This window comes from Sutcliffiella horikoshii (assembly GCF_021991925.1).
In the GTDB taxonomy this organism is placed as follows: Bacteria; Bacillota; Bacilli; order Bacillales; family Bacillaceae_I; genus Sutcliffiella_A; species Sutcliffiella_A horikoshii_F.
Genome location: NZ_RXZI01000001.1, coordinates 230,687 through 288,357, shown reverse-complemented (window position 1 = coordinate 288,357; position 57,671 = coordinate 230,687). Strand labels below are relative to the sequence as shown.

General features: G+C 41.1%; 61 protein-coding genes and 3 riboswitches (2 of these 64 running past the window's edge). Of the genes, 13 read left to right on the top strand and 48 right to left on the bottom strand.

The window, feature by feature from the left end; all coding sequences use genetic code 11:
* From EKQ44_RS01435 to EKQ44_RS01415, 5 genes are all read right to left on the bottom strand, one after another.
* On the bottom strand, window positions 1-9 hold the 5' end (the start) of the coding sequence (locus EKQ44_RS01435; protein WP_237661739.1) for an RNA polymerase sigma factor. The gene continues 561 nt to the left of window position 1, outside the view; 9 of the gene's 570 nt are visible here — the first part of the coding sequence; the start codon lies at window positions 7-9; its stop codon lies beyond the left edge, outside the window.
* Window positions 10-214: 205 nt separating this feature from the next.
* Window positions 215-1,354 (bottom strand): S8 family peptidase, encoded by a 1,140-nt coding sequence (locus EKQ44_RS01430; RefSeq protein ID WP_237661738.1) that lies wholly within the window; start codon window positions 1,352-1,354, stop codon window positions 215-217.
* 262 nt (window positions 1,355-1,616) lie between these two features.
* Window positions 1,617-2,750 (bottom strand): S8 family peptidase, encoded by a 1,134-nt coding sequence (locus EKQ44_RS01425; protein WP_237662535.1) that lies wholly within the window; start codon window positions 2,748-2,750, stop codon window positions 1,617-1,619.
* A 285-nt stretch (window positions 2,751-3,035) separates the two neighbouring features.
* A complete protein-coding gene (locus EKQ44_RS01420) occupies window positions 3,036-4,379 on the bottom strand; it encodes a sodium-dependent transporter (RefSeq protein ID WP_237661737.1) in 1,344 nt (447 codons plus the stop codon).
* A gap of 193 nt (window positions 4,380-4,572) precedes the next feature.
* Window positions 4,573-6,438: a PAS domain S-box protein gene (locus tag EKQ44_RS01415; RefSeq protein WP_237661736.1), complete on the bottom strand. Its 1,866-nt coding sequence runs from the start codon at window positions 6,436-6,438 to the stop codon at window positions 4,573-4,575.
* A 268-nt stretch (window positions 6,439-6,706) separates the two neighbouring features.
* Between EKQ44_RS01415 and EKQ44_RS01410 the strand changes: the two genes are divergently transcribed.
* Window positions 6,707-7,594, top strand: a complete 888-nt coding sequence (locus EKQ44_RS01410) for an NAD(P)-dependent oxidoreductase (protein ID WP_237661735.1) — start codon at window positions 6,707-6,709, stop codon at window positions 7,592-7,594.
* 46 nt (window positions 7,595-7,640) lie between these two features.
* Here EKQ44_RS01410 and hutG read toward each other — a convergent pair whose 3' ends face one another.
* The 12 genes from hutG to EKQ44_RS01350 form a co-directional block, all read right to left on the bottom strand.
* On the bottom strand, window positions 7,641-8,606 hold the full coding sequence (gene hutG / locus EKQ44_RS01405) for a formimidoylglutamase (RefSeq protein ID WP_237661734.1): 966 nt from the start codon (window positions 8,604-8,606) through the stop codon (window positions 7,641-7,643).
* A complete protein-coding gene (gene hutI / locus EKQ44_RS01400) occupies window positions 8,599-9,858 on the bottom strand; it encodes an imidazolonepropionase (protein WP_237662534.1) in 1,260 nt (419 codons plus the stop codon). The genes hutG and hutI overlap by 8 nt, the downstream gene beginning before the upstream one ends.
* Window positions 9,859-9,861: 3 nt before the next feature.
* Window positions 9,862-11,532, bottom strand: coding sequence for a urocanate hydratase (hutU, locus tag EKQ44_RS01395; RefSeq protein WP_237661733.1), 1,671 nt, complete (start codon window positions 11,530-11,532; stop codon window positions 9,862-9,864).
* Between the two features lie 130 nt (window positions 11,533-11,662).
* The gene (gene hutH, locus EKQ44_RS01390) at window positions 11,663-13,162 is read right to left on the bottom strand and encodes a histidine ammonia-lyase (protein ID WP_237662533.1); all 1,500 of its coding nucleotides are present in this window, start codon (window positions 13,160-13,162) and stop codon (window positions 11,663-11,665) included.
* Between the two features lie 135 nt (window positions 13,163-13,297).
* Window positions 13,298-13,738, bottom strand: a complete 441-nt coding sequence (gene hutP / locus EKQ44_RS01385; RefSeq protein WP_237661732.1) for a hut operon transcriptional regulator HutP — start codon at window positions 13,736-13,738, stop codon at window positions 13,298-13,300.
* Between the two features lie 89 nt (window positions 13,739-13,827).
* A complete protein-coding gene (locus EKQ44_RS01380) occupies window positions 13,828-14,445 on the bottom strand; it encodes a hypothetical protein (protein ID WP_237661731.1) in 618 nt (205 codons plus the stop codon).
* Window positions 14,446-14,495: 50 nt separating this feature from the next.
* Window positions 14,496-15,281: an SDR family oxidoreductase gene (locus EKQ44_RS01375; RefSeq protein WP_237661730.1), complete on the bottom strand. Its 786-nt coding sequence runs from the start codon at window positions 15,279-15,281 to the stop codon at window positions 14,496-14,498.
* 591 nt (window positions 15,282-15,872) lie between these two features.
* The gene (locus EKQ44_RS01370; RefSeq protein WP_237661729.1) at window positions 15,873-16,175 is read right to left on the bottom strand and encodes an ArsR/SmtB family transcription factor; all 303 of its coding nucleotides are present in this window, start codon (window positions 16,173-16,175) and stop codon (window positions 15,873-15,875) included.
* 93 nt (window positions 16,176-16,268) lie between these two features.
* Window positions 16,269-18,338, bottom strand: coding sequence for a hypothetical protein (locus EKQ44_RS01365; RefSeq protein WP_237661728.1), 2,070 nt, complete (start codon window positions 18,336-18,338; stop codon window positions 16,269-16,271).
* Window positions 18,335-20,458: a sigma factor gene (locus EKQ44_RS01360; RefSeq protein ID WP_237661727.1), complete on the bottom strand. Its 2,124-nt coding sequence runs from the start codon at window positions 20,456-20,458 to the stop codon at window positions 18,335-18,337. The genes EKQ44_RS01365 and EKQ44_RS01360 overlap by 4 nt, the downstream gene beginning before the upstream one ends.
* 705 nt (window positions 20,459-21,163) lie before the next feature.
* Complete coding sequence (locus EKQ44_RS01355) at window positions 21,164-22,204, bottom strand: C40 family peptidase (RefSeq protein WP_237661726.1); 1,041 nt, start codon at window positions 22,202-22,204, stop codon at window positions 21,164-21,166.
* 150 nt (window positions 22,205-22,354) lie between these two features.
* On the bottom strand, window positions 22,355-23,251 hold the full coding sequence (locus EKQ44_RS01350) for a manganese catalase family protein (protein ID WP_237661725.1): 897 nt from the start codon (window positions 23,249-23,251) through the stop codon (window positions 22,355-22,357).
* 170 nt (window positions 23,252-23,421) lie between these two features.
* Between EKQ44_RS01350 and EKQ44_RS01345 the strand changes: the two genes are divergently transcribed.
* The 3 genes from EKQ44_RS01345 (at window position 23,422) to EKQ44_RS01335 (ending at window position 24,958) form a co-directional block, all read left to right on the top strand.
* Complete coding sequence (locus EKQ44_RS01345; protein WP_237661724.1) at window positions 23,422-23,514, top strand: YjcZ family sporulation protein; 93 nt, start codon at window positions 23,422-23,424, stop codon at window positions 23,512-23,514.
* Window positions 23,515-23,704: 190 nt separating this feature from the next.
* Window positions 23,705-24,178 carry a hypothetical protein gene (locus EKQ44_RS01340; protein WP_237661723.1) on the top strand — a complete coding sequence of 158 codons (474 nt, stop codon included), beginning with the start codon at window positions 23,705-23,707 and terminating at the stop codon, window positions 24,176-24,178.
* Window positions 24,179-24,184: 6 nt separating this feature from the next.
* Complete coding sequence (locus EKQ44_RS01335) at window positions 24,185-24,958, top strand: alpha/beta fold hydrolase (protein WP_237661722.1); 774 nt, start codon at window positions 24,185-24,187, stop codon at window positions 24,956-24,958.
* Window positions 24,959-25,114: 156 nt separating this feature from the next.
* Here EKQ44_RS01335 and EKQ44_RS01330 read toward each other — a convergent pair whose 3' ends face one another.
* A complete protein-coding gene (locus tag EKQ44_RS01330) occupies window positions 25,115-25,378 on the bottom strand; it encodes a hypothetical protein (protein ID WP_237661721.1) in 264 nt (87 codons plus the stop codon).
* Between the two features lie 340 nt (window positions 25,379-25,718).
* Here EKQ44_RS01330 and EKQ44_RS01325 point away from each other — a divergent pair, with 340 nt between their 5' ends.
* The 3 genes from EKQ44_RS01325 to EKQ44_RS01315 all read left to right on the top strand — a co-directional run bounded on the left by EKQ44_RS01325 (window position 25,719) and on the right by EKQ44_RS01315 (window position 28,432).
* Complete coding sequence (locus EKQ44_RS01325) at window positions 25,719-25,913, top strand: aspartyl-phosphate phosphatase Spo0E family protein (protein WP_269151513.1); 195 nt, start codon at window positions 25,719-25,721, stop codon at window positions 25,911-25,913.
* Window positions 25,914-26,202: 289 nt separating this feature from the next.
* Window positions 26,203-27,900 (top strand): arginine--tRNA ligase, encoded by a 1,698-nt coding sequence (gene argS, locus EKQ44_RS01320; protein ID WP_414491238.1) that lies wholly within the window; start codon window positions 26,203-26,205, stop codon window positions 27,898-27,900.
* Between the two features lie 76 nt (window positions 27,901-27,976).
* Complete coding sequence (locus EKQ44_RS01315) at window positions 27,977-28,432, top strand: DUF2269 family protein (protein WP_237661719.1); 456 nt, start codon at window positions 27,977-27,979, stop codon at window positions 28,430-28,432.
* A gap of 72 nt (window positions 28,433-28,504) precedes the next feature.
* On the opposite strand, the gene EKQ44_RS01310 is transcribed toward EKQ44_RS01315, so the two are convergent.
* The 15 genes from EKQ44_RS01310 to EKQ44_RS01240 all read right to left on the bottom strand — a co-directional run bounded on the left by EKQ44_RS01310 (window position 28,505) and on the right by EKQ44_RS01240 (window position 40,749).
* Window positions 28,505-28,762 carry a hypothetical protein gene (locus EKQ44_RS01310; protein WP_237661718.1) on the bottom strand — a complete coding sequence of 86 codons (258 nt, stop codon included), beginning with the start codon at window positions 28,760-28,762 and terminating at the stop codon, window positions 28,505-28,507.
* Window positions 28,763-29,028: 266 nt separating this feature from the next.
* Entirely contained in the window at window positions 29,029-29,985 is a 957-nt protein-coding gene (locus tag EKQ44_RS01305) for an ABC transporter permease (protein ID WP_237661717.1), read from the bottom strand.
* A 2-nt stretch (window positions 29,986-29,987) separates the two neighbouring features.
* Complete coding sequence (locus tag EKQ44_RS01300) at window positions 29,988-30,905, bottom strand: ABC transporter ATP-binding protein (RefSeq protein ID WP_237661716.1); 918 nt, start codon at window positions 30,903-30,905, stop codon at window positions 29,988-29,990.
* Window positions 30,906-30,923: 18 nt separating this feature from the next.
* Window positions 30,924-31,697 (bottom strand): hypothetical protein, encoded by a 774-nt coding sequence (locus EKQ44_RS01295; protein WP_237661715.1) that lies wholly within the window; start codon window positions 31,695-31,697, stop codon window positions 30,924-30,926.
* Window positions 31,698-31,710: 13 nt separating this feature from the next.
* Entirely contained in the window at window positions 31,711-32,403 is a 693-nt protein-coding gene (locus EKQ44_RS01290; RefSeq protein WP_237661714.1) for an ABC transporter ATP-binding protein, read from the bottom strand.
* On the bottom strand, window positions 32,396-32,776 hold the full coding sequence (locus tag EKQ44_RS01285; RefSeq protein ID WP_237661713.1) for a GntR family transcriptional regulator: 381 nt from the start codon (window positions 32,774-32,776) through the stop codon (window positions 32,396-32,398). Before EKQ44_RS01285 ends, EKQ44_RS01290 begins: the two co-directional genes overlap by 8 nt.
* On the bottom strand, window positions 32,773-33,567 hold the full coding sequence (locus EKQ44_RS01280) for a hypothetical protein (RefSeq protein ID WP_237661712.1): 795 nt from the start codon (window positions 33,565-33,567) through the stop codon (window positions 32,773-32,775). The genes EKQ44_RS01285 and EKQ44_RS01280 overlap by 4 nt, the downstream gene beginning before the upstream one ends.
* A 515-nt stretch (window positions 33,568-34,082) precedes the next feature.
* Entirely contained in the window at window positions 34,083-34,241 is a 159-nt protein-coding gene (locus tag EKQ44_RS01275; RefSeq protein ID WP_237661711.1) for a hypothetical protein, read from the bottom strand.
* A 23-nt stretch (window positions 34,242-34,264) separates the two neighbouring features.
* A complete protein-coding gene (locus tag EKQ44_RS01270) occupies window positions 34,265-34,600 on the bottom strand; it encodes a TIGR04104 family putative zinc finger protein (RefSeq protein WP_237661710.1) in 336 nt (111 codons plus the stop codon).
* Window positions 34,601-34,914: 314 nt separating this feature from the next.
* Window positions 34,915-35,301, bottom strand: coding sequence for a cbb3-type cytochrome c oxidase subunit I (locus EKQ44_RS01265; RefSeq protein ID WP_237662531.1), 387 nt, complete (start codon window positions 35,299-35,301; stop codon window positions 34,915-34,917).
* Window positions 35,302-35,393: 92 nt separating this feature from the next.
* Window positions 35,394-36,350 (bottom strand): nucleoside hydrolase, encoded by a 957-nt coding sequence (locus EKQ44_RS01260; protein WP_237661709.1) that lies wholly within the window; start codon window positions 36,348-36,350, stop codon window positions 35,394-35,396.
* Between the two features lie 45 nt (window positions 36,351-36,395).
* On the bottom strand, window positions 36,396-37,478 hold the full coding sequence (locus tag EKQ44_RS01255) for a Ger(x)C family spore germination protein (protein WP_237661708.1): 1,083 nt from the start codon (window positions 37,476-37,478) through the stop codon (window positions 36,396-36,398).
* Complete coding sequence (locus EKQ44_RS01250; protein WP_237661707.1) at window positions 37,465-38,568, bottom strand: GerAB/ArcD/ProY family transporter; 1,104 nt, start codon at window positions 38,566-38,568, stop codon at window positions 37,465-37,467. The genes EKQ44_RS01255 and EKQ44_RS01250 overlap by 14 nt, the downstream gene beginning before the upstream one ends.
* 24 nt (window positions 38,569-38,592) lie before the next feature.
* Window positions 38,593-40,113 (bottom strand): spore germination protein, encoded by a 1,521-nt coding sequence (locus tag EKQ44_RS01245; protein ID WP_237661706.1) that lies wholly within the window; start codon window positions 40,111-40,113, stop codon window positions 38,593-38,595.
* A gap of 309 nt (window positions 40,114-40,422) precedes the next feature.
* Entirely contained in the window at window positions 40,423-40,749 is a 327-nt protein-coding gene (locus EKQ44_RS01240) for a hypothetical protein (protein ID WP_237661705.1), read from the bottom strand.
* Between the two features lie 203 nt (window positions 40,750-40,952).
* Between EKQ44_RS01240 and EKQ44_RS01235 the strand changes: the two genes are divergently transcribed.
* On the top strand, window positions 40,953-41,429 hold the full coding sequence (locus EKQ44_RS01235; RefSeq protein ID WP_237661704.1) for a sigma-70 family RNA polymerase sigma factor: 477 nt from the start codon (window positions 40,953-40,955) through the stop codon (window positions 41,427-41,429).
* A 39-nt stretch (window positions 41,430-41,468) separates the two neighbouring features.
* Here EKQ44_RS01235 and EKQ44_RS01230 read toward each other — a convergent pair whose 3' ends face one another.
* Window positions 41,469-41,699 (bottom strand): hypothetical protein, encoded by a 231-nt coding sequence (locus tag EKQ44_RS01230; protein ID WP_331254636.1) that lies wholly within the window; start codon window positions 41,697-41,699, stop codon window positions 41,469-41,471.
* Window positions 41,700-42,047: 348 nt separating this feature from the next.
* On the opposite strand from EKQ44_RS01230, the gene EKQ44_RS01225 reads away from it, so the two are divergent.
* Window positions 42,048-42,230, top strand: coding sequence for a YkvS family protein (locus EKQ44_RS01225; protein ID WP_063561450.1), 183 nt, complete (start codon window positions 42,048-42,050; stop codon window positions 42,228-42,230).
* 85 nt (window positions 42,231-42,315) lie between these two features.
* Here the strand turns inward: EKQ44_RS01225 and EKQ44_RS01220 are convergent, their stop codons facing one another.
* The 7 genes from EKQ44_RS01220 to queC all read right to left on the bottom strand — a co-directional run bounded on the left by EKQ44_RS01220 (window position 42,316) and on the right by queC (window position 46,985).
* A complete protein-coding gene (locus EKQ44_RS01220; RefSeq protein WP_237661703.1) occupies window positions 42,316-42,630 on the bottom strand; it encodes an AbrB/MazE/SpoVT family DNA-binding domain-containing protein in 315 nt (104 codons plus the stop codon).
* A gap of 98 nt (window positions 42,631-42,728) precedes the next feature.
* Window positions 42,729-43,397: an oxidoreductase gene (locus EKQ44_RS01215; protein ID WP_237661702.1), complete on the bottom strand. Its 669-nt coding sequence runs from the start codon at window positions 43,395-43,397 to the stop codon at window positions 42,729-42,731.
* A gap of 59 nt (window positions 43,398-43,456) precedes the next feature.
* Window positions 43,457-44,470: a DUF3231 family protein gene (locus EKQ44_RS01210; protein ID WP_237661701.1), complete on the bottom strand. Its 1,014-nt coding sequence runs from the start codon at window positions 44,468-44,470 to the stop codon at window positions 43,457-43,459.
* Between the two features lie 175 nt (window positions 44,471-44,645).
* Window positions 44,646-45,143, bottom strand: a complete 498-nt coding sequence (gene queF, locus EKQ44_RS01205; protein WP_237661700.1) for a preQ(1) synthase — start codon at window positions 45,141-45,143, stop codon at window positions 44,646-44,648.
* Between the two features lie 18 nt (window positions 45,144-45,161).
* A complete protein-coding gene (gene queE / locus EKQ44_RS01200) occupies window positions 45,162-45,881 on the bottom strand; it encodes a 7-carboxy-7-deazaguanine synthase QueE (RefSeq protein ID WP_237661699.1) in 720 nt (239 codons plus the stop codon).
* Window positions 45,874-46,317, bottom strand: a complete 444-nt coding sequence (queD, locus tag EKQ44_RS01195) for a 6-carboxytetrahydropterin synthase QueD (RefSeq protein ID WP_237661698.1) — start codon at window positions 46,315-46,317, stop codon at window positions 45,874-45,876. Before queD ends, queE begins: the two co-directional genes overlap by 8 nt.
* Window positions 46,314-46,985, bottom strand: a complete 672-nt coding sequence (gene queC, locus EKQ44_RS01190) for a 7-cyano-7-deazaguanine synthase QueC (RefSeq protein ID WP_237661697.1) — start codon at window positions 46,983-46,985, stop codon at window positions 46,314-46,316. The genes queD and queC overlap by 4 nt, the downstream gene beginning before the upstream one ends.
* A gap of 130 nt (window positions 46,986-47,115) precedes the next feature.
* Window positions 47,116-47,161, bottom strand: a riboswitch (PreQ1 riboswitch).
* 127 nt (window positions 47,162-47,288) lie between these two features.
* Between queC and EKQ44_RS01185 the strand changes: the two genes are divergently transcribed.
* The gene (locus tag EKQ44_RS01185; protein WP_237661696.1) at window positions 47,289-48,623 is read left to right on the top strand and encodes a DUF2254 domain-containing protein; all 1,335 of its coding nucleotides are present in this window, start codon (window positions 47,289-47,291) and stop codon (window positions 48,621-48,623) included.
* A 61-nt stretch (window positions 48,624-48,684) separates the two neighbouring features.
* Here the strand turns inward: EKQ44_RS01185 and EKQ44_RS01180 are convergent, their stop codons facing one another.
* The 3 genes from EKQ44_RS01180 to EKQ44_RS01170 all read right to left on the bottom strand — a co-directional run bounded on the left by EKQ44_RS01180 (window position 48,685) and on the right by EKQ44_RS01170 (window position 50,169).
* Window positions 48,685-49,143 (bottom strand): hypothetical protein, encoded by a 459-nt coding sequence (locus tag EKQ44_RS01180; RefSeq protein WP_237661695.1) that lies wholly within the window; start codon window positions 49,141-49,143, stop codon window positions 48,685-48,687.
* 17 nt (window positions 49,144-49,160) lie between these two features.
* On the bottom strand, window positions 49,161-49,925 hold the full coding sequence (locus EKQ44_RS01175) for a hypothetical protein (protein WP_237661694.1): 765 nt from the start codon (window positions 49,923-49,925) through the stop codon (window positions 49,161-49,163).
* 124 nt (window positions 49,926-50,049) lie between these two features.
* Window positions 50,050-50,169: a DUF6254 family protein gene (locus EKQ44_RS01170; protein WP_237661693.1), complete on the bottom strand. Its 120-nt coding sequence runs from the start codon at window positions 50,167-50,169 to the stop codon at window positions 50,050-50,052.
* A gap of 118 nt (window positions 50,170-50,287) precedes the next feature.
* Between EKQ44_RS01170 and EKQ44_RS01165 the strand changes: the two genes are divergently transcribed.
* Window positions 50,288-50,902 carry a CPBP family intramembrane glutamic endopeptidase gene (locus EKQ44_RS01165; protein WP_237661692.1) on the top strand — a complete coding sequence of 205 codons (615 nt, stop codon included), beginning with the start codon at window positions 50,288-50,290 and terminating at the stop codon, window positions 50,900-50,902.
* A 70-nt stretch (window positions 50,903-50,972) separates the two neighbouring features.
* Window positions 50,973-51,374 carry a hypothetical protein gene (locus tag EKQ44_RS01160; RefSeq protein ID WP_237661691.1) on the top strand — a complete coding sequence of 134 codons (402 nt, stop codon included), beginning with the start codon at window positions 50,973-50,975 and terminating at the stop codon, window positions 51,372-51,374.
* Between the two features lie 382 nt (window positions 51,375-51,756).
* Here the strand turns inward: EKQ44_RS01160 and EKQ44_RS01155 are convergent, their stop codons facing one another.
* The 4 genes from EKQ44_RS01155 to EKQ44_RS01140 form a co-directional block, all read right to left on the bottom strand.
* Window positions 51,757-52,779, bottom strand: a complete 1,023-nt coding sequence (locus EKQ44_RS01155; RefSeq protein ID WP_237661690.1) for a YkvI family membrane protein — start codon at window positions 52,777-52,779, stop codon at window positions 51,757-51,759.
* Window positions 52,780-52,857: 78 nt separating this feature from the next.
* Window positions 52,858-54,063, bottom strand: a complete 1,206-nt coding sequence (locus EKQ44_RS01150) for a homoserine dehydrogenase (RefSeq protein WP_237661689.1) — start codon at window positions 54,061-54,063, stop codon at window positions 52,858-52,860.
* Window positions 54,051-55,139, bottom strand: a complete 1,089-nt coding sequence (metX, locus tag EKQ44_RS01145) for a homoserine O-acetyltransferase MetX (protein WP_237661688.1) — start codon at window positions 55,137-55,139, stop codon at window positions 54,051-54,053. Before metX ends, EKQ44_RS01150 begins: the two co-directional genes overlap by 13 nt.
* A 15-nt stretch (window positions 55,140-55,154) precedes the next feature.
* A complete protein-coding gene (locus tag EKQ44_RS01140; RefSeq protein ID WP_237661687.1) occupies window positions 55,155-56,474 on the bottom strand; it encodes an O-acetylhomoserine aminocarboxypropyltransferase/cysteine synthase family protein in 1,320 nt (439 codons plus the stop codon).
* Between the two features lie 127 nt (window positions 56,475-56,601).
* Window positions 56,602-56,715, bottom strand: a riboswitch (SAM riboswitch).
* 143 nt (window positions 56,716-56,858) lie between these two features.
* Window positions 56,859-56,964: riboswitch (SAM riboswitch) on the bottom strand.
* A gap of 243 nt (window positions 56,965-57,207) precedes the next feature.
* Between EKQ44_RS01140 and EKQ44_RS01135 the strand changes: the two genes are divergently transcribed.
* Window positions 57,208-57,671 carry the 5' end (the start) of an ATP-dependent Clp protease ATP-binding subunit gene (locus EKQ44_RS01135; RefSeq protein ID WP_237662529.1) on the top strand. 1,669 nt of this gene lie beyond the right edge of the window, so 464 of the gene's 2,133 nt are visible here — the first part of the coding sequence; its start codon is at window positions 57,208-57,210; the stop codon falls past the right edge of the window.

The following is a 57,671-nucleotide window of genomic DNA, read 5'->3' as shown; positions in this document are numbered from 1 at the left end:
AAGATGCAAAGCTTGCTCACCCCCTCTTTCTTTTGGTCTATACTTAAGATGCAAGATAAGATGCAATAGTTTCAATTTCAGGAAAAAAATATATTATTCTATCTTAAGGTAGCATAAAAAGGTGGGAATTTGTGGGTGATTTTCTTTTGGAGGAATAATAAATGCCCGCCCCGTAAAAGGGACAGGCATGGATGGTAATTGTTATTTGGGGCTTCTATTGAAGAGCCGCTTCTAGATTGATGACGCCATGGCCATAATTGAAGGCCGACCCTAGATTAGTAGCCGTATCCCTTAATCTTTCTCGAACCTGCACGTTTGTCAGGTTCGGGTTTTGTGCTAATAACAATGCTGCCGCTCCTGCCACGTGAGGGGAAGCCATGGACGTACCATTCAGTTCCCCATATTGATTTCCTGGTAAAGTGCTGTTTATCGAAACACCTGGTGCCATTACTTCCAACTGGCTTCCCACACTAGAGAAGGAGGCGCGGTTATTGTTGGCATCAACTGCACCTACCGCGATAACGGAATCATATCTTGCCGGATAACCGATGGTATTAATCAAGCCCAGGAAAGAACCACTGTTCCCCGCAGCCGCTACGACCACAATCCCACTGTTATAAGCATTATCACTTGCCTGCTTCAATGTTGTGGATCCAGTGCTTCCACCCAAGCTCATATTGATGACATCCATGTCGTTGTCGATTGCCCATTCAATTCCTTGTGCAATCCCTGCAAGCGTTCCACTACCGCCTGCACTTAGTACTTTTACTGCATATAAATCGACATCATAAGAAACACCGAGTACTCCCACATTATTATTCAGTGCAGCAATTGTGCCAGCCACATGTGTTCCATGTCCGTTGCCATCTGTCAAGGCATCGGGTTCACCGGAGACGAAGCTGGCACCGCCCACCACGCGAAGATCTTCGTGGCCAGCATCAATACCTGTATCCAATACAGCCACTTTCACACCAGAGCCTGTCACATTTTGAGCATGTGCCACATCGGCTTTAATATGAGGAACACCATAAGGAACCGTTTGAGCGGTTGTATGCATTTCCACGTTTTCTTCCACATACTCCACTAAAGGATTTTTCTCAAGCGCTGCCGCAGCAACTTCCGGTAAGGTGATATGTAACACATTCATATGCTTGAATTGATGTTCCACCGATCCACCTAGTGTTGACACAAGTGTGTCTGCTTTAGCTATGGAAGGACCTGTTTTTAAACCGATCAAATACTCCTTCATCACGGGTTTTCCATTTGCACTTGCATCCGATGGCATAAAAGAAAAAGAAAGGACCATCGCCACTGCCAATAAGACGGTAAACAATTTTCTCAATGACTTCTTCATATGTAATCACTCTCCTTTAGTTTTTCTAAATAATCAAATTATTTAGTTAACTATGATGCTAGCATACTATTGGCTTGATTGTTATTGGGAAAATGGGCAGGTTAAACTAGCTTTATCTGCTCCTTTTACCAGTACATTTCCCAATGGTGCATCATGGGAATAAATACAAAATTAAGTAAATTTTCGAAAGTACAAAAAAGCACCAGAATAGCTCCTACTGAGGAGCCATTCTGGTGCTTATATAAGAGGGGGGAACATCTAATTATTGTAAAGCACTTTCCACATTGATGACACCTTTACCGTAGAAGAAAGGATCACCTAAGTTTGTAGCCGTATTATTCAGACGGTCACGGATTTGAACATTTGTCATGCTTGGATACTTCGCTTTGATTAATGCAGCAGCTCCAGCAACGTGTGGAGACGCCATGGACGTTCCATTGAAGGATGCATAGTTGTTACCAGGAGTTGTGCTTAAAATGTTAACACCCGGTGCCATTACTTCCAATTCGTTTCCTACACTGGAAAAAGAAGCACGGTTGTTACTGGAATCTACCGCTCCTACTGCGATGACGGAGCTGTATCTTGCAGGATAACCCATTGTGTTTTGCTTCCCTCTAGAACCAGAGTTTCCAGCTGCCGCAATGACAACAATACCTCTTGCATAAGCATTATCACAAGCTTGTTGCAATGCAGTTGATCCAGTGCTGCCTCCTAAACTCATATTGATGACGTTCATTCCATTTGCAATGGACCACTCAATCCCTTGTGCGATTCCACTTAATGTTCCACTACCTGAAGCACTAAGTACTTTCACCGCATAAAGGTCAGCATTGTAAGCTACACCAAGTACACCAGTAGAATTATTTAACGCAGCAACTGTTCCTGCTACGTGTGTTCCATGGCCGTTACCATCTTGAAGGGCATTTGGCTCACCTGAAACAAAGCTCGCTCCACCTTTTACATTAAGATCAGTATGGTTTGCGTCAATTCCTGTATCTAGGATCGCGACTTTGACACCGCTTCCTGTCACACCAGAGGCATGCGCTTTGTCAGCCTTGATATGAGGGATACCCCATGGCACAGTTTGTGCTGTTGCCATCATCTCTACGTTTTCCTCTACAAAAGCAATGTTAGGATTTTTCTTTAAAGCTTCTACAGCCTTTTCAGGTAAAGAGACTTCTACAACATCCATGTATTGGAACGTGTGCTGTACTTCTCCACCTGCTGCGTTTATCAAATTCTTAGAAGACTGGGCGCTTGCCTTATTACCTTTTGTAAATCCAACTAAGTATTCTTTCTTTGCACTAGCATTCGGACTGGACGATTCTGCCTGAGCAGTACCAAATGCTAACGAGAAAGCCAATATTGCAATAAGTATGACCGAAAAACCTTTCATCCACTTCTTCAATAGATTCACTCCTTGAATAAGATTTTTAATAATTCTTACTATTAAGAACTATTAACGAAAGTTTACCATCAGTCACGGGAAAATCATATTGGGAAAATAGAGCGAAAAAAAGGCATTAATATAAAGGTTGGACTTCAAAGTTTCCCAATAGGAAAATATGTAATAGATTCCTTGTTTATCCTATAAACTAGAGTTGGTTCACTTTTTTCAGTCACTTCTGTCCATATAAAAAACGTCGGGCAATTTTCGCCCGACGTTTTTACATTCTTTGTATCAAAAAAGACCTAAAGATTGCAGGAATACCAGTAGGATTGCAAATGGTATGACATACCTGATCAATGAATACCATACTTGGAATAACCCTTTTTTAACGGTTGACCCTTGGAAGAATTCATCCTCTAAAATGTTCTTGGGTACTCTGTGCCCGACAAAGTATGAGATCAGTAGTGCACCTACAGGAAGTCCAATGTTACTTACTAGGAAGTCTGCTGCATCAAAAATCATAAGGCCCCCAATGGTTATATCAGATAATAAGCCAAATGATAGTGCTGACGGAATTCCCAGTACAAAAATGATCAAACCAGCAATGACTGCGATTTTTCTTCTCTTCTCCTGATTATCTTTTACAATAACCGCTACAATGATTTCCAAGATGGAGAAAGCGGAAGTCAAGGTTGCGAATAAAAGAAGAATCAGGAACATGGTCAAGAACAGTCCGCCAAGCGGCAGTTGATCGAACACTGCTGGTAATACAACAAAGACCAATCCAGGCCCTTCATCCGGCTGCAACCCTAATGCGAATACCGCAGGGAAAATCACAAGACCCGATAATAGTGAAATGATGATATTGAGTCCGACAACCGATCCTGCTGAGCGTACCAAGTTCTCCCCTTTTTCTAGATAGGAACTGTAAGTGACCATGATAGAGATCCCTACACTTAGTGAGAATAGAGCCATTCCCAAGGCCATTAAGAATGTATTTGCCGTAATCAGGGAAGCGTCCGGTTGTAAAAAGAAGCGAACGCCTTCCATTGCACCTTCCAAAGTGAGAGATCTAACCAGTAATACAATAAAAATGATGAATAATAATGGCATTAAAATCTTACTGGCCTTTTCAATTCCACTTTGAACCCCGGCTTGAACGACCCAAATAGTAATACCCAAGAAAATGAACTGTGCAATTATAACTTGAAGGGGGTTAGCTATCGTCTGTTCGAATAGTGCTCCATATTGCTCCAACGAAAATTGAGATAACCCGCCCGAGATACTCTTTCCTAAATAGGTGACAATCCATCCACCTACGACACTATAAAAGGACAAGAGTATAAATGATGCGACAACTCCTAAAACACCGATGAAATACCATTTCTTTTTTGGAGCCAACACCTTATACGCTGTTATGGCATCCTTTTGCGTAGACCTTCCGATAATGAACTCCGCCAGTATCATTGGCGCTCCAATCAGGAGTGTGAAGAGGATAAACAATAGAAAGAATATTCCTCCTCCATTGGTACCAGCCATATACGGAAACTTCCATATGGCCCCAAGCCCGATCGCTGACCCAGCTGCAGCTAAAATAAAGCCAATTTTTGATGTCCATTGCTCATGTTGTTTCATATTTTATTACTCCTATTTCAAAGATTAGTCTACTATGATACTATCCTTTATGAAAAATGTATAGGGAATTTTCTGTAAAGTCCTACAAAAGGTTTTGCCAATATGACTGCAGAAAAATAGATATCCCACATGCTTATACATTGTAAGGGTTAGCTCTTTTACCTATGAATATTCCTAATTCACTACTTTTCTTTTATGCCTTCTGAAAGCGGACTTCGATTGTCGTCCCTTTATTCACTTCACTTGTGACATCCACTTTGCCCTCATGGTTTTTAATGATATTGAATGTGATCATCAAACCTAGACCCGTTCCTGTCGTTTTAGTCGTGAAGAACGGTTCTCCCAACCTTGTGATGATATCTTCCGGAATTCCCGTGCCTTCATCTCTTAGCCTGATGACTACTTCCTCTTCCTCTTCTTCTGTGTCAATGAAAATGGTTCCCCCGTTCGGCATTGCCTCAATACCGTTTTTGATCAGATTGATAAACACTTGTTTCATCTGATTTTCATCACATTTAAACATTGGGTCATCTGCATTCAATCGTAAATCAAACCATACATTGTTCATAATTGCCTGCGTTTCAAGCAACGTTGCAACATCTTTTAGTAGAGAATGGACTGAAACTTGATGGATATAGACCTGATGCGGTTTTGCAAGCAAAAGGAGTTCACTTAAGATGAGCTCTATCCTGCTAAGCTCCGATTCGATAATATGAAAATACTCCTTTTTTTCCTCCATCTCCCGTTCAAGCAGTTTAAAAAATCCCTTGATGGCGGTTAACGGATTCCGAATTTCATGGGCAATACCTGCAGCCAATTGACCCGCAACCGATAGTTTCTCCGATTGCAACATCAATGCTTCCGCCTGTTTCCTTTCTGTTATATCCCGGATGATGACCTGGAGTGCATCTTTTCCAAGGTAGGTAGTAGGTATACCGACAAACTCCGTAAAGATTCTATTGCCTTTCAATGTCGTCCACTCTTGTACAAATGTCGGAAGCTTTGTTCCATTCTGTTGCAGGTGTACCTCCTTCCATATTCTTTGAAAATCTTCCTTTGGGATATATTCATAGATACTCTGACCAAAAATCTCTCCATAATTATCCACTTCAAACATTTTTAAGCCTGACTCATTGATAAACGTCCACTTTTCATCACAAATTACTGCAATCGTGTCGATGGAGTTTTGTACCAATTTACGAAAACGCTCTCTACTATTTTGAAGGATTTTATGAAAATTCTTTCTATGTGAAATATCGACGAGCATGACAAAAGATGCGGGTTCCCCCTTAAACGTAGTATGGTTGGAGGTGATTTCAACATCGATCGCCCTCCCATCAAATCGCTTCCAACGTTGTTCCATCTGGCCAACCCGAAAGCCTTGTTGAACAGATTTAATCCGTTTTTCCACGATTTCATGGTAATTTTCTTCTATGTACTCATACACGGAGGTCTCCAGTATTTGCTCTTTCTTACAAGCTCCAAGCATGACCGTTCCAGCTTCATTGACATACTTGATTATTCCATCTACAAAGATGAAAACCCCGTTTGGCAGGTGTTCAATGAGGTCGTAGGCAGAATAATCTTCCATATCTATATCCGTTTCCATTTCTGTCTGCTGTTGTCCATGCTTCCTTCCCGAAATAGGCATCGCGATGGAGCTTCCCATCTCTCGTTCTGTAGGATTCTCATAGTCTGATGTACGGGAGAGCTGCAACACTATTTCCTTATCTTCTCCCAACGGGGAGTTCACTTCTGATAGGACAGCCTCCATCCATAAAAGCGAACCATCTTTCTTTTTCATCCGGAAATAACAATGGGTTTGATGGGAAGGTTGATAAATCAAGCTTTCTATTAAATATAGATCTTCCGAATTGATCCATTTCTCTAGTCCAGTATCTACCAACTCTTTCCTTGTATAGCCTAAAAGTGCTTCACATGTGGAGGATACATATTGAACGTTTCCGGTTTCCGATACCACAATGATCATTTGGACTTTTGTAATAGATTCAACAGATTGCTTCTTCTCTTTTTTCAATAAAGAGTCAGGGGTACTCAATATACTTTCCTCCCTTCCTAATCTATCGTCGATTCATTTCATTCATCCGCTCCAACTTCACTTCCAATATTCCCTATTATACTACAAATTTCTTTATTTTTCTAAATATTATAACTAATTGACAAAACTCTTACCACACCTAAACAAAATTTTCCCTCCTGCATCCTTTCAAGCAATCTACCGGACTACCAGCGAACGATGTATAATGGGAGAATATAAAAAAGAAAAAAAAGAAAAAAAGGGGTCAGACCCCAGGAGGTATTTGCATATGAATAACGAATTACATAAAGTTGCGTTTATTGGTACAGGTGTGATGGGAAATAGTATGGCGGGGCATTTGCTGGAGCAGGGGTATGAGGTGAGTGTGTTTACTCGTTCGAGGGAGAAGGCGCTTGGGTTGGTGGAGCGTGGGGCTGTTTGGAAGGCTAGCGCAGGGGAGGCTGCAATGGGAGCCGATGTGGTAATCACGATGGTCGGTTATCCAAAGGATGTGGAGGAAGTTTATTTGAGAGAGAACGGCATCTTGGCTCATGCACAAGAAGGTGCCTACCTGATTGACATGACTACATCCACACCTACATTAGCCAAGCAAATTTATTTGAAAGCTAAGGACCGAGGGCTGCATAGTCTGGATGCCCCGGTTTCCGGGGGAGATATCGGCGCGCGAGAAGGCCGTCTTACCGTAATGGTCGGAGGAGACGAGATGGCTTTTCATGCCTGCTTGCCGATCTTTGAAACTTTCGGAGCGAACATCATCCACCAAGGAGAAGCAGGAGCAGGGCAGCACACGAAAATGTGCAACCAGATTGCCATTGCCACTAATATGATCGGTGTTTGTGAGGCATTGGCATATGCTGATAGTGCAGGACTTGATCCCGAGAATGTACTAAAAAGCATTTCCAGCGGGGCTGCAGGAAGCTGGTCCTTATCCAACCTTGCGCCTCGTATTATAGCCGGAAACTATGAACCTGGCTTTTTTGTCAAACATTTTATCAAAGACATGGAAATCGCACTAGATGAAGCGGACCGAATGGGGCTTGATGTCCCCGGGCTTTCCCTTGCACGGGATATGTATGTAAAACTATCCTCCCAGGGCGAGGCGGATAGCGGCACACAGGCACTTTTCAAATTATTCAAAAATACGACGATACACTAAAAGGAAATGGGGACTGCTTGCATCCAGCAGTCCCCATTCTATATTTCTATCGCTTCCAAGCTTTTCCCCGTAAAAACTCCAACAGGCAATGAACGGCCACTCTGCTGGTCATGTCACGAAAATCAATAGTAGGATCGATTTCCACAATGTCAAGTCCACACACCGTTTCTTCCTTACCTAATAAATGGATTGCTTCAAGAAGCTGATCACTTGTCATCCCACCTGGACCGATGGCCGGGCAGCCTGGTGCATACGCCTGATCGAGCACATCAATATCAATGGACAAGTAAATATGCTCCACTTTCCCCTGAAGATGCTCCACAGATTCCCTTATCACATCGGAAATCCCTTTTCTTTTCACATCACCCATCGTAAAAACCTTAACCCCATTTTCTTTCGCATAGTGATGATAATAAGAACTGTTGGAATAATTCCTGATGCCAATCTGTACCAGATGATCGCCTTCCAACACCCCTGCTTCGAGCAGCCTACGGAATGGGGTACCGTTTGTAGGTCCACCATCTTCAGTGTTTCTGAGATCGTGATGGGCATCGAATTGAATGACCCCGATTTTCCCTGTTTTCACACCGCTCATACCTGATAAGGTTGAATAAGTGATGGAATGGTCGCCACCAATGAATATTGGGACACAATCTTTATTTTTACCTAATAAGGAAGCCACCGCTTCTTCAATCCTTCGATAGGATTCCTTTATGTCTGTGGCATGCATATGAATATCCCCGGCATCCGTCAGTTTAGATGATTCCCGAAGGTCCATCTCCCCCTCCTCTGCATAGGAGGAATAGGACTGAAGCAGGTTTCTCACCACACCTGGTGTGAAACTTGCACCCGAATGACTGATGGAAGGCTTGGAGAGAGGGACACCTATAAGCGTCGTCCCCCTTACCTCCCCTTCCCCGTCCCATGCTTGTAGTAGTTCCGCCGCTTTCGGATAATGTCGATCGACGAACGGCGGAGCTCCTGCGGATTGTAAAAAGGCCGGTCTACTCAAGGATCGCTCCCCCTTTGGCAACTTCCTTTCCTTTTAAAAACACGCTATGCACATGGTTCACACCATAATGGTATGGGACATACTGATAGTTTGGTGCATTCCAGATCACCACATCGGCACGGCGCCCAACTTGAAGTCGACCGGCAACCTCATCTTTATGGATTGCTTTTGCAGCATTGACCGTGACGGCATTCCATATTTCCTCACATGTCATCTTCAATTTCAGCATCGCAAGGTTCATGATGAACTGGATATTCTCTGTCGGTGAGCTTCCAGGATTAAAATCTGTCGCAAGTGCAACCGCTCCTCCCGCATCAATCATCCCACGTGCTTTCGCGTAATAATCTTTATTAAGGTAGAATGTCGTTCCAGGTAACAACACCGCCACCGTTTCTGAAGAACCGAACTTCTCCACCGCTTCGTCCGAGGCTGCAATCAAGTGATCTGCTGATGCTGCCTCCAATTCGATCGCAAGTTCCGTTCCGCCTAACGAAACAATTTCATCGGCATGGATCTTGACGGAAAACCCAGCCTCTTTCGCTTTTGTTAAGTATTGCTTTGATTGTTCGATCGTGAAAACGCCCTCTTCACAAAAGATGTCCACAAACTCTGCTAGTCGCTCTTCCTTTATGATAGAAAATAATTTTGCCATTTCACCAAGAAAACCTTCCGGGTCATCTTTAAAGTTCTTAGGAATCGCGTGTGCCCCTAGGAACGTTGATGCGATCGTCATAGGATGTTTCTGCTGAAGCTCTTTTACTACATGTAGTTGCTTCAGTTCTGTTTCTCTGTCTAGGCCATAACCGCTTTTTGCTTCAACTGCCGTGATCCCATAGCTAAGTAGACGTTTTAAGTGGAAGTCTGCCTTTTCCACCAATTCTTCAAAACTTGCCTCCCGAGTGGCTTGGACCGTAGAGTGGATACCCCCGCCCTGTTTTAAAATCTCTAGGTAAGGGACGCCCTGTTGTTTAAGCGCAATTTCATGCTCCCTTGATCCCCCGAACACCAAGTGGGTATGCGGATCCACAAGCCCTGGAGTTACTAGCTTTCCTTGGCAATCTATGACACTATCACTTTGCCATTCTCTTGCTTCTTCGGTTGTTCCGATAAACTGGATTTTGCCATCTTTCCAGCCGATTGCCCCGTTTTCAATATGGGGGAGGACATTCATCTTTTCACCTTTGACAATATCAACCTCATGATCCATCGTTAGTAGTTGACCACAGTTGATCAGTAGTGTATCTAATTGCATCAATTACTCACTCTCCTTCAATAAAGGGATGTGCACGCCTTTTTCTTTTGCCACTTTTTTAGCAAGGTCATAGCCTGCGTCAGCATGCCTGACAACTCCCATCCCAGGGTCGGATGTCAGTACACGTTCAAGTCTTTTTCCTGCAGCTTCCGTTCCATCGGCCACAATCACCATTCCGGCGTGAAGGGAATAACCCATACCGACACCCCCACCATGGTGTACAGAAACCCAGCTTGCACCATTGACACCATTGATGAGAGCATTCAATATCGGCCAATCCGCCACTGCATCACTGCCGTCAAGCATCGCTTCCGTTTCACGGTTCGGGGATGCCACTGAGCCACAGTCAAGGTGGTCTCGACCAATGACGATCGGAGCGGATAGCTCACCATTTGCTACCATTTCATTGATTATCTTCCCGAAGCGGGCACGTTCCCCATATCCAAGCCAGCAGATTCTAGACGGCAGACCTTGAAATGCCACTTTTTCACGAGCCATTTTGATCCAGTTGCATAGGTGCTCATTGTATGAGAATTCTCTTAAAATGACCTCATCTGTTTTGTAGATATCTTCCGGGTCACCAGAAAGCGCTACCCAACGGAACGGGCCTTTCCCTTCACAAAATTGTGGACGGATGAATGCCGGGACGAACCCAGGGAAGTCAAACGCGTTCTTTACGCCTTCATCAAACGCGACCTGGCGAATATTATTTCCATAGTCAAACGTGATGGCACCCTTTTGTTGCAGATCAAGCATCGCTTTTACATGCACTGCCATGCTTTCTTTTGCATGTTTCACATATTGTGCCGGTTCTGCCTTTCTTAATTTTGCCGCTTCCTCGAGTGTCATTCCAATCGGAATATAACCGTTTAACGGATCATGGGCAGATGTTTGGTCTGTCAGTAGTTCTGGTATAAAGCCTCTTTCTACTAATTGCGGAAGGATCTCAGCAGCATTTCCTAACAGTCCGATAGATAACGGTTTTCCTAGTTTCTTATATTCCTCGGCTTTTTGAATTGCTTCATCCACTGTTTTGACTTTCACATCGCAATACCTTGTTTCAATGCGACGGTCGATACGGTGCTCATCCACTTCGATGGCGATACACACCCCACCGTTCATCGTGACGGCAAGTGGCTGTGCTCCACCCATGCCCCCAAGTCCCGCTGTTACAGTAATAGTTCCATTTAACGTATTATTAAAAGATTGCTTGGCAGCTTCCGCAAACGTTTCATAGGTCCCTTGCAAAATTCCTTGAGTACCGATGTAAATCCAAGAGCCCGCTGTCATTTGGCCATACATCAAAAGGCCTTTTTGATCGAGTTCATGGAAATGGTCCCAATTTGCCCATTTTGGCACAAGGTTAGAATTGGCCAAGAGTACTCGCGGTGCATCCGCATGGCTGCGGAATACAGCAACCGGCTTCCCTGATTGGACTAAAAGCGTTTCGTCCTCCTCCAAGTTTTTAAGCGATTCCACAATGGCATCAAAGCTCTCCCAGTTACGCGCCGCTTTCCCGATTCCTCCATATACCACAAGTTCTTCCGGAATCTCCGCCACTTCTGGATCAAGATTATTCATCAACATACGCAGTGCAGCCTCCTGCACCCATCCCTTCGTATTTAACTCGCTACCCCTTGGCGCACGAATAACCTTCACCGTTTCCTTCTTCATACCTCACTCATCCCCTTTGATCGATTTTTTAATAAGATTTAAAAATTGAAATAACTACAGTTTCTGTATTGTTACAGAATTGTTGCGGTGATATTAAATTTCTGAGGGGGGTCAGACCCCCCTAGGAATTTCACGCTCTACACAGAACGCTCCCCTCATCCTTCATCCACGCTGCCAGTGCTTCGATGTCTTTGGAGAAGATGCGGTCTTCGTTGATGCTTGGGACGATGGCACGCCCTTCTTGGTACCATTTTTGCATGAGTGGAGCGGAGAGGAAGACTCCCCTGTATTCAAGGGCTTGCATGGCACACATCCACTCGATGGCAAGCACTCTCCTCACATTGGCAACTATCTGGTAGGCATGCCTCGCCCCGATCGTACCCATGCTTACATGATCCTCTTGGTTAGCCGATGATGGTATGGAATCCACACTTGCCGGATGCGCCAATGTCTTGTTCTCCGACACAAGGGAGGCTGCGCAATATTGCATGATCATGGCGCCTGATTGAAGTCCAGGTTTTGGGCTCAAGAAAGGTGGCAGGTCATTCAACTGCGGATTGACCAACCTTTCAATCCGACGCTCCGATATATTAGCAAGCTCTGCCATGCCAAGCTTTAAAAAATCCATGGCAAATGCAATAGGCTGACCATGAAAATTCCCCCCTGAAATCACCTTCCCGCCATCATCAAAGATAAGTGGATTATCTGTTGCCGCATTGATTTCGACCTCCAGCTTCTCCTTTACATAACCAAGCACCTGCCAAGATGCGCCATGTACTTGGGGGATGCACCGCAGGGAGTATGCATCCTGTACACGTTTTTCTCCTTGCCTTGTCACAAGCTTGCTTCCATCAAGTAGCGTGCGGAAGCGGGCTGCCACGTCCACTTGCTCTTGATACCCCCGGACCCGGTGGACATCATGGTCCAACGCCTCCACAATTCCTTCGAGTCCTTCAAAGGTCATCGCAGCAATGGATTCCGCCTGATACGCCATTTTCTCTGACTCTAAATATGCAACCACTCCTACCGCCGTCATCGCCTGTGTCCCGTTGATCAACGCCAGCCCTTCTTTAGCTTTCAACTCAATCGGTGAGATTCCCTTTTCAGCTAAAACGCTGGCTGTGGATCGGCGCTCCCCTTTATAAAAAACCTCCCCCTCCCCTAGTAAGGTCAGTACTAAGTGGGACAGTGGTGCAAGGTCTCCGCTTGCGCCTAGTGAGCCTTGCTGCGGTACCACAGGGTGAATTCCCTCATTCACATACTTCAAAAGCCTTTCGATAACGATTGGCCTGACACCTGAGAAGCCTTTTAGAAGTGCATTTGCCCTCAGTACCAACATGGCACGCCCGATTACCTCTGCAAACGGCTCACCCACCCCGCAAGCATGAGAGTGTATCAGATTTCGTTGCAGAGCTGCTGTTTCTTCAAACGGAATCAACACATCACTAAACTTGCCAAATCCTGTAGTAATTCCGTAGACGATCTTGCCCTCACGCACAATATTCTCTACCGCTGCTCGACTTGCAACCACTTTTACCATCGCTTCCTTGCAAGCTTCCACCCGATCCCCTTCAAAAAGAATCCTATTCAATTTCTCAAGGGTCAACGATTCCCCGTTCAACGTAATCATCGCAACTCTCCCTTTCTCCCGCTGTTTCTCCAACTTCATATCCCCCTTTTTACACACAAAAAGAGGCCATACTTCAACCATGTAACATGTGTCAAAGTACAGCCCCCTATTAATCAGCAACTATGGGCGTGCTATTTAAATGTGATTGATTCCCAGACCGATCGTTTCATGCTCCGATCCCCTGACAGGAGCACCGATGGTCCCATAAAGTGCAACTGCAATCCAGTCGCCTTCCTCTACATCTTCATATGGGTTTCCCCTCACCACTGCAAAGCGCAATCCTACCGTCCGCATGACAGAGCCAAGCTGGACCTGGCCACGCGTTACACCGCTAAGAGCATCCATGATGGCATGATATAGGGCATGTGTTTCCCTGTATCCATCCGCTTTGATGATACCTTCCCTTTTGGCGGCTGTCTCGATGGCAGCCACCACTTTTTGCGAATCCATGGAACCCACTTTCCCCATGCAACTTTTCCAATGTGTCGGAGTTGCAACTGGCAGTTCCTCTTGGTCCCCGTTCATCGCAAGAAGTATTGCATATTTTCCAATTCGTCGATCTATTGCTAGTACCATATGCATTTTCCTCAATACTGAAAATTTTCTAATAACTAATGTCTACATCTAGTGTAAATTTGTTCAAGCATTCCTGTCAAGGAGATTCTTCACTTCTTACCCTCAAACTCCTTATAGATCATGTAATACTGAAGGCCTTTTGTTGACTGAAGGGCCAGTTCCTTCTTTTCGTTCGCAAGCGAGTAATTCTTATGGTTTAATGCCACTTCTGTCTCGATGGCATATTTCATCCAATCTTTTTGCAATTGATTTTTCAAGTCTTCGGCTTTTTTATCATCCTTTTCTCCAGCAGCAATCCCAGCAAGCACATAGGTTTTGATGTCAGCCTGGGCAATCTTTGCCACTTTCTCTTTCGCTTGGGCGTAGTTGCCGACTCTGAGGTAGTATTGTGCCCAGAAAACCGCTGTCTTTTTGCCCTTCCATTTCCGTTCAAGCTCGTCCAGCTCTTTTTTAGCAGCAGGAAGATTGCCATTTGCAAGCTCCAAGATGAATCCATAATAGGGTTCATGGCGCTTTTTTTCCAGGTACTTTTCTATTTTTTCAATGTCTTTGGATAAAAACATATAACGTACATCCCGATAGGATAAAGCTATGAACGCTAAAATCAGGAGAACGACAAAGACCCAGAAATCAAATTGTACGTTCAAAACTCCCAGGATGATTCCTATAGCAAAGCCCCCAATTATTAACAAAAGCAAATTCTTCATGATTACTAGCTTCCCTTCTCTCTATCTAACAGATTGCCAGTGGATTTGTATCAGATGGATTTGACCATGCCGCCATCCACAAGGAATGAGCTTCCCGTCATATAACTGTTGGCATCCGATACCAAAAATGTCACCACTTTCGCAAACTCCTCCGGTTCGCCGTAGCGTCCAAGCGGAATTCCCGCCTTTACCTTTTCTTCCATTTCTGTCTTGGTGATGCCTTGCTTTTCCGCATTCACTTCATCCAGGAAAGCAACACGATCTGTCGCAATCCTTCCAGGTGCCACAGTGTTGATCAAAATATTATCCTGTGCAAGCTCGCTTGCAAGTGTCTTTGTCAGCCCAACTATTCCAGTCCGGAACGTATTAGATAATAAAAGACCCGGAATCGGTTCCTTTATGGAGGAGGAAGCGATATTGATAATCTTCCCACCGTTTTTCTTTAAGTGTGGCAATGCCTCGCGGATGGTTCTGACATAGCTTAAAAGATTCAATTCAAACGCCTGTTGCCACTGCTCGTCTGTAATGTGCTCAAATGAACCAGCAGGTGGGCCACCGGCGTTGTTCACCAAAATATCCAACTGTCCATATGTATCCATTGCGTGCTGAACGGCCTGCTTGATCTGGTTTGGATCTGTTATATCCGTTGGAATATAGGAAACCTGGCCGCCTTCCAAGTTCTTCAGTTCACTTTCCACTTCCAGCAGCTTTTCTTCATTCCTGCTTGCAAGAACAACATTGATGCCCTCTTGTACAAAAGATGCAGCAATAGCTTTTCCTAGTCCTTGACTTGAGGCTAGAACAAGAGCTGTTTTTCCTTTTAAATTTAATTCCATCTAATGACACACCCTTTCATTCTTAATACCTTTTATTATAACGCTTACTTTTTAACTTGTAACGGAAGAAGGATGTGTTTCAAGCAGAATTAAAAAACAGCCATATCTAATGGCTGTTCAGACTGTTGACAAACTATGAATTAGTTAGGTTATCTGTTGGAAGTGTTGATCTTCGTTGCAGGAGCTTTGCTTTCCGCGGGCGGTACAGAAGCCTCCTCGGGCTACGCCCAGGCCACTGAAAAAGTTCATAATTTTAGTAATCTGTTCCATACCGCTGTTGATTTCCGCACTAGGCTTCGCTTTCCGCGGGGCGACCTTGAGCCTCCTCGGGCTACGCCCTGCGGGGTCTCAAGAATGTCGCTATCCCCCCGCAGGAGTCTTCGCCTATTGCTGCAATCAACAGCTAGAAAACGTTATAATGATAAGTTATTGGGTTTTTCAGTGGCCACGGCTACTCCCTGCGAGGTCTTCCCTGTCCCTTCCTCCCGCAGGAGTCTCCGGTCCTTCCACTGCGATCAACTAGATATTTTTATCATTTTTGGACTTTGTCTACACACTGAAACAGCCATATCTATTGGCTGTTTTCCTCAACTATAAACATTCCTTCTCCACAATCCCAATTAAATTCTTCAGCATGGCAACAGAGGAGTCAAGACTCAAGGAATAGATGCGCTGTGTACCTTTTTGTTCTATCCCCACCAATTTATTGTCGCGAAGGATCTTTAAATGATGGGAAATAGCAGGCCGTGAAAGGCGTGATGCATCAGCAATCTCTGTAACAGTCAATGCTTCTTTTTCTGCCAACAGAAGAATGATATCCTGTCTTGCTTCATCCGCAAGCACTTGAAATAATGGGATACAGTCCCGAAAGGTTTGAATCGCTTTTTCATTCATGTGACAGTACTCCTTCATCGTCCTTATCTACTTTTATCTATTATAGCAGGATATCATTAAAATAGGGACAGATAAACTTCTAAGGCTACATCTCTAATTTAGAGGAAACCTGTATTCTTTTTCCTTAAAAAAATAATCATTAGAGATCTGGGTAGCCTGTATCATTAAATGTGTAACATCTGATTTGACATTTACGTTAATCATTTCTAATTCATGGCTTTCTTCTTGATCAAAAAAATCAAACGAGTTCCTACTGTAGATATCCAATCTTTGTCCTTTTTCATCTGAAAAGACCCAAAAAAAGTGACGCACTTTTTGAGTTTGTGTTTTCTTACCAGTTAGGAGGACATTGGTTGTTAGTCCTTCTTTCCTTGTCACCAACAGCTTATTCAGCGTATAGCCATCCAAGTCGATGTCCAATGATTCTTCTGTGGATTTTTCTAAAGGCACTGTCATGGAATAAAATCCAGGTTCATGATAATTAGCTGTCCTTATTTCTGCCGAATAATTGCCACCTGATGATTCTTCTCCTTTTACTTCCATATAGTTTTTATCTGTGTATAGTTGCGAAAAATCTATTTGAAAAGGCGCTTTTTGCATGATGTTATTCATGGAGGGATAGTTAATCGGAACCAAGTACTCCTCCTCGTTATTTACCAGAACGACTCCTGCAGATACTTCATGATGACCCATGAGAAAATGCCGGTCATATTCTTGATCCGTCTTTTTCAAGTTGGCTTCAATCCGCTCAATTTCTTCTTCTTTCAATCTGACATCATATTTCAACCTGCTACCGTACTTCCCTTTTTCCAAACTTAGCATTTCCACCTCTATTTTGTCATCAATGACTTTTACCTCATTCAATTCCACCACTTCTACATCTTGCACTACTTTTTCATATTGGATAGGTACGACTATTTTCCAGTCCCCACCCCAGCCTTTTATACGTTGGAAATGAAAATGCAAGTTGAATTTATCTGGCAGGTCTTCTTCGTTTAACGACTTTACATATATTCTTCGATCATTTGAACTTTCCGGGACCTTGCTACTTGACAACATCTCACCGATCAAGACTGGCTTGGCGGATTCCATCGGGTACGTATTTCCCTCATCATCCATAGCATGAACGGAAAATAGATCATTCTCACCTAAATAATCAATATCTTTCAAGTCACTGGAAACTTCGTATTGAACCAATATATGCAATGGGTCGACATCCACAGAGGTAATTTCTACGTTAATATCATTGCTAGTCACCTTATAGGTACCATCTGCCCATACATTATAAAAGGTACCATGATAGATATAGTTGGTCACCATCTTCGTCCATGGTGAAATAACAGGAATAACCACAAAACCAGCAATGAGCAGAGCCACCATACCACTGACAACTCCGAGTTGATACTTCCATGATCGACGGTTGGATCTTGATTTGGAAAAAGGGGTTAGTTGTTTTAAAACTTTTTCATTAAATTCGCTATCAAGCTCAGGAAGTTGCAAGACACTCTTTAGGACTCTCTCTTCCTGCTCTATTTCCTCCAAGGCTGACCTGCATACCGGACAGAATTCCAAGTGGTCCTCCACCGTTTCCTTTTGTTGGTCCCATCCACCATTAAAATATCGGATCAGTTCTTCTTTTTCCAGGCAATCTGTTTTCTGTTCGAAATCCTGCGTCCCCAAGATGCTCAAATGCAATGACTTTTTCGCAGAAAGTAAAGGTTCCTCATAATCTTCTATGCCCATTTCCAAAATATCTGCAGCTTGCCTGTTTTCCAACTCTGAAAAAAGATAGTTTAAAAGCAGGATAAATCTAGTTTTTCTAGGCAAAGAAAGAAGTGATTCCTTCACCTTCTCGTGATTTGGATGATGATTAAACTGTTCCTCCTCCATGGAGGCATGTCCATCCGCTTTAATTGAATTTCCTTTTAATTGCTTTAAGATCTCCCGATAAAACCATACAGTAAATAACTCGGTATCCTGATAGGTTTCTAACTTCCCATAAATATCAAGAAAGCATTCTTGCGTCACTTTCTCCGCTCCAACAAAATCGCCTAGCAACCAATAGGCAAAGCAATAGACCCTGTTTTTATATTTCTCGATAATCGGTTCAAAAGCCAGTGTGTTCCCTTCCAAAATAGAACTTATATACTTCTCGTCCATCATTCAGTTCCGCCTTCTGCTTTTTCCTCTTCTTTAAATAATGGGAATTTCTCTCCCTCTAAGCTCTTTAACTGCGTGAATATATTATCCGCTTTAATGACCAAGGTTTCAGGAAAGGCAGCCTGGTCATACCTTGAGGTAATGTCCACATGAAGCAGCTTCTTTGTTCCTTTCTTATCCCGTTCATCGTAATGGTACCACCCCTCGGATTGTACATATTCCCCTTTCCCATCCATAAGGGTCCACCCTATCTCTCCGCGAGAATTATCACTTTTCCCATTGATAATTAGCTCATACTTGCTGACATCACCCAACCGGTCTTTTGTTGCCACAATACTGTAGTCAATCAGCTCATACTCGTTTATTTTCCCTTCCAATGGAGTCCTTTCTGTTTCTTCAAGCGGAATTTCCAACGAGTAGAATGCGGGTTCTTGGTAATAAACCCCCATTATTTGTGCATAAAGCTCCTGCATGGGATTTTCCAGCTTTCCAGACACTTCATAATATTGGTTATCCATATAATAATGGGAGAAGTGCATTTCGATCGGTTCATTTGAATCATACATATACATGTCATGAAAATATATCGGAACTAAATAGTTTCCATCTTTTGTTATTCCATTCAACCCGATCTGATGCCATAATTCAAATTCCTGCAATCTGTATTCTTGATCATGCGTCTTCAGATCTGTAAGTAATTTATCCCGTTCTTCATCCGTACGTCTAATGTTATATCTGAACCTGCTACCGTGCTTGCTGTAGGTAACATCCATAAACTCCAAGATCATTTTGTCTTCAATGTTCATTACTTCATTCAGAGTAACAGTTACGGAAGTATCCTCCACTTTGTCATACCTGATTGGGATATCTAACTTCCAGCTTCCATACTTAGATTGCAGATTAGCTATGTTTATTTTTATGTCAAACTCATCTGGCAGGTTTTCCTTATCCTTGATATATACTAAAAAGAAAGGCCGGTACTCCCCTTCCTTCTCTAACACTTTTCGACCGCTACGAAGATACTCCGGTGCAGTCACTTGAACCGGGTGCTCTTTACCTGTTTCATCCACAATTCTTATGGGTTTATAGGAATAAAAATCAATATCTTCATGGGTAAGAGTACTTGATTCATTTTCTCCTTCTTTTTTGACATCATAATAGATGTACATATAGAGGGAGTCCATCTCCACTTCCGTTACTTCAAAAGAAATATCTTTATCTGTTGCCACATAAGTCCCTTCCACCCATACATTATAAATGGTCCCATGCTTCATGTAGGTCGTGACCATATCTGCCACTGGCTTCAGGTTGGGAACAATGAGTATACCTAATAAAAAGATGGTACCAAGTATACCTAGGACACTAAGCTGATATTTCCACGTACGATGCTTCGGTTTTTTAGGGGTATAGGCCACGAGGTCATCGAGTACCTTTTTGTTAAAAGCTTCTTCTAACTTAGGGAAATTCAGAACGAAATCCAGGGAGACTTCTTCTTTTTTTAATCCTTCTAAAACTTCCCGGCAATCTGGACAAAATTCAAGATGGTCTTTTATTTCCACCTCAACCTTCTCCTTGACCTCACCTTCATAGAAATCTATCAATTCTCTGAGACTAAGGCATTCCCTTTTTTCTTGATAGCTTTCTAACAATGAATGGTCACGGATATGTATCATTGAGCTTTTATATCTGTCTTTGATTTCTTCTATGCTCGCTTCCATTAGACTAGAAAGATTCGCTTGGGAAAAATGGAGTATTCGAATGAGCAGAAATTCCAATCTGGCTTGATGTGTCAGAGTGTATATCGCTTCTTCCAGTTTAATGTGATGAGGATTATGCAGTGGAAGTGGAATGGGAGTGGAGCTGTTTGACTTCGCTACCTTTTTGAAAAGCGGTAGAAACTGTTCATATAGCCACTCTGAGAACAATGATGATTCTTCATATGTATCTAACTCTCCATATGCCTTCATAAACCCCTGTTTTACCAAATTCTCTGCATTTTCCTTATTACCCGTGATCCAAAGTGCTATGGCAAATAATTTATCTTTATAGCGTTCTATGATTTGGTCATATTTTTCCTTTTTACCTGCTGTTATTTCTTTGATTATAAAACTCTCTTCATTCAAATTCTCTTCACCCTTTTTTGTAAATCTTTTATCTCTCTTTTCCCCTAGTATACCATTTTATAGGAGTTGAATTTGTAATAGTTTGTGTTTTTTGAATAGAATGATTTGTATGGAAAGGACATTCAGACAAAAAAAAGAAGCCACCCATTTTCAGTAGCTCCTTCTAGAAACGTCGTGCTAAGTCACTTTTTAAAAATACTTCCATTCTCTTTTCATCAATCGATGCACCATACTTTTTTTGCAAAACGTCTTTTTTACTTCCCAATAAAAGTGTTAACATTTTTTTCATCCTCCATCATTCCTTTGTTTTGTTCTCACTATCAGTATAGATTTTTGCGGCGCTTTGGATAACAACCTGTAGAACGGTTTTCTTTCATTCTTTTACCTACAGTCATTTCCAGCTTTATACCGAAAGATACTAAGACTTGAGGAGGAGGGGAAAAAGTCCACGAAAAAAAGAGATGCATCCGATTCATCTCTTTTTTTCCTGGCATGAAGTTTGGAAAGCAGCCATTTTTAACAGGTAAGGGTTCAGGTTGACAGGTTGCATCTATTCACTATGAAAAAGGGGAGTAGTTCATGACATGTTAGATTTGGCAACATCTTTGTTACGGCAAAGAAATATGTATCAACCTTACAAAACCAATTTTACCTATTCTTTATTAAGCTTGTTTAATCCCTATATTAACTTTGTGTAAATTATTATTATAGTACACGTACCGCCTTTACAGCTCTCGGTTTCCAATATGTATTATAAGAAGCGAATGCTACTCCCGTGTTTGTTGCAGCATGCAGAAGCGTATTTGAGTCCATCACGATGGATACATGATTGATGACACCGTCCCCTTCTGTATCGAAAAACACGAGATCCCCTTTACGGATTTCGCTTAGCGGGATTTCTTTACCAACATTCCCTTGCTGTGCAGAGGTTCTCGGAAGGCTGATTCCATTTTCAGCAAAAACTTTTACCGTATAAGAAGAACAGTCAAACGCATCCGTTCTGTTGGTAGATGCTCCATACAAATACTTTGCTCCTAAATACTTTTCCCCTGTTTTTATGATGGCATCGGCCTTTTCTTGCCAGGAAGCATTATCTCCCACAGGAGTACTCTGTGTATTTCCTGGGATGTTGATAACTTGTCCAATTGAAATACGATTGGCATCCTTGATAGCAGGATTAACAGCTAATAATGCGCTCAATGTCACACCGTGTCTGCTTGCAACAGAAGAGAGGTTGTCCCCGCTCTTGATGGTGTAGGTCCCTGAAGCTTGCGTTGGTTTGCTAGGGCTAGGTGCTGGTTGGGATGGCTGACTTGGAGCGGATGGGGCACCAGCAGCCACCAATATTGTTTGCCCGATAAATATTCTATTTACGTCTGTAATGGACGGATTTAGTTTCATCAGATTAGCTAGGGTCGTTTGATGATTTCTAGCAATCAATGACAAAGAGTCTCCAGATTTAATGGTATAGGTTGATGTCGTCGGTTGGCTTGGGGCGGGGGCAGGTTGGGTTGGCGCAGGTTGCGTGGTGCCTGTTCCATTCGCCTTCAAAGATAATGTTTGCCCTGGGAAGATAAGGTCACTCTTCAGGTTATTCCATGTCTTGATATTGCTTACTGTCACCTGATTATTGGTGGCAATCTTCCAAAGGGAGTCACCTGATTTGACGGTATAATCAGCCGCATAAGCATGTCCAGAAAACATAAAGGAAGTTACAAGGGCACCAGCAATTACTTTCTTTTTCATGATTGTTCCATTCTCCTCATAATTTTACTTTTTTCTATGTATAAACTGATGTTAGCATATATTTTCCAACAAGAAAATATAAATTTCTTCATGGATACTTTTAAAACGACAAAAAGCTTGCAGAGTGAAGGGTCTACAAGCTTCCATTATCTATATTCCTGCAGAACGTTGCAGCCTCTTTGCAATTTCCATAAAATCCTCATGGGAAATGCCTGGTGCGAATTCCTCTGGCACACTTTCAAGATCTGGCATCGGCCCTCCAGGAGGTGTTCCTTGAATCACCTCTAGTTTGCCCCCATCTTCAGGATGATTACCTTTCCAAATCATAGCTACATCCTTGTAATCAGTAGCACTGAAGGTGTACAGCTTTCTATGCACTCCTTCTGCCTCAAACTTCCGAGTCGTTTCGAAAGCTTTGTTCTCCAAACTAGGTATCGGGACAAGCTTCGTGATGTCGACTCCTGTCGCTATTTCCAGCGCCTTTGCATACGCCACCACGTGAACGCCGCCACGTACTAAAAGATACCCGATCATCTCCCTTGCCACAGGGTTGTCAGTCATTTGATACACCCTCATTTTATGGGTTCTAGCCCCGCATTCCAGAAAAAAGTTGTGAAGCAGGTCCAACACAAGGTTTCCGCTGTTAAAAACATTATCCCCTGTCCATGCCCTTCCCATAGAATCCCCCGGAAGTGCTGTCTGTGCATTCACAATATAATGATACGTATTGCGGAGATCCTTTGTATCCCTTAGAGGTGTCGCATCAGGTGGAGCAGGGTATGTAACCCCCTCAAGCATCAGGTTGATCGTCGTAGTTACCAACTCAACATGTCCAAGCTCCTCTGCTGTAATGCTTGCGACCAGATCAAAAAAAGGCTTCAGCTTCTTTTTATTTCGGAAGTTGAATGATTGGAACATATAGTTATTTAGTGTAGACATTTCACCAAACTTCCCACCAAGCAGCTCCTGCACAGCTGCCGCTCCATTGGGATCGGGATTTTTTGGTTTTGGCAACGGTATTTGCAGCCGATTTATCCGAGTAAACATCTTTTTCTCCCTCCTCTAAACTTACACAAACCTCTATTTACTTGTATGTGGTAAGGGAATTGTCCTATGACAGGTATATAGCTTTTCACCTTCATACCGGGCATCCGCCCATACACATTCAGAGTTTGTTACATAAAGTAAAGTATCAACTTTGGAAAGGGGAGAGGTAAATGAGCAAGGGCACTGGCTGTGGAACAGGTTTTACCCTCTTTGTTATCTTATTTATTTTACTTATCATAATAGGGGCCGCATACTTGTATTAATAAATTCACATTAAAGGATAGCGCAGGGTTAGCATAAAGCACCCTGCGTATTTTCATGTCTTTACGAGAATAAATTAACATAATTTAGGAGCAATAGGCCAAGCTATTGTTAGAGTAATGGCTGGAGGAGTTTACATGTGGCAAAAGTGGATTAATATTACCGAATTATATACATATACAGGGCCGCCCGATGAATAAATCCCTTGAACGACTATTATGGAGTATCGCCTTACCTGGCTTTGGCCAATTACTCAACAAGAAGTATATCAAGGGGCTAGTGTTCATATTTTTGGAATTCCTTATTAATGTTCTAGCAAATTTCAATTCGATAATCATGTACAGTTTTAATGGGGAGATCGAACGTGCATACCTTGAAACAAATTACCTTTGGCTGATGTTTTACCCTTGTTTATACTTTTTTTCGATGTGGGATGCATTCAAAGATGCCGGTGGAGGAAAAGCACCTTACTCCTACCTTCCATTTGTCAGCTGCGCTTACATGGTGACGGTCGGATTGATGCTTTCAGGGAAAATAAAACTCTTCGGCATTTTATTCGGTCCCGTCTTCATGCCAATGCTGTTTGTCATCCCCGGATTGTTGATTGGCTTTACCGTAAGAGGAATCATTTTATATATGGAAAATAGGAAAATACAGGAAGGTTGATTGTTTATGGGATATGTCCATACAAGGGACCATGTAAAGATTTTCTATCGTTTAATAGGGACTGGGCAAAAGACCATTCTTTTTATTCACCCCCCTGGAATGGGGCATATCACCTTTAAGCAACAATTACCATTATCAAATCATTTTCGACTACTATACATAGACTTGCGCGGTAATGGAAAAAGCGAAAAGGGTGAACATCCTATCCGCTTTTCGTTACTTGCCAGGGATATTTCAGATGTGTGTGCACAACTGGAAATTCCTAAAGTAATCATTTGTGGATATTCTAATGGCGCTTCCATCGCACTTGAAACAAGTCTAAACTATCCAAACCTTGTTGAAGGCCTTTTATTGATTGGTGCCTTTCCAAAAGTTGATAGCATACTCCTTTATAGCGAGTTCCTTCTTGGAATCCTAACCGCTCAATGTAATGGGATGGGTATTATTTCAAAGACAATTGCATACGCGCATTCTTATTCAAAAAAATTCGCTGAGGAAATGGCAGCTTATTTTAAAAAAACAGAGGCAAACACTCTTTACCAATACTACAAAGAAGGTTTAACCTATGATTGTTCGGAACGACTGCGGGATATCACCGCACCTCTACTCCTCATATATGGAGAATTGGACTATTATGTTCACCATTATCAAAAAGAGTTCATTGCATGTCTTCCAGATACCAAAGTGGCTTATGTTTCAGGAGCCAAACACCAAGTTCCCACAAAATTCCCAAACGAATTGAATGCGATCACCAGAGAATTCATACGAACTCTAAAGTAATCATTAATCATTAAAAAAATAGCCCTGGACACAGCCTGGGCTATTAGTGTGTAGAAAAGCAAAATACAAAGCAGTTTTCAAGTTGATCGTAGTGGAATGCGCGAAGACTCACGCGGGGGCTCATTGCATTGGTATTACTGGAAATAAAGGGGTATCTTATGGTTGTTTTCTGGATGAGGCGTTTTGGTTAATGCAGTTGTGTGCTATTTTCATCCTGCTTAGGGTAGTTTTAAGCGTGTCGTTTGTGTCTTTCTCACGCTCTAGTTGAATATTGGTCATATCTACCATGGCCCGCACTACATTTTCAAAAGCAATTCTTAGTTTTTCCTCCTGGAGGGACTGACCGTCCTTGACGATCATCTTGACTAGCTCGTTTGCATAGACATTCATTTTCTCCATGGTTTCCACTTTAGCTTTCATATCTTAACCCCCTCTTATAATACCTTTCCTACAATTTTATGAACATCATAAGCTCCACATGCCACCCATTGCCCTTCTTTTTCGACTATGTATAAACTATTCTATGATTATTTCCTTATTCCTCCTCATCGACAAAACAAGAGGTCAGCCTCTATTATTTGACTAAAAACAACAAACTGCTACAAGAAAAATCAGCAAATTAATCATTCTTTAAACAAATACTAAAAATACCCTTTTTTCATAAGCTATGTTTTTCACCAAAATGCCTACTTTTTACACATAGCCTATTTTCTTACAGGTCATTATCATCTATAATATAGGAAATCGTGCTTAGGGAGTGATGAAGATAAAACTCGTAGAACTTGCCGTAGAAAAGAAGCGTGATCAAATGGTAAAGACAGCAATTAAAACCGGATTAACCTCTGTTGAAACGGTAAGGCTAAGTCAAGAACTCGATGAGATGTTGAATGTCTTTATTCCTCCAAAATTAGAAGAACAAAAAATAAACCAGGCTAAAAACATGAAAAAAATATAGTTGCATCTCAAAAAATATTATGTATAATAATCTCAAATATATATGAAATCATCGACGATAAAGAGAGTAGTTCATAGATGGCATATGAAGCGAAGCAGGGGCGGTGAAAGCCTGTTGAAAGTCTATGGAACGAAGCGCACTTTAGAGATGAATGGGTGCGTCCCCCATATAGACGATAAGTGGCTTTCCTAATAAGAAGGCAATTAGAGTGGTACCGCGGGCACAAAAAGCAAGCTCGTCTCTTCAATCCAAATGAAGAGACGGGCTTTTTTATATTCTAAAAAAGGAGATGTGTCATTTGAAACTGAATAACATTGCAGCGGAAACCCTTCATCAGGCGATTCCGGAGCTTACCATAACACACATTACAAGCTTATTGGAAAAACCCAAACACACCCATCACGGAGACCTTGCCTTTCCATGCTTTGAGCTTGCTAAATATAAAAGAAAAGCACCAGCTCTCATTGCATTGGAACTCACTGACACCCTGAAAAGTCCTTGGTTGGACAAAATCGAGGCTGTCGGACCATATATTAACTTCTTTTTCAAAAAAGATATTTTCCAACAAAAAGTTGTTCAAACTATCTTAACGCTAAAAGATCAATATGGAAGCCTTGATATCGGCAAGGGAGAAAACATTGTATTGGACCTTTCGTCTCCTAATATCGCTAAACCATTTTCCATGGGACATCTTCGCTCGACGGTAATAGGGAATTCCATTGCTAATATTTTGGAAAAGTGCGGTTATCAGACAGTGCGAATCAACTATCTCGGAGATTGGGGCACACAGTTTGGCAAATTGATCGCAGCCTATTTGAAATGGGGGGAGGAAGAAAAGGTAAAGTCAGATCCCATTCCCGAATTATTAAAGCTATACGTGAAATTTCACGAGGAAGCTGCGAACAGCACCACTTTAAATGACGAAGGACGCTACTGGTTCAAGCAGCTTGAGGATGGCAATGAACAGGCCCTGAATCTGTGGAAATGGTTTAGAGAGGAATCTTTAAAGGAATTCAATAAAATCTATCACCTACTTGGCGTGGCGTTTGATTCTTATAATGGCGAGGCTTTTTATAACGATAAGATGGAATCGGTAGTCAGACTATTGGAGGAAAAAGGGTTGCTCGTTGAATCAGAAGGAGCAGAGGTTGTCGAGCTGGAGGAGAGTACTTCCCTCCCACCTTGTCTTATTAAAAAGTCGGATGGTGCTACACTATACGCAACAAGGGATCTTGCAGCTGCACTTTATAGAAAGCAGGTATATAATTTTTCAAAAGCGCTATATGTTGTAGGCCAGGAGCAATCCATTCATTTTCAGCAAGTGAAAGCTGTATTGAAGAAAGCTGATTTTTCTTGGGCGGAGGACTTGCATCATGTACCTTTTGGGTTACTATTGAAAGAGGGCAAAAAGATGTCAACAAGAAAAGGCAAAGTCGTATTGCTAGAGGAAGTCATCAAAGAAGCCATCCAGCTCGCTGGGGATAACATTGAGAGCAAAAACCCAAATCTTCCTCATAAAGGCGAAGTTGCCAAACTAGTCGGAGTAGGCGCAATCATATTTCATGATTTGAAAAACTACCGCTTGAATTCAGTGGAGTTTTCCCTGAAAGATATGTTGAAGTTCGAAGGAGAAACCGGCCCTTACGTCCAATACACCTATGCCCGTGCCAATTCCATTCTAAAGAAAGGAAATTGGACGCCAGTACCTATCAATAGTGGATTAACAGACTCTTATTCATGGGAATTAACCAAGCTTTTGCATGAATTCCCTGCCATGATTGAGAAGGCGAACGCAGATTTCGATCCATCTGTGATCGCCAAGCATATCGTGGACATCTGCCAAAGCTTCAACAGCTGGTACGGCCATGTGAAGTTCTTGACAGAGGATAAAGAAAAAGCCACAAGACTCGCACTTGTTGAGGCAACAGCCATCACAATTAAGGAATCACTTCGTTTACTTGGTATTCAAGCCCCACAAGAAATGTAAAGGAAATGTGCATTAAAAACATGAAACCTCCATCCCCCTCATATAGTGAAGTAACAATACTATTGGGGGGATGCCTATGAAATGGCTTGTGCTTATTCATGTTCTGGTTGCAATCATTGGGATTGGTCCCACTTTTTTCGGAACGATCCTGCTCAGGAAACATCAAACCATATCAGATCTCCGTCACAATGTCCTTCTTCAACACAAGCTGGACTACTTCCCGAAAATTGGCGGAACACTTGCAGTTATCACCGGGATTCTTCTCGTCCTCTTTGGCAGCTATGGCTCCATTCTCCAGGTATGGCTATTCGGTTCCCTTGTCCTTTACCTTGGCATCCAAGTCATTGTAATCGGCTTTATTTCACCCGCCCTCAGTGATCTTCAACGTTGGCTTTTACATCCTGACAACCGGGCATCCACCCAGTTGCCACCTACACAAACAAGCGCACTCCACAAAGTAAGCAACCTTTATTGGCTGACCATTCTATTAGGTTGCATCATTTTCATCCTAATGATTATCAAACCATCTTGATCTATAGGTCATCCCCTTTGCACCACCAAGAAAGAAGCGGGGAAAGCAAGCGGAGGTGTTGGCCTATATTGATTAAGAGGTGTTACCCATGCCCCCTGAACTTCTTCTTTTCCGGTAGAACGCTTCTCTTCCCATATAACTGTTAAAAAGTAATTCCATCTTTTCTAAATCTTCCTGTGACACGACTGAATCCCGATCATCCCAATATACATAGGAAATAAAATAGTACTTCTTAATTGGTGAAAAAAGCACCTTTGAATGTGGAAACTTATCAAAAAAGCCGAGGATCTGCCCTTTTTTCCTATAAGAAATATTCACTAACTCCACCATGATCACCTACTTTATTTTTTTGCTAAGTCATAATTATGGACAGGCGTGTCTTATAGTTTTTATACCACCTATGCTTATTCCTTACACAATTTTTAGTGGTATGATAGGCTACGGGCTTTGAGACACCCTCTCTATTACGTTTCATGCTTTTAGAATGCGGCTTGACACTTTCTCTTTATATTTTTCCTAAAAACAAAAACCGACCACCCCATAAAGGAGCAGCCGACTGTAACATGAAACAAACGCTAGACTATTTTCCATCCCCATTAGGCAGCTATATCACGTTTCACAAACGTCAAGAAGCTTACCACATGAAGCAATACAAAATACACCAGGAACATTCCAACGGAAAACCAAAAGGTCACCCCGCTGACTACAGGCATGCCATCAAGGAACGTCTGGAAGTGGATATTGGCAAACGGAGAAAATTTCGCCGCTTCAAACTTCATAGCTACAAGCGATGTGATTTGTGTCCCGGTAAACAGCAGGAACAAAGAAATACCTATCGCCAAGGAGTTATTCCGGAAGACACTCGAAATCATGAAAGCAATGGTAGCAAACATGATGATTCCCAACCCATGGAGACAAAGCTTCAGAAATATATAAAGTATCGGAGGGACCTCATAGACCCTTCCTCCCAAATACAGTAAAGAAGGATCAGAGTCAAATCCAAATGCAATCGCCCCTGTCACAAACGATGTAATAAACAGAATCGCCATGAAAATAGCCATAAACACCAATACACTTAAGTATTTTGCCACCAGGATCTTACTTCTGCTGATCGGGCGGATCATCAAAAGCTTGATAGTTCCCCATGTGAATTCACTTGCAATCATCCCTCCTGCAATAATAACAACAAAAAGGGTGATAAGACTTGTCAAACCAAGATTTTCATCCATATATGTCCAAACTGAATTGCCCGTTGAGGGCTCTAAATCATTTTCCAAGCGATGCTCATTAATAGCTAGCTGCCTCTCGAGATGTTCTGTTGCACCGGATTCTTCCTGGATGGTCATTTGCAGGTACTCGTTTTCCTGTTCCAGGCTTTCACGCCAGCCTAATTGTTGTTCTCCACCTTGACTTCTTGCATCATCAAGCATAGAGCCCATCATGATGGTAAATACAACTCCAACTATGGACAATAACACTAAAATCGCACACATCACATAGAAGCTCGGCCTTCTAAACCATTTAATAAGTTCATTTTGAATTAGATTATTCATTGTCAGGCCCCTCTTTCCTGTGATGTTTTTTCTAGGAATTTATCTTCTAGCGTTTTAATCACTTCTTTTATTTCAAAAACAGCGATATCTCGTTCCACCAATTCCTTAATAATAAGAGGTACACTTTCCCGTTCCATTTCTACGTGCAACACGCTACCGTTCTTAGTATGTGGTATCTCCATTTCAAGCATCAAGTTCAACGCTTCTTTTGCTGGTTCGCAATCCAACTGGTAAAGTGTTTTCCCGCCGTCCTGTATAAAGTCCCTGATACTCTGGATATCTATCAATTCCCCCTTCTGTATGATTCCTACTCGATCACACATCAGTTCCATTTCAGATAATAGATGACTAGAGACAACGATCGCCATCCCTTCTTCCCTTGCCAGGCTGCGTAAATAATCACGGATTTCACGGATACCTGCCGGGTCCAATCCATTAGTCGGCTCGTCAAGAATAAGCACTTTCGGTTTATGTAACAAGGCCTGGGCAATGCCCAAACGTTGCCTCATCCCTAAGGAATAAGTCTTCACCTTTTCACGGATACGTCCGGTCAGTCCGACAAGCTCAATCACTTCATCAAGACGCTCTTTTGTAACCCCAGGCATCATCCGTGCATATTGCTTCAGGTTTTGATAGCCCGTAAGAAATTTATACATTTCCGGATTCTCGACAATTGCCCCAACTTGACGGACCGCTTTTTCAAAGTCAGTCTTGATACTGACTCCGTCAATATGGATATCTCCAGATGTTATATTCATCAAGCCGACCATCATTCGGATGGTTGTCGTTTTCCCAGCTCCGTTTGGGCCAAGGAAACCGAATACTTCCCCCTTATACACTTCAAAAGACACATCTTTGATAATTTCCTTGCTCCCAATGTCCTTACAAACATTTGATAGTTTTACTGCAACTTCATTCATTCTGTCATACTCCTCTCATTAAATTTCCATTTTCTTCACATTACGGACCGATAGGATAAATACAAGTAATGAAACTAGTAAGAACAATATTGCCAATGCAAACGAAAAATCTGTCAAGGATACTCCCATTGAAAATTCCTGGTATTCCTCTGTTTCGTTTATAATCTTTGTTCCAATAGATACTGCAGGGAAAGTGCCTATTGTTTTCATTTGATCAAACAATGAGCTCATCATAAATCCATTATGAAACTCCACGATAAAATAAGCGATAAATCCGATAGGGGCGAATCGCAATAATTCAAATCTTTTCCCCCTTGCTGCTGCATATTGGGACCAAATAAACATAGCCCAGACACCCAAATACAGACCGACCCCTAAAACAGACCAAATCAACGCTAGTGCTTCCGTAAACGTCTGTCCTTGTAAAAAAGGCTCCCCAAAGAGGAAACAGGCAATCGCATATAAGCCTATCGCAAAAGATAGTGATAATAGACAATTGATCATGGAGATTACCAGTTTACTAGACAAGAGGGCATAAGAAGGATTCGGGTTATGCAACCAGAGCTTTAGTTTTTGTTCTCTCCCAAAGTTTAAAAACATATCTGTAGCAATGTATGCAATGTGAAGGACTATAAGCGTTAAAGAGATAGACGTAGCAATAAGCGGCTCACCCAACCGGAAAGAGAAAGCAACGCCGGACATCCAGACAATCAGGAGAAACAGATAACTCTGCAGTTGCCCCTTCATCGATACTTTCCAATCTTTAGCTAACAGCCCCGTGTAATAGCCCATTTCTTCTTCCCTCCTATTCTTGTAAATTCGCAATCATCCAGTCTTTGACGGACAAACCTTCCGACTCCCTAAGATGTTCTACGTCCTGATGCGCGATAAAGTTTCCATTTTTCAATAGAATCACTTCATCCAGTAGAGATTCAATCTCATCAATTTCATGAGTGGCAATGATCAACGTTTGTTTTCCGAAATCAAGAAACGTCAGCAGTCCCTTTACAATGGAATCTCTTACCATTGGATCCAGCCCCGAAAAAGGTTCATCCAAAAGGATATATTCAGCTTCCCTGGCTAATGCCAAAACCAGCTTCAGCCTTCCACGGTTACCTTTAGATAGTGCTTTGATCTTTTTTTTCTTGTCGAGTTTCATGAACTCCAAAAGCTCTTCCGCCTTATAAAAGCTGAAATCTTTAAATTGGGAGTCATAGAACTTCACCATGTCTTCCACCGATAACGAATCATAAAATAAATCAAGCTCCGTTAAATAAGCGACTTTATCCGCAACCTTCCTTGTTGCCACTTCCCCGTCCAAGGTCACTGTGCCTTTATTAGGTCTGACCAAGCCGGCTATCATTTTAAGGGTTGTTGATTTACCGCTTCCATTTGGTCCAAGAAGTCCAATGATTTTTCCCTTGGCCATCGTCAAATTTGCATCCTTCACCGCAATATCCTTGCCGTATTTTTTACTGACCTGCTCAAATTTAATCATGCTCTTTTATCCCCCCTGCCAAAAATCTCTCCACACTTTCCACTATTTCTTTTTCCGATGCCCCAATCTCTTTCATGCTTTGTACAAACCCTTCTACCATTTTTATCTCCAGGTCTCTTTTCAACTTCATAAGCATCCCCTCATCTTCTGTAACAAATGTCCCTTGCCCTCTCCTCGTTTCCACGATTTCCATTCTCTCCATTTCACTGTAAGTTCTTTGAATGGTGTTAGGATTTACACCTGCTTGGATTGCCATTTCACGTACAGAGGGTAATTTATTTCCCGGCTTCAAGACCCCACGCACGATTTCCTTGCTGATCCGGTCCATTATTTGCAAATAAATCGGTTTATCTGATTCATATTTTGCCGTCATCTTACTTCCACCACCTTATTCAAGAGCCAGCTTGATAGAGAAAACAGTCCTATTACTTTTAACAAAGTAACGATTATCCCTGCTATTGTAATATTTTCTGCGCTCGACCTGACCCCCACCCCACCTTCTTCTATATAAAAGTTCATGAATTTAGCCATTTCTAACTGCGGAGATACTACTCTCTCCAATACCGTCCATAGATGACTTTCTACATAACCTACAAGCATAAAGAGTAGTACAATGAATAAAATAAACAGCACCACTCTGAATTTCAATATGTAATGGAATTGGCCCATTACATGGTAAATGATCCAAAAAAACATGTAGTACATTCCGAGCTCCAATCCGCTGACCATCACTTGTACCAACACTGACACAACCGAGTTGATGGTCAGAGACTCCATTTCAAACTTTCCAATCATATCTGCTGCCGCAACATTCACTGTTAGCGTAAGCAATAGAAGTGCAAACAGGATACTCACAGATTGAAGATATATCGCTGTCACAAGCTTGCTGCCTAACAATTTCGAAGTAGAATGAGGATTATGCAGCCAAAGTTGTGACTTCTCCTCCATGTGCAGGCCTGCCCCTACAATCCAAGTTACATAAAGAACATGGGCTATAATGAACATAATGGAGATAATTAAGAGTATGGTTGCATTACCAGTGAATACAGACCAACCCAATCCTGCAAACCAGACAAAAAACATAGTGCATAGAAGAAAAATAAAACTGTTTCTTAATAAGAGCCATTCTTTTCTCATCAATCCTTTAAAAACATTAGTCTCCATTCAAACTCCCCTTCGCATCTTAGTGTTCTAGTTAGATAGTACACTAAGACAACTAGAAGCGTCAATGTTCAGTTTCAATTATTTTACACCTTCAATTTGTTATGGAGAGAGCTAAACATTCCCATTATTATACCGATAAAACAAATAAACCTAATTATTAATAAGGAAAAATGACACTTGTGTACATAAATTTAGTTTTTTTTACAAATTTCTACTTAATTACTTAAAACTTGTTAGAATATTTTGTATAATATACTTACAAATTTCTTCATGTGTGTAGGAGTGAAGTGATGGATACGAGAGCGAGAAGAATTGTTCGTAATAACAAAAAAAGTCAATTTCATTTTTTCATTGTTTTAAAGGACTTTATCAGTTCTTTTGTTCTTCATGCTATTTCACTAGTAATAGTTGGTGCATTTTTAATCTGGGTATTGAATCAAGTCTAATAGCAAGCCGAAACAAAAAAACGAGAAGATCCATTGCTGGTCTTCTCGTTTTTTTATATCGCCTAAAGTCTATTTTTTTTTATGAAGGGGGACCACATTTCTTGTTTCCCATTTTGCTTCCAACTCTATGATACGATCTTCCAGTTTCCTGTTGGTTGCATGAAGACGGTAAAAAATTGGAATATAAATAAGGATGATAAATCCTACTGCCGAAAAGAAAGATGTCATGTAAATCCCTCCCTTTTATAAACTCATTTTTTCTTTACTTCTTCTACTGGTTGCTGTTTTGACTTTTTATAGCGGACCTTTGTCGCGGCATAGAACACTCCAATAGATCCGAAAATCAAAACAATGAGTACTTGGCTCCATCTTGTATGGAGGATACCCAACATGGCGCTTAGCATATAAGCGATAAGTATTGGTATCAGCACTGTGTATAGGGACAAAATGAATCGGAATTTTTCATCCACTTCATATATCGTATTGCACCCCTCACACTTGATGGGACGATAGCCGAAAAATACAGAGTTCAACCTTGTTTTATATCTTACTTCCTCTTTGCAGTTTGGACATTGCTGAAATGACATGTGCTATTCCCCTTTTTTCTTGCTTGTAAAGATTGATCTGTAATCTTTTTTTAAATTTTCCTATAATTTAATTCTATCAAATAGAAGCTTAAAGGAATAGAAAAAAATCCAGGCCGCTCTCTTTGAGCGCCTGAATTTGATTCATTTAATCTTCCTATTCCCTTCCGTTTCGGTTATTCGCTTATTGAAAGTGGGCCTCTTGAGCCTCCGCACAACGCCTAGGTATCCCTACCTACCGCTGCCTCCCCGCGATGTCTATCACCTTGCACCTCATTCAAAAGGGTAGGATTGCTTATACCATTGTCCCAGCATGGTTATTCACTTTGTGGGGTCTCTTTTACATTCTTCCAAACATTGATTACAAATAACACGACACCCAGTGTGGTTAGATTAGCTCCCACTATGGTGAAAAGCAATAACGAATCATTACCATACACCACCAGTGCCAATCCTGCCATCATCAATGGTAATCCGATATTATGCAGCCAAAAATGCCATTTGGCAAGCTTGGTCCTTCCCGCTTCCGGAAATAAAATATAAATGATTCCTGCAAGTGTCAATGCCGTCCAACCAAGTAGGTTGATATGAACATGCACTGGTGTCAGATTATAGGCATGAGCCGTTGACATATAATACCCTATTCCTACACCAATCAAAAAATAAAGCGCAGATATTTTAATCAGTCTTACACCCACATCCATCCCCTCCAGTTCCTCATATGAATACACTTTCATAGTACGTACCATCATGAGTATTTAGAACTGGATCCTACATTATTAGTACACTACCAAAGTCATGTTTGGTTTGATAAAGAATTCGACATTACCTTTACAAAATCATCAGAAAAAGATGTATAATCCACTTCCAAGGCAATGGTTAGCTTATTTCCCTCTTCATCTGGCTTCGGACGAAAATCGGCAATGCTGACGCCACGGAGATTCCCTTCGTCCAAACCAACGGTCACTACTTTTTCCACATATTTAAACGCTTGAGGTGTGGTCACGGCAAAAAGCGTCATCACATCATGCAAGGGGCTTCCTTCTATGCCTGGAACAAGCTCTTGGTACGCTTCAAAATAGTAATCAAAAATCGCTTTGACGAGGGCTTGAAAGGGATTATTCTCTCCTTGCATGATCTGATCTATCATCTCTGGTGTGATGATTGCCTCATTTGTAACATTCAACGGATATAATACTCCCTGTTTCGCCTTTTCCAAGACGATACTGGCTGCAATGGGATCTCCATAAAAATTTGCTTCCGCTCCTGCCGTCACATTACCTGGTGTGAGAAAGGCACCACCCATTAAATAGAAGCCTTTTACCGTGTTCATTGTCTCCTCACCCGCAAGATTAAACGAAATGGCAAGGGAAGTGGCTCGACCCACATCCACAATAATCAATTCTTCCCCATACTCTTCAATCACCTTGAATATCGCATCAAAGTTTAGAAGTTCCCCTTTGATGGTCGGTGGGGGTTTAATAGGACCTAACCCCTGCTCACCATGAATTTCCGGATAGTAGGGGGTGAACTCACCTGAAAGCGGGGTTTTCGCTCCTCCAATTAATATCACATCTTTTCTATCAGCAAGTTCAAGCAAATAAGCAACATTTTGGGTTGCTTGTTCTTGATCGACATTCCCGTAACTTGTCACAATCGCGACTAATTCAATTTCTGGATTCAACAGTGCATAAATGATGGCCAATGAATCATCTATACCAGGGTCACAATATAATAAGACCTTTTGAGGCATGGAATTCCTCCTTCATAGGGCATTAGTTCATTATATTCCTAAACTCTATTCGGATATTCCCGTGCTGATAATCCTTACTTCCGCCTCTACATCAATTTTCGCAGTCGGATATATTTGTTCTTCCCACTTTTTAATGTCAAAACCTCGTTTCCTGGATTTCACTTCAAAACCAAAACCTACAGGGTCCACTCCTCTTTCTTGGAATTCTTTAATCATGGATTGTGATTCACTAAGGATTTTCTCCTCAAATAATTTCTGAAATCCTTCCACTTTCTTAGGAGAAGCTTTAAGTCCAGAAAACTCTCTTAAAACTCCATCCACCCGAATTTTTACTTTTATAGAAGGTACATCTTTGTTCCAGCTTACTTCAATATTCTTATCCGTCTCAATGGTTCTAACGGTTACATACTCACCTGTCTCCGGTTCTTCTACAAACATACTCCCATCAGAGTACTTATCCACTAAGGTCTTAAAATAGAACAACCTTTCGTTTGGTATCATCATTTCGTATTTGTCTCCCTTTAAAACCACTACACCGATTATCTCGGCTTTGTCTTCTGTTTTTTTTAGTATTGGAAGACTCGGATCCTTTCCTTTCTGATAAAAATCAGATAAAAATATATGCAGATTTGTTTTTGGGACATCTCTTCTTTCAATATTATGTTTAATGAGGTTAAATAGATGATCTCCAGTACCGCGAGTTCCTAGATCTTGTGTTAATATTTCTTTGACCTCTCCTTCTACGATGGCCAAGTAAAGGCCCGTTCCAATACTGGCATCACGTTGCAGTCCATCCACCAACTTAATTATTCCTTTCTCAGCCAAAGGCTTGTTAAACATCACCAATTCTAAACTTCCATTAACTATAGGCGCAGAGGATTCCTTTTGTGCACTTCGAAGTATATCCTTATTCAGATTGGAGACTGCTGAGAATGTTTGATTTACAATGGTCTTGTCTGCTTGGTAAATGGGAACCACAAATGTACCCATTATTTCTTCTTCGCTTTCTTTAATTAGGTCAAACCCCTCTACTGTCTCTATATTGATATCATCCACAATCTCTTTTTCCAAGCATCCAGTAAGCAATAGGGAAAATACGATACAAAGAAAAATTTTATGATGTGGCATTTTCTTTCTTCCTCCTTCTCCAATGCGCAAACGAGATAATCAAAAAAAGGAATGGGATGTAAACGTAGCCCATATAAAAGCCGACAATTCCCATATATGAATTTAAATCATTTATTAATTTCCGGTCTTCAAACTGCAACATTAATATGAATACTAAAGCAGTGATGATTGTCAATGCGGTTCTGTGGCGAATTTTTGTCATCCTTTTAACCAACCGGCTTGCACACCATAGAAATATGCAAACATTCGGCAAAATGATCAAACACCAGTTGGCAATACCTATATACTCTACCCTTTCAACAAAAGGAAGCTCGATGATTTTCCAAATGGATAAGGTGGCCCAAATATTTTTTTCCAGCTTCCCTTCACTGAAATATGAGAAAGTGACCAGTGCAAAGATCAAGTAAATAAATGAGGTTATAAAAACTCCAAGATGGGCCCATTTCTTTGATTGTTCCGGTTTTTTTAAAAACGGATAAAAAATGAGCAATGTTTCAAATCCCAGCATACTTAACGTCATATCCTTCCCTGAAAGGAAAATATCTTTAAGAGAATGATCGAACACTGGAAGCAAATTTCTAAAATTAGAATATTCCAATGGAATGATCATCGTAAAAAACAGATAGGAGGGGAGCACCACTCCTAAAAATGCTATTCCAGTAATCACCCTGAATCCACCTGTAATGATATAAATGACGAGTAGTAAAAATAACGACGAGAAAAACCATGTACTGAGATCTGGAAAAAGCCATACTTGTATAACTTCAATATATGTGCGGAGTACGGTAACAGTGGTAAAGATAAAATAAATGATAAAGAAAGCAGTGAAAAGCTTGCCGAACCATTTCCCAAATGCCATTTGGTGCGCACTTGCTAGATCACCATCACTTTTCTCACAAATCTTGTAGATCATATAGAGCACGATATGAGTGAAAAAACCGAATAATATAATTCCCATCCAAGCGTCATAGCCGGCAGACATTGCAATGACCCTTTGAAATCCAAGGGCACCTACTCCAAACTGTGTGCTATGTATCAAATAAAACACTAAAAACGGGGATACTTGAAATTGCTTTGGAATCTTTTGCAATGTCTTGCCTCCTTTCTGGGATCATCATTCATCTATGTCTTTTTTCCGTTTAGGTCTAACCTTTGTTCTTCTATTGGGATTCTTTGTTCTTAGTTGTCCAGGTCTTTCTCCTTGCATGGTAAACGGAAGCCTTAATAGAGCATCCTTCATGTCTTTCACTCTTGGAGGGTAAATTGGTTCTAGATATGGCCTTCCAAGGGACGTCAATCTCAAAAGATGGGCAGCTAATATACAGAAACAGAAGACAATTCCCAACAGCCCCCATAATTCTGCAAACAATAGAAAGGGAAATCTCAGTAAACGGATGGTATTACCCATTTTGTAGACGGGAGTCGTAAAGGATGCAAGTGCAGCCAGGGCCACAATAATCAAAAGGACGTTACTGGTCAAACCAGCCTCAACCGAAGCCGTCCCGATAACGATCCCTCCCACGATACCGATTGTCTGACCTACCTTGGTCGGGAGCCTTGCTCCTGCTTCCCTCAGCAGTTCAATCGTCAATTCCAGAAAGATTGCTTCCAATATAGGCGGTAATGGAACCTCACGTCTGGAAGCTATCAAAGTACTTAGCAAGTCTTTGGGAATCAATTCATAATGATAGCTTAGTACCGCCACATAAACGGGTGTTACCAATATAGAGAATGCTACCCCAAAAAGTCGAATGAGGCGAAAGAAAGAAGCCAGCCAATAGCTTAGATAATAGTCTTCAAAAGAAGAGAAGAATTCGACTAGAGTGGTTGGCCCAATGAGGCCATGGGGGGATCCATCCACCAACATGACGACCTTTCCCTCTGTCAGTGCTGACACGATACGATCTGGCCTTTCGGTATCCAGCAAAAGAGGGAAGACAGTGTTCCCATTATCTGATATGAGTTGGGTGACATATGAACTGTCATTTACATGATCAAATTGAACATCATCGAGTCTATCCCGTACCGTTTGTACATTTTCTACATTGACTATGCCGTCCATGTACATCACGGCTACCCTTGTCCGTGAAATTGCACCAAGAGTTTTTTGTTCAATGGTAAGCATTGGCGTGCTTAATCTACGACGGACGAGGTTAATGTTGGAATCAATATTCTCAACAAATGATTCTTTTGGCCCAATTACACTAAATTCCACTTCCGGCAAGGAAACAGAACGGGTCTGGACAAATTCGGAACGGACCAAGAGTCCTTTCTTGTCACCCTCCCCGATTTGTATAAAAATGAAGCCTGTTAAAAGCTTCTCTCTTATTTCTTGGGGATCCGAACTAATTGTTATCACTTCTATTGGCAGGATGTTCTTTAAATCCTGGAGGTTGGACCATGGCCGTGTGGATATGCACTGAAGGATGTCACGATGTAAAAAGTCCGTATCCACTAACGTATAGTAATAATTGATCCAAACCTTCTTGCTGCCATCATTTGTATAATTGGAGAATCGAAGAAAATCCACAGACTTCTCCATTTGAAGGAGCAGGTCCGTAACCGTCATATCTTCTACTTTGTTGGGGGTCGATTTGGAACCTGATGTAAACAGCTTTTTGAAAATGTTTTTCACTATGCTTCCCTCCCCTCTGTTCATGTGATTCTATAAAAATCCTTCACTTATTTTTCCTATAAAGTTGGTTTATATACCAAATGTTCCTAGACGTGAATATGACTAAAGGCTATTTTCGCAAACTTTGCTTTCTTTCGATTTTGATTCAACATTTATATTCATTACCGTCGCGCTCTTTTCCCTGTGGTACCACATTACTACACGGGGATGTAAGCAATGTAATGTCCAATGGTCGACTTTTTATTTGTAAACTGCAACAATATCAGAAAAGAGTCTTCATAAACAAAAAAAAGAGCCCGATTAGGACTCTTACTTTTGTGGTCGTCTTATTATCTCCACCACATCAAAGATACGAATATGATAAACATTCTTATCCGTATCTTTTATGGTAAGCTTATTCGCCTTATAGCGGAAGGATTGAATTCTTCCGGTAATCTGGATCACATCACCTTCGAACCAGATGGACATTTTAAATACTTCTTTTGCCATATACATGTGGCGCAATAATTTCTTTATATATTGTATATCCGGTATATTCTCAGGATACAATAAAAACCCTTGAACCGTGCGATCAGCGTCATCTTTCCATAGATACATGGATTGGTTCGCTAATTTATCTTCTTTTTTATGCTCCATGGCAATTACCCCTTTTTATCATTATCGTCGATATTTCCCTACAGGTAACCTCCATACTCTTTATAATAGATAGTTTTATCCTCCATACGACCCTTCTATGTCACAGTTTATGCCCCGTATTCATACATGTCAACTTATGAAGCATTGACTATATTTATCTTACCGGGAATAAAGAAGAGCTAGCTTTTCGCAAGGAAAAATAAATGGAATCAACTTTTGAAGAGGTACTAAACAAGTATACTCCCATGATACACCATATCATTAACTCATTGAATATCTATAAAGATAAAGATCGTTATTTTCATGAAGCCACTATCATTCTTTGGGAAACCTTACAGACTACGGATCATAGGAAAGGTTCATTTACTTCTTATGCTTATTCATCCATTAGGGGAAAATTGCTTAACCATCTAAAAAAAGAAATGAAATGGGTTGAAACCCATGCTTTTGTCGAACATTTTCCAGAGCAGCCAAGCGAAATTTCCTACTGCGAATTGGAGCAATTGGAGAAATATACACGGCTACTTACGGAAAAGCAGAAAATATGGCTTATTGAATTTATAGGGAACGGAAAAAAATTAGAGGAAATTGCCATGCAAGAGGAGGTTTCCATAAGTGCCGTCAAATCATGGCGAGGAGAAGCATTGAAAAAGTTAAGAAAGGAGTATCACACATCATGATCACATGTAGCGAGGGTTCATCGCGCCCCCGCTACTTGTTTAACTTCTTGCCTCCTGCATATATTGATAAACCACTTCACCTTTATGCTTAGCAATTCCTCGGTAATGTTTGAAATCCTCCCTAGCAACCAGTACTTTCCTGAATATCATAAACTCCTCTTTTTGAATCTTATATTCATGTAATTCACGATTTTTGAGCTTGTCCAATATCTCTGTAGCTAACGCCTCATTCACCATCATCACTCCATTATCAATATTGCCATCATTCATTTTACCATCAATCGTCCAAACTGAACATAGAACGCATCCGTGGAAACTGCAATAAAAAACCCTTCTGATAAACAGAAGGGATTCCATGGGGGATAAGGAATAAAATGAATGGGGCATTTAATAGCCCTACTTATCTATATGCTCCCCTCAGCAATTCGGTGACATCTTACAAAGTGTAACGGAATTAAAAGAAAATTTAGATAAAATACATAGAAACTATTTACGTGATGAAGAAAATAATGCAAACTGTATGTAACACTTTTTTATCCACTATTTCACAAAAATAAAAAAACCAGACAGCCCTTTTATCTGTTGTCGGTGAAACCATTTATTTAGGGGGAGATTTAGTTGAAAAAAGCGGAAGTGGGAAATATCATAGAATTTCGCGAAGGTCTTCAAGGGGTAGTAGAAAAAGTAAATGAGAACTCTGTTATCGTCGACTTGACCTATATGAACAATTATCGTGACCTGGAACTAGAACAACGTACTGTAGTAAACCATAAGAATTATAAGATTGTAAAAGGTTTGTAAGAGATATTTGGAACTGGTTTTTGATATCTCAACCATATAAAAAGGACTCCCCAGTGATATATCCTAGGGAGGCCTTTTTCTGTTTCTAGCCGATTTCCTCTTCTAAAATTTCCAGTATGACAGCTGCCCTTTCCTTATCCAGCTTGACGGAAAAATGCGTTTCCTCACTTATGTTCAAGTTGCGCCTGATTTCAATGGGAATATTAACCTTCCCGTTGTTGGAAACAATGGATTCATTATAAATATGCTCTTCATTAATTGGTTTCATGACTAAACCTAAAGGTTGTTCCATGATCATTAATACATCGCCATCGGAAATTTGCAGTTGTTCACGAATTGACTTGGGAATGGTTAAATGGCCAGATTTACGAATTCTTCGAAACTCTTTCGTTTGGCTCATAGAGGACACTCCTGTTTTTTTATACTTATTCCCTGCTTTGTTGAAATGAAAACGAAAACTCCTCTGAAAGTTTTAGTGCATGTAACGGAAGGATCTGTTTAGAGTTTCCCTATTTTTGCAATAAGGTCCGACTCTACCACATGAACACCGTTTCTGCCATTTTTCAAAAACTTAATCATAGCCTTGGCAACTTCCTTGCCTTGTACAGATCTGTACCTCTCCAGCTTCCCTCTTAGAAAAGGCTTCATTGCACTCCCTAATACTTCCCCAATTTTCTCCCCTAATCGGAATTCCTTTCTGTTTCCTAGGAGTAAGGATGGCCTGAAAAAGTAGGTCGACGGAATTCCAATATTAGCGACCGCATTTTCCATCTCGCCTTTTACCTGGTTGTAAAAGAATCTGGAATTAGGATCAGCCCCAATAGCTGAAACAATCGCTATCCTCTTGACTCCACACTCCTTGGCAAGTTTGGCGGCCTCTACTACATAATCATGATCAACTTTACGGAAATTCTCTTTGGAGCCTGCTTTTCTCCTTGTTGTCCCTAGGCAGATATAGAGATCATCCACGTGAAAATACTGCTTATAGTCGCAAAGACTGGCAAAATCGGCTTTCACCTCGGTCAATTTTTGGTGTTCCTCTTCTTTTTGATTTCTGACTATGATGGTGAGCTTATCGTAATCTGAATTTTGCAAAATCTCTTTCTTCAATTGTGCTCCCACCAGGCCAGTTGCTCCAATTATTAAAGCACTTTTTTTAAGGTTCATCGTAGGTTCTCCTCTGCCTTTGTTACTACCTTTATACCAAATCCATGCGTTTTCTACAACTATTCCCGCTTTTTTGACAGTTCATTTCGATCCGCAGTTGCCGGTGGTTTCTCCATCCATCGATGGTTCACCATGATATCGGCACCATTTTTTGCGAGCAAAGCGGATTCAGAAGAAAGCTTTTCATATTTTATTGCAATGTCTGTCCTTTGGCTTGCGGAAGCTGCTGTAGCATAATTCCCAATTCCGGCTGCTACCATCATGCTATTGTGGAACATCATCAGTTTATCGGAAAAAGGCGGAATCTTTGAATCTGTGATGGAATAGTCACTTGACATCGGGGCTTGGATGTCATCCTTCATCAAGAAATCTATAAAAGTCTTGATATGACTGTGCGCCAACTGTTTTCCTTTCATCATAAACTCCCTGACTTCTTTGTGTATTCCCGTTTGGGAAAAAGCGGTACATAGCATCATGCCGATCTGATTCGTCTCTATATTCAGGCTAAGATGTGTCACTTCAATGGTGTTTAATGTTCTTTTATTTACAAATGGGTTTATTCCACTGAAGTATTTCTGGTCATCTACAAATTGAGCCTTTTCAGGAATGATGGTATATGGTTTTTTGGTATATAATCCTCTTTTCAACAATAGTTCTGTTGAGTCATCGAATAGTTCAACGGTTCGCTGCAAAAAAGTGGAATAAAGCTTTCTTATATCCTTTTTTGAAACAGCTCCAAGGCTTGCACCATATGTAACCATCCCTATTTTCGACATTTGAAGAATGTAGGATAACATAAATGAGTCAGAAAATAGTCGTGGTGCCTGAAGGTTAACATCGTTTTCCGAAAATCCAATCGGCAATGGGTATTGTTCTTTCCAAAAAACGGACTTCAATTCGTTTTCATTAGTGGAAGCCACATCATACGCCATTGCGACCATTTCTCTTATTTCTTTGTCTTCTACACATTCCAAAAAATACCTAAGCACACATGCTGACATAGAGTTGTTCAAATATAAAGTCCACAATGTACTGGTTTCAGCACAAGTGAATTCTGTATCATGGTTAGTCATTTAACGCTCTCCTCCTATGTTGTTTTTGATATTATTTCTTAAAGAAGCTTTTTTTAGTACTCCTGTATGTACCCTAAGGGCATTGAACGGTTCAATCGCCAAACAATAAAAAAGACTGAAGGCAGACTCGTTTGCTCCCGAGTTTGTCTACAGTCTTGTCATTTATATTTTTTTATTATCTGTTGTCTATTTTTTCCGGATACATATCATGATTCATCAGTCGGTAGTCGGCCATCTCTTCATACTTCGTTCCTGGTTTCCCATAGTTGGTGTAAGGGTCTATCGAGATGCCTCCACGTGGAGTGAATTTGCCCCAGACCTCGATATATTTTGGATCCATCAATTTAATGAGATCGTTCATGATGATGTTCATGCAATCCTCATGGAAGTCGCCGTGATTACGGAAGCTGAACAAGTATAACTTCAATGATTTGCTCTCCACCATCAATTTACCTGGAATATAACTGATATAAATGGTCGCGAAATCTGGTTGGTTTGTTTTCGGACAAAGACTTGTAAATTCAGGGCAGTTGAATTTGACGAAATAATCTCTGTTTGGATGCTTGTTTTCAAATGTCTCCAATACATCTGGTGAGTAGTTGAATAAATAATTTGTACCTTGGTTCCCTAATAGGGTTACACCTTCAAGTTCTGAATCTTTTCTTCCTGACATGGTCATTCTCTCCTTTATCTAGACTCCACGTTTATTGCCCCAAACCAATGTGTGTAGCTGTGGCAATACGCGGACGTTATTCATTTCGTTATCTTTCATCACCTGGTCGATCAACCACTCATATTTATTTAATAAAACGCTGACCAGCTTTTCATCTTCTTCTGTAGTTGTGTCTTCATTCCCCACTTGCACGTAAAAAGCCACTTCTGGATATTTTTGGTGGACCTTTTTTGCATAAGCCAAATCTATTTCATCAAACACTACCACTTTCAAGGACACCTTTTGGACATGGACTTTTTCCAGAACGTTGTCTAAGATGCTGAAATCGGTAATCATGCCTGAGCTCGGAGGCTTCGGGGAAATGGTCAGGTCGTCGATAGACTGAAGCCAGTCCTGCCATTTGCTTCCTTGAGTTTCAAGTGCCACTTTGATTTCGTTAGCATGGAGGATGTGAACAAGTTCACCAATGTTCTTCAGAAGGGCTGGATTACCGCCTGATATGGTTACATGATTAAAGGCCGTTCCACCAGTTTCACGCAACTGATTATAGATTTCTTCTGGAGACATCATTACAATATCGTCTTTTGCACTTCCATCCCAAGTAAAGGCAGAATCACACCAGGAGCAACGATAATCACAACCTGCTGTCCGTACGAACATCGTTTTCTGACCTATGACCATTCCTTCCCCTTGAATGGTGGGTCCGAATATTTCTAGCACTGGTATGGTATTACTCATTTTTTTTTCCCTTCTTTGGACGGTACAAGCAATAGCTTGTTGGTGTCTCCCTAACAAAAACCTGAAGGCAAGTCGGTTGGGAAGGGAGTGTCTTCAGATGGTTTTCGATTGTTTCCCACATCGTTCTCGCAACCACTTCCGTTGTTGGGAAGAAATTCGGGTCTTGATCATTGAAGACGTCTTTATGATCATTCAGGATGGTATGGTCGAATTTATCATGTAATAGTTTTTTTAGTGCTTGAAAATTGACAAGGAAACCTGCTTCATCTAGCTCATCCCCCGCAACCGTCACATTGATGTAATAGGTATGACCGTGAATTTGCTTGCATTTTCCAGCAGCATCTGTCGGGACAAAATGTGCCGCTGCTATATGCATATCTTTATTCAGTTCATAACAATAATCATGTTGAACCTGTGGGTAAATCTGTTGCATCATGAGGATACAACTCCTTTATTTTTTGTGGCAAGGTAATCATCTAAACCACGTTTTCTGAGTTTACATGCAGGGCACTCGCCACATCCATCAGCAATTACCCCGTTATAACAGGTTAATGTTTTCGTTCTAACAAAGTTCAAGGAATCCAGTTCATCGGCCAATTTCCATGTTTCCTCTTTGTTCAACCACATCAATGGGGTATGGATGACAAATGGGTAGTCCATGGAAAGGTTCAATGTCACATTCATCGACTTGATGAATACATCCCGACAGTCCGGATAGCCACTGAAGTCTGTTTCACATACACCCGTCACAATATGTCTGGCTCCTATCTGTTTGGCAGCAACTGCTGCAAAAGATAGGAATAGAAGGTTTCGGCCGTCTACAAACGTACTTGGCAATTCCCCCTCTTTTTCTTCAATCTCAATATCCTCTCTTGTTAATGCATTTGGAGTCAATTGCCCTAGCAAGGACATATCGAGGATACGGTGTTTTACACCAAGTACTTTTGCAATATTTTTAGCACATTCAATTTCTAATTCATGTCTCTGCCCGTAATGGAAGGTGACAGCCTCCACTTCATCAAATTCCTTCATTGCCCATATAAGGCATGTGGTACTGTCTTGACCACCACTGAACACGACCATTGCTTTTTCCTGTTGTTTCATCGTGTCATCACTCCTTTACCTATATCGGATCTATCATTCATACAAAAAACGCTAACCAAAAATAATGGAGGCTAGCGCATAACATCAGAAAAAATAAAAAAACTATATCCTAAGGAATATAGTTTGGTATCTGTCCTTAGTTTTTTATAGAGGGTATTTGCTAGAACCTCTCCTGACGCCCCGAGTGGACGTAAGACTTTATTCAATTTAACTTTGTTACTATAACATATTTACTTAAAAGATTCTACTATTACTTGTGAGGCAAACCAATACAATTCCCAATATACAAAGGAAGTGTTATACATGGCAAGATCAGCATCCCTTTTGCGCATGCGAACAAGCTTTTGGTATCTGCCATCTTTTTATGGAGGACTGGCATTTCTATTTGCCATAGGTACATTATTTCTTGATAATTTTATTCTTTCCATCCAAGGTGCAGAGAGTCAAATTCCTTCCATTTTTCTTTCCGACATCAGTCTTTCACAAACCATTCTCAGTTCGATTGCATCTTCTCTGTTAACCATGACTACTATTACCTTCTCTACCATTCTTGTTGTATTGACCACTTATCTATCGGAATTTTCACCAAGGGCATTGCAGAATTTCATTACCGACCACTCCACTCAAAGAGTGCTTGGTATTTTTACTGCAGGATTTATCTATTGCATCATACTGCTTCTTTTTTTAAAAGAGACGACAGAAGAGCAGCTTTTTCTTGTCCCTTCCTTTGCAGTTGCAATTGCCATCCTTTGCTTAATTGTATTCGTCTTTTTCATCCAACATGTCACCACCTGGATCCAGGTCAGCAATCTACTCCATAACATTACGGTTGAAACAATGGATTGTATGGAAGAATTATTTGAAGAAAGTGACGCCTCCATACATGATGCACCATGGGATGATTGGGAAAGCCAAGAAATCACCACGAAAGAGCCTGTGATCATCATGAGTAAGGAACCCGGATATGTCCAGTATGTTGATGTAGAAGCATTAGTGAAAGAAGCCTATGAATCGGACTGTATTGTCAGGGTGGAGAGGCAGCAAGGGGATTATATCAATGAACATACACCAATCCTTTCTGTATGGGGATCAGGTCATAAAATAGATAAAGATTCATTCCGATCATTGATCACGGTCTCCATCGCCCGGGCCCCGTTGGAGGATGTGGAATTCGGAATAAGAAAAGTGACTGAAATCGGGGTAAGGGCTCTCTCCTCGGGAATAAACGATCCAAGTACGGCTGTGCATTGTATTGAACAACTCGGGACCCTGTTATCAAAGCTTACATCGATGCAAGGACCTCAACCCTATTTCAATGATAAAAATAGAAATCTCCGTGTGATCATCAAAACACCAGACTTCTTTGATTACCTTGACATCGCTTTTTCTCCGATACTGCGATACGGGAAAGTGGACATTGACGTCATTGCATCCATCATTCATGTTTTGAAAATAATTTCTGATCATTCTCCAACCTTTCGTAAAGAAGTCATTTGGAAGTATACAAAACATACGTTGGAATCCATTAAAGAAGAAACCTATTATGAATTGGAAAAGGAGAAATTGAATAGTAATTTGAAGGAGCTTTGTTATTCACTTGGTCACGGGAAGGAATATCAAAAGTTGTTTATCCAGTAAAGACAAGTGCCACTCCATCGGTAGAGTGGCACTACTAAATTTTATGTAAAGAATATAGAACCTATCTTTCAAGCACCCCAACACCCAGCACCATATTGTTCCACAACACATCCTCTACCTTTTCCTGTTTTCCCTTTGGACATTGGATCATGATGACAAGATCTGCATCAGAGCCCCGTTTACGCATGGATTGCTCACTTTTTTTAGTAAAATAATAATCAACCAGAAATCCAAGGATAGAACCAAATACTAAGCCGAACAGTCCCCACAGAATGGGTCCTAGGTAAAAAATATATCCATATATTACTCCCAAGAGCATGAAGATGATACCGAAAATAGCCGCTAAATCAATCAAACTTCTTCCATCAGAGCGATGCATGGAATCCATCACTTTCGTTTGAAACTTTATCTTGTCGAGTGGTATCACAAGAATCTGCTCTTTCGTGAGACCCAACTCCTCTAGTTCACGTAAAGTAAGTTCCATTTCCATGTTGTATTTGAATGTCGCGAAAATGTACATTACCTTCCAGCTCTTTTCTATATCGGCATTTTAAACTGACTATCCTGATACTTTTTCTTCAATTCCCTTGCAAGATATTTGTCAATAAATTTATTTAATTCAACTGCACTAACATACGAGTCATAGGCAGCAAAACAATAGATGGACGGTACGAACAGGAACCATTGAGGCACTAATATTTCTGTTGCGCCCTGGAAATCCCCGACTAATGTCATATGAATGGCCGGAAAGACATTTGCTTGATAGGTTATAATCAGCCACCATGTCAGTACAAAAATAACAGACAGAACCCTTGTTACGTAAAGATTCCCTAACCCTGGTGTCAAAAAGGACCAAATAACCGCAAGCAGGGGGTTTTTTTTGTCCAGCACATTGACTTCGATGGAGGATGTATTCTTGACAAGCATCGGAAAGTCTTCGTGATAGGCCAAAGAATAATGTTTGTTCATTTCAATGGTCAGCCGATAGCTATCCCAAATGGAAAAGACGTACATACAGACATACAGAATGATCCAGTGCTGATCTAAAACGACAATGGCTTCCTCATACCTGCCAATCATGGAAAGGTAGATTGCTTCATTCAAATGTGATAAGGAATTGATGACCACCTCCCAAGAGATGAGAATGAATGCCGTCAAGTATTTCGACAGCATGAAGTGACCGAATCCAGGAAAAGCCGCTCCCCACCAAGCAACGACAAATGGTTTTCTGTAATGTAGAAGACTTGTTGTATAGGGGCTAATGATGGCAACATATCTTTTCTTTTCATGTTGATTTCCCATAATGCATGCCCCTTTTTCTGTAATATCTTCCCATAGTATGCTTTCTAATAGCTTTCTATATACACTTTCAAATACAGAGAAGGAGCCGATCCTTCATTGACTGGATGGCCCCTCCTCTAATCAATCACTTATTCTTTCCGGCTTCATCTGCAAGTTGTTCGAGGCTTTTTACTTTACCGTGTTCATTCTGAGACTGCTTTCTTACTTTGCGCTGTCTTTCCTGCTGGCTTTTAGACTGTGTCATAATTACAGCTCCTTAATTTCATCATTATTTTTTCTTTACTAGTATGTTCTTTTATCTGGTTGGTCTTTACTGTTAAAATAAGGACAGACAAACTTCATGGGGGAAACGGGGAAAATAAATGAAATCAATACGCTTCACAGTTGGAATTTGGATGGTAGCCAACCTTTTATTAGGAATAAGTTTTCAGCTTATAAATCATTTCTGGATTCTGTTTCCCTTATCCTTACTCATCCTTACGCTCATCAGTATAAGTTCTGGCTTGATTGAGACCCATAAAAGGGGGCCCTTCACATCTCAGGATATTATTTATGGCTTTATGACCGGTTCCATTTTATATGGTTTGTTTTTGTTGACATATCTCTTATTGAAAGTGCTACCTTTGCCCCTTCTTCCTTATGTGGTGGAATTGTACAAAATTGTCGGACCTTCTAGTTGGTGGCATTATGTTGCCCTCATAATAATCATTATTCCTGGTGAAGAGATATTTTGGAGAGGATTTATTCAGAAGAGGATGATAAAAGTATTAGGTAGGGTTCAAGGTGTACTTGCCGCAGCATTCTTGTATGCGCTAGCCCATATATGGACAGGCAATCCAATGCTTGTTGCAGCTGCCTTGACTGCCGGAATCATTTGGGGAGGTTTATACGAATGGAAGAAATCACTTGCCCTTATCATCCTTTCGCATCTTGTGTTTGATTTATGGCTTTTGGTAATTTTTCCATTAAATTTCTAATTATTGCTGTCGTTTATGGGATTATGAGATAAAATAGAAGTTTATGAAACATAATTTAGGAGGTGATTTTGTGGATGCTTTATATTTTTTTGTGTTAGCTGCAGTGATAGCAAGCTTTGGCATTTCCATCGCACTAAGATCAAGCATGGAAAAGCTTGTTCTTGAACCAGGGACCTTGCCTCAGATACAAAGTAGGTTTTTTATTTATGTTGCTATAATAGAAGCATTGCCAATCATACTTATCGTTCTTGGTTTTATAAACTTAATGGATTCATCTGTTAGCGTAATCATTCCGTTAGTTATTGTAGGTGCAAGTGTACTTATTAATTTCATCATGAATTTGATGAAAAAAAACGCATTGGAAAGTCAGGCACCAGATCTTAAAGAGAAATTGATGACATTCTTTCTTATGGGTAATGTCCTGATGACGGCTATTCCAATAGTGGCAGTAGTTGCAACCTTTGTACGATAACTGTTTTCACCTTTTTATGTTACGTTGTTCATTTAACAGTTGATCTCCGTTCCGGGCGCTTCGCTTTCTTGCGGGCGGCCCGGAAGCTTTCTCGGCTCACGCCGAGACTGAAAAAGCACCTTATTTTATACTTTGATACATTGGCTAACCACCGCTGTTGCTTTCCACAGAAGGCTTCGCTTTCCGCAGGGCGACCTTGAGCCTCCTCACAACGCTTCAGGGGTCTCAAGATTGCCGCTACTCCCCCGCTGGAGTCTATGCCTTTTGTACCAAGCTACAGCTAAGGATACCATTTACTCTATACATACTCATTTTTGAAAGCAAAAGAAAGTTAATTCAAGGGAAATAGCAAAAATTCCATGCATCTTTTTAATTTGTTATCTTATTTTCGAATAATTAGTAGAAAGAGAAACGCCATACTCATATAGCCGAAGAAGGGGTATAAATGCTCGATCAAGCTGCCGTAACCGATTTGACTGATCATGTAGATGATGCTGACTAAAACGATCGTGATCACATACCTCGATATCTTCAGCATACTTTCCAATTGTCTTTGCAGACCAAAAATATCACTTACTACAGACGTGAAAATCTCTCCGTAAATCACAAACACATATATTCCGAAAAAGGAAAGCATACTCATTTTCACCACTTCTGCCATCGGAATTTCAAAGGTCTGAAAATCAGGAAGAGAAGAAATGGATATATGGCAAGTCAATAATATAAAGCATAAGCCTGCTCCGCCAATGAATCCTCCCCTCTTGATCACCCAATCATTCTTTGCCTCTGTCGCCAAAGGGACAAGCACAGGTTGAGCCATTGAAAGGTTGAAAGCTACATATATGAACGGTGCAATCCACCCCTTAATACTTGTACTAACAGGACTTAGGCTCAAAAAAGATAACCCATTTTCTGAAATGGCGTTTCCAGCAATGATAAAGCTGAAAATAATCATGACAGGAACAACAATGACATTGACCCCCACCAATCCTTTTACGCCAAACAGGACCACACACACTGACAAGACTAACGTGATCAGGAGACCAAGTTGAAACGACCATCCAAGCTGTTCCTCAAACACTGCACCTGCCCCAGAAAGCATGACTGCCCCTACACATATTAGGATGATTAACATAAAAATGTTCACAACAGTCCCGGCGGAGACACCAAATAAATATTCATTAAATTCTTTATAGGAATTGGCTTTGATTCGTTTTGATATCAACATCATCTTTGTACCTAACCAGATGAAAAGAAAGCCACTTATCAGTATCGTAAAAAAGCCGATCCAGCCATATTGGGTAAAAAACTGGACAATTTCTTTCCCAGTAGCAAACCCTGCCCCCACAATGGTTCCAACATAGACTGCCCCTATTTGACAAGCACTCAACCAGCTGCGCTTCATGATTTTCCCACCCTCTTCTAAAAAAACCAGCTTGTCACATGTATATGAGACAAGCCGGTTAGAAAGAAGAGCGTTTTTCTAGATGGTCACTTTTACCGGAGAATTTGAATATTCCCCTTTTAATGGGAAATATGTGATTAACGGATTTGCAGTAAGGATTTCATCTATGTTTTCCGTTTCCACAACAACTGTTTTAGTGTCTAAATGCGCCAATATCTTGCTGTCATAAGGAAGTGTTATATCAACATTATCGCCAAACAATACCCATTTAATAGGAGCCTGTGTTTTTTCCCGGATCTCTTCGTGGGAGGGTACAGCTAATACCGGACGATTTATTTGGATGATGTCCTCCAGGATGGCACTTGCTGTAGGGAACATACCAGCGCCAGGTCCATTCAACTGGATATTTCCGACAAGGTCGGTATCAATGGAGACACCGTTCTGAACTCCCTCCACTTGATAAAAAGGATGCTCATTTGAAACTAGAGCAGGTTCTGCTTGACAATGAATCTGTCCATGCTTCTTGAATAGAGTGACAATATGCCTAAAGCGTAGTCCAAGCTCACCGGCACGGTGAATATGATTGGCGGTAATACTTGTAATCCCTTTCCTGGTACTTGTTTGTTCATCAGGTGCCTTGCCATAAATCAACTGGCTGAGAACCAAGCCTTTGTAGAAAGCATCATGCCCTTCAATATCATTTGTTGGATCTGATTCTGCATAACCATTTTCCTGCGCCTTCTTTAAAGTCTCCTTAAACGAATGTCCATCCTTCCTCATACTTGACAAGATGAAATTAGATGTACCATTTAAAATGGCTTCGACCTTTTGGAACCGATTCACCTGCAGTAGCTGCCTGATGGTTTGAATGACAGGTATCCCTCCACCGACAGTTGCTTCAAACCCAATGCTAACATCATTCTTTCTTGCTAGGGTAAGTAGTTCCTTTCCGTGATGTGCAAACATTTCCTTATTGGCCGTCACCACATGGCATCCCTTTTTTATTGCTTTCTCCAAATAAGTGTTTCCAGGTTCGCAGCCTACAATGGCATCCACCACTATGTGTAAATTAGGTAAGGCTAAGATTGATTCGAATCTATCTGTCAGCAATACGCCTTCCTTTTTAGATTGCAGGTGTTTTTCTAAATTTTTCACCAATATTGCTATAACCTTTACCTTTTTCCCTAATACTTGTTCCAGCCTTGTTTGATGGGAGGCGATGGATTGATATACCCCCTTTCCTACCGTTCCAAATCCAAGTAACGCTACATTTATGCAAGACATCGTTTCACTTCCTTTTTCTCTAGTAAGCTTTTAACATGCCGGCCCCATTTATCAAACTCCACAAGAAAGCCATCGTGCCCAAATTTTGTATCCACTTCTATATAGGCTGCTTGCTTTTTGATTTTTCTCAAATGATCTATTGTACTTTTCGCAAGTTTAGGTGGGTAAAGAAGGTCACCTGTAAAGCTGAACAGGCACACGTTTGCCTCCACTTTTCCTAAAGCATGTTCCCATCCGCCTCTATCATGACCAATATCAAATTGATCCATTGCCTGCAGGAGAACAAGATAGCTATTGGCATCAAATCGGCGGGAGAATTTTTCACCTTGATATTTTAAATAGGAATCAACCTGATACTCAATGCCTTTACTTTCCTTACGTTCCCTATTAAAACGATCGTTGAATAATGATTGCGATCGATAGGTAACCAACCCAACCATTCTGGCAGTTTCCAATCCTCTTAAAGCTGTATTATCTGAATAATTCCCATTCTCCCATACTGGATCTGAGATTATTGCATGCCTTCCAATAGAGTTGAAGGCAAGAGCGTAATCCGTAAAATAAGGAGTGACAGCCATTGGGATCAAGATCTTCGAATACTTTGGATAAAGCATCCCCCATTCCAATACTTGCATGCCTCCGAGTGAGCCGCCGATAATAGCCTTCACACTTCTGATTCCAAGCTTTTTTAATGCTTGGTATTGAGAATGTACCATGTCCCTGATGGTGATGGCTGGGAATGCCGCACCATACTTCTTGCCTGTTGCGGTATTGATGCTGGTTGGTCCTGTACTTCCGTTGCAACCTCCAAGTACATTCATGGTAATCACTTGAAATCTATTGGTATCTATATAAAGATCTGGACCAATAAATGAGCTCCACCAGCCTGGCTTTTTTTCTTCGCCAACAGATTCCTGATTGCCGGTAAGGGCATGGCACACCACCACAACCTCTCCATCTGGATTACCTACTCTTTCGTACGCAATCTCTACATCCCCGAGTTCTTCCCCATTTTCTAATAATAGTGCACCTATCGACACTTTATTGATATTGATTCGTTCTGTTTGACACCTCACGTTTCCCACTCTTTTCTATGAATTTTGACTCACTGCAGCATTCTTGGACTTTCCGGTAGCGATTAATAAAGCCTGATCAAGATCCTTTTTCAAATCATCCAAAGATTCAATCCCTACTGACAGACGGATAAGATCCTCTGTTACCCCTGATTTTTTCAAGTTGTCTCCCGTAAGCTGTTGGTGTGTCGTGGAAGCTGGGTGGATAATAAGGGATTTAGCATCCCCTACGTTTGCAACGTGCGACCAAAGTTTAATGCTATCAATGGCTTTTCTCCCTGCTTCCCTTCCCCCTTTTATTCCGAAGTTAACGATGGAACCATTTCCTTTACCCAGATACTTTCTGGCAAGTGGATAGGCTGGGTGGTCATGGAGCCCAGGATAAGAAACCCACTCCACCGCCGGGTGATCCTGTAGGTATTTCGCCAATCCCAAGGCATTTTCATTATGCTTTTCCACTCTTAAATGTAAGGTTTCAAGTCCTTGCAATAATAAAAATGCATTCTGAGGACTCAGGCAAGCTCCAAAATCTCTTAATAACTGAACTCTGAGCTTCACTGCAAATGCAAGATTTCCGAATGTATGAGCATATTTAATTCCGTTATAGCTTTCATCCGGTTCTGTAAATCCAGGAAAATTGGGATGATCCCAATTGAACTTTCCACCATCTACTACCACTCCGCCGATCGTCGTCCCATGACCTCCGATCCACTTGGTTGCAGAGTGAACCACGATATCGGCTCCCCATTTAATCGGGTTACACAGGTAGGGGGAAGCAAATGTGTTATCAATGATAAGTGGGATGGAATGATCATGGGCAATTTTGGCTACCGTCTCTACATCCAGCACCCGAAGACTTGGGTTTCCAATGATTTCCCCGAACAATGCTTTTGTTTTTGGTGTAATGGCGTTCCTGAAATTCTCTGGGTCTGTTGCATCCACAAACTTCACCTTAATTCCGTATTTCGGAAGCGTGACCGCAAAGAGATTATACGTCCCTCCATACAGGTTTTCTGCAGCCACAATCTCATCTCCGGCATGGGCAATATTTAAAATGGCAAATGCGATAGCGGACATTCCGGAACTAGTCGCCACTGCCGCGGCACCGCCTTCTAAAAGAGCAAGCCTTTGCTCCAGCACATCCACCGTCGGGTTCATGATCCTGGTATAAATATTGCCGAATTCATTAAGTGCAAATAAATTTTGGGCATGGTCCGTGTTGTCAAATACATAGGAAGTTGTTTGGTAAATAGGTACGGCTCGGGAACCTGTAGTTGGATCAGGTGTTTGCCCTCCGTGAAGTAATAACGTTTCCACATCATAATGTTGGTTGCTCATTTTACATTCCTCCAATTTATAAGTTTTAAATATAAGGCTACAAAATTCTTTCAAACTTTACAGCACTCCTTAACAGTGTTAAGTGAAAAAATAAAAACCCCTTCCTAAGAAGAGGTTGAAAGGCCTCCTCTTATCTCTCAGGCTATTCCGCCTGCAGGAATTAGCACCAACTCAAGAACCTTGATTCTTGAAGGTTGCCGGACTTCATAGGGCCTGATCCCTCAGTCACTCTGGATAAGAGTTATTCAGTTGGGTAACACGTTAAATTAAAATAGCATCTAATTTACGTTATTTTTTTAAATGCCTAAATATAACTAGTTTTTGATTAACCTTCAGTAAAAATAAAAACCCCTTCCTAAGAAGAGGTTATCGCTATAAGCCCTCTTCTTATTTTTCAGATACAAGATCTGCAGAAATTAGCACCTTTCCAACATACATTGCAGGTTGCCGGGCTTCATAGGGTCTGTCCCTCCGCCACTCTAAATAAGAAGTACTGCTATTAAGTTTAATGAGCTTTGTTTTGCTTTTTGCAATTATAGCAACTGTGAATGCCAGAAGTCAATAAAATATTCTGAAATTTCCAATCTATTTTTTATTAAACCAATTTTCCTAAAATTTCCTAAAAGCAAAGTGCTTGAAAGTCAGAAAAGGTCAAAGTATAATGAGCTTACAACCTTTAAAGGTCAAAATAAGTCAAACTTTATTTTATAAAAAATTAGGAGGTAGCATAATGATGAAATGTCAAAAATGTGAAGTGAACCGTGCAACCATTCAATTCAAACTTCGATCCAACAATGAACAAACGGAAATAGTCTTGTGCTCTACCTGCTTTGAAGAAGTACGATCGAACTTTACATCTCCAACTCCAAGTGGTTTATTCTCCGACTTTCCATTTATGAATGGTATAGCCAAAGAAGGTAGTCATCAACCTTCTTCTTTCAAGAATCAAGAGATTGCGAAGAAGAGTAATGGCGGAATTTTGGATGAACTAGGTAAAAACATCACAAACATTGCCAAAACCGGGTTGATTGACCCAGTTATTGGTCGCGATAAAGAAATCAAACGAGTTATAGAAATTTTAAATAGACGAAATAAAAATAATCCTGTATTGATAGGGGAGCCCGGGGTTGGTAAAACCGCGATTGTCGAAGGCTTGGCATTAAAGATTGTGGAAGGCGATGTTCCAGCTAAACTAAA

Coding starts and splice junctions, on each gene's coding strand:
- EKQ44_RS01430 (WP_237661738.1), bottom strand. CDS start 1,354: ATGAAGAAGTCATTGAGAAAATTGTTTACCGTCTTATTGGCAGTGGCG.
- EKQ44_RS01425 (WP_237662535.1), bottom strand. CDS start 2,750: ATGAAAGGTTTTTCGGTCATACTTATTGCAATATTGGCTTTCTCGTTA.
- EKQ44_RS01420 (WP_237661737.1), bottom strand. CDS start 4,379: ATGAAACAACATGAGCAATGGACATCAAAAATTGGCTTTATTTTAGCT.
- EKQ44_RS01410 (WP_237661735.1), top strand. CDS start 6,707: ATGAATAACGAATTACATAAAGTTGCGTTTATTGGTACAGGTGTGATG.
- hutI (WP_237662534.1), bottom strand. CDS start 9,858: ATGCAATTAGATACACTACTGATCAACTGTGGTCAACTACTAACGATG.
- hutU (WP_237661733.1), bottom strand. CDS start 11,532: ATGAAGAAGGAAACGGTGAAGGTTATTCGTGCGCCAAGGGGTAGCGAG.
- hutH (WP_237662533.1), bottom strand. CDS start 13,162: ATGATTACGTTGAACGGGGAATCGTTGACCCTTGAGAAATTGAATAGG.
- hutP (WP_237661732.1), bottom strand. CDS start 13,738: ATGGTACTAGCAATAGATCGACGAATTGGAAAATATGCAATACTTCTT.
- EKQ44_RS01380 (WP_237661731.1), bottom strand. CDS start 14,445: ATGAAGAATTTGCTTTTGTTAATAATTGGGGGCTTTGCTATAGGAATC.
- EKQ44_RS01375 (WP_237661730.1), bottom strand. CDS start 15,281: ATGGAATTAAATTTAAAAGGAAAAACAGCTCTTGTTCTAGCCTCAAGT.
- EKQ44_RS01370 (WP_237661729.1), bottom strand. CDS start 16,175: ATGAATGAAAAAGCGATTCAAACCTTTCGGGACTGTATCCCATTATTT.
- EKQ44_RS01365 (WP_237661728.1), bottom strand. CDS start 18,338: ATGATGGACGAGAAGTATATAAGTTCTATTTTGGAAGGGAACACACTG.
- EKQ44_RS01355 (WP_237661726.1), bottom strand. CDS start 22,204: ATGAAAAAGAAAGTAATTGCTGGTGCCCTTGTAACTTCCTTTATGTTT.
- EKQ44_RS01350 (WP_237661725.1), bottom strand. CDS start 23,251: ATGTTTACTCGGATAAATCGGCTGCAAATACCGTTGCCAAAACCAAAA.
- EKQ44_RS01345 (WP_237661724.1), top strand. CDS start 23,422: ATGAGCAAGGGCACTGGCTGTGGAACAGGTTTTACCCTCTTTGTTATC.
- EKQ44_RS01340 (WP_237661723.1), top strand. CDS start 23,705: ATGAATAAATCCCTTGAACGACTATTATGGAGTATCGCCTTACCTGGC.
- EKQ44_RS01335 (WP_237661722.1), top strand. CDS start 24,185: ATGGGATATGTCCATACAAGGGACCATGTAAAGATTTTCTATCGTTTA.
- EKQ44_RS01330 (WP_237661721.1), bottom strand. CDS start 25,378: ATGAAAGCTAAAGTGGAAACCATGGAGAAAATGAATGTCTATGCAAAC.
- EKQ44_RS01325 (WP_269151513.1), top strand. CDS start 25,719: ATGAAGATAAAACTCGTAGAACTTGCCGTAGAAAAGAAGCGTGATCAA.
- argS (WP_414491238.1), top strand. CDS start 26,203: ATGTGTCATTTGAAACTGAATAACATTGCAGCGGAAACCCTTCATCAG.
- EKQ44_RS01315 (WP_237661719.1), top strand. CDS start 27,977: ATGAAATGGCTTGTGCTTATTCATGTTCTGGTTGCAATCATTGGGATT.
- EKQ44_RS01310 (WP_237661718.1), bottom strand. CDS start 28,762: ATGGTGGAGTTAGTGAATATTTCTTATAGGAAAAAAGGGCAGATCCTC.
- EKQ44_RS01305 (WP_237661717.1), bottom strand. CDS start 29,985: ATGAATAATCTAATTCAAAATGAACTTATTAAATGGTTTAGAAGGCCG.
- EKQ44_RS01300 (WP_237661716.1), bottom strand. CDS start 30,905: ATGAATGAAGTTGCAGTAAAACTATCAAATGTTTGTAAGGACATTGGG.
- EKQ44_RS01295 (WP_237661715.1), bottom strand. CDS start 31,697: ATGGGCTATTACACGGGGCTGTTAGCTAAAGATTGGAAAGTATCGATG.
- EKQ44_RS01290 (WP_237661714.1), bottom strand. CDS start 32,403: ATGATTAAATTTGAGCAGGTCAGTAAAAAATACGGCAAGGATATTGCG.
- EKQ44_RS01285 (WP_237661713.1), bottom strand. CDS start 32,776: ATGACGGCAAAATATGAATCAGATAAACCGATTTATTTGCAAATAATG.
- EKQ44_RS01280 (WP_237661712.1), bottom strand. CDS start 33,567: ATGGAGACTAATGTTTTTAAAGGATTGATGAGAAAAGAATGGCTCTTA.
- EKQ44_RS01275 (WP_237661711.1), bottom strand. CDS start 34,241: ATGACATCTTTCTTTTCGGCAGTAGGATTTATCATCCTTATTTATATT.
- EKQ44_RS01270 (WP_237661710.1), bottom strand. CDS start 34,600: ATGTCATTTCAGCAATGTCCAAACTGCAAAGAGGAAGTAAGATATAAA.
- EKQ44_RS01265 (WP_237662531.1), bottom strand. CDS start 35,301: ATGGATGTGGGTGTAAGACTGATTAAAATATCTGCGCTTTATTTTTTG.
- EKQ44_RS01260 (WP_237661709.1), bottom strand. CDS start 36,350: ATGCCTCAAAAGGTCTTATTATATTGTGACCCTGGTATAGATGATTCA.
- EKQ44_RS01255 (WP_237661708.1), bottom strand. CDS start 37,478: ATGCCACATCATAAAATTTTTCTTTGTATCGTATTTTCCCTATTGCTT.
- EKQ44_RS01240 (WP_237661705.1), bottom strand. CDS start 40,749: ATGGAGCATAAAAAAGAAGATAAATTAGCGAACCAATCCATGTATCTA.
- EKQ44_RS01235 (WP_237661704.1), top strand. CDS start 40,953: ATGGAATCAACTTTTGAAGAGGTACTAAACAAGTATACTCCCATGATA.
- EKQ44_RS01230 (WP_331254636.1), bottom strand. CDS start 41,699: ATGAATGATGGCAATATTGATAATGGAGTGATGATGGTGAATGAGGCG.
- EKQ44_RS01220 (WP_237661703.1), bottom strand. CDS start 42,630: ATGAGCCAAACGAAAGAGTTTCGAAGAATTCGTAAATCTGGCCATTTA.
- EKQ44_RS01215 (WP_237661702.1), bottom strand. CDS start 43,397: ATGAACCTTAAAAAAAGTGCTTTAATAATTGGAGCAACTGGCCTGGTG.
- EKQ44_RS01210 (WP_237661701.1), bottom strand. CDS start 44,470: ATGACTAACCATGATACAGAATTCACTTGTGCTGAAACCAGTACATTG.
- queF (WP_237661700.1), bottom strand. CDS start 45,143: ATGTCAGGAAGAAAAGATTCAGAACTTGAAGGTGTAACCCTATTAGGG.
- queE (WP_237661699.1), bottom strand. CDS start 45,881: ATGAGTAATACCATACCAGTGCTAGAAATATTCGGACCCACCATTCAA.
- queD (WP_237661698.1), bottom strand. CDS start 46,317: ATGATGCAACAGATTTACCCACAGGTTCAACATGATTATTGTTATGAA.
- queC (WP_237661697.1), bottom strand. CDS start 46,985: ATGAAACAACAGGAAAAAGCAATGGTCGTGTTCAGTGGTGGTCAAGAC.
- EKQ44_RS01185 (WP_237661696.1), top strand. CDS start 47,289: ATGGCAAGATCAGCATCCCTTTTGCGCATGCGAACAAGCTTTTGGTAT.
- EKQ44_RS01180 (WP_237661695.1), bottom strand. CDS start 49,143: ATGTACATTTTCGCGACATTCAAATACAACATGGAAATGGAACTTACT.
- EKQ44_RS01175 (WP_237661694.1), bottom strand. CDS start 49,925: ATGGGAAATCAACATGAAAAGAAAAGATATGTTGCCATCATTAGCCCC.
- EKQ44_RS01170 (WP_237661693.1), bottom strand. CDS start 50,169: ATGACACAGTCTAAAAGCCAGCAGGAAAGACAGCGCAAAGTAAGAAAG.
- EKQ44_RS01165 (WP_237661692.1), top strand. CDS start 50,288: ATGAAATCAATACGCTTCACAGTTGGAATTTGGATGGTAGCCAACCTT.
- EKQ44_RS01155 (WP_237661690.1), bottom strand. CDS start 52,779: ATGAAGCGCAGCTGGTTGAGTGCTTGTCAAATAGGGGCAGTCTATGTT.
- EKQ44_RS01150 (WP_237661689.1), bottom strand. CDS start 54,063: ATGTCTTGCATAAATGTAGCGTTACTTGGATTTGGAACGGTAGGAAAG.
- EKQ44_RS01140 (WP_237661687.1), bottom strand. CDS start 56,474: ATGAGCAACCAACATTATGATGTGGAAACGTTATTACTTCACGGAGGG.